The organism is Actinoplanes sp. NPDC021490 (assembly GCF_055562135.1).
The window spans coordinates 1-56,773 of record NZ_JBVHFW010000025.1; the positions used below are offsets into that span (position 1 = coordinate 1).

General features: G+C 71.5%; 47 protein-coding genes and 1 pseudogene (1 of these 48 cut by a window edge). 15 read left to right on the forward strand and 33 right to left on the reverse strand.

Annotated features, from left to right (window positions below; all coding sequences use genetic code 11):
- The 7 genes from ACZ3I4_RS43695 to ACZ3I4_RS43725 form a co-directional block, all read right to left on the reverse strand.
- On the reverse strand, positions 1-94 hold a 94-nt coding region (locus tag ACZ3I4_RS43695), incomplete at its 3' end, for a Clp protease N-terminal domain-containing protein (protein ID WP_425454139.1).
- Positions 95-183: 89 nt separating this feature from the next.
- Entirely contained in the window at positions 184-1,389 is a 1,206-nt protein-coding gene (locus ACZ3I4_RS43700) for a DUF6004 family protein (RefSeq protein WP_465388052.1), read from the reverse strand.
- Between the two features lie 242 nt (positions 1,390-1,631).
- Positions 1,632-3,011 carry a metallopeptidase TldD-related protein gene (locus tag ACZ3I4_RS43705; RefSeq protein ID WP_465388053.1) on the reverse strand — a complete coding sequence of 460 codons (1,380 nt, stop codon included), beginning with the start codon at positions 3,009-3,011 and terminating at the stop codon, positions 1,632-1,634.
- Positions 3,008-4,504 (reverse strand): TldD/PmbA family protein, encoded by a 1,497-nt coding sequence (locus ACZ3I4_RS43710; protein WP_465388054.1) that lies wholly within the window; start codon positions 4,502-4,504, stop codon positions 3,008-3,010. Before ACZ3I4_RS43710 ends, ACZ3I4_RS43705 begins: the two co-directional genes overlap by 4 nt.
- Before the next feature lie 12 nt (positions 4,505-4,516).
- Entirely contained in the window at positions 4,517-5,788 is a 1,272-nt protein-coding gene (locus ACZ3I4_RS43715) for an aminotransferase class V-fold PLP-dependent enzyme (protein ID WP_465388055.1), read from the reverse strand.
- The gene (locus ACZ3I4_RS43720) at positions 5,788-6,576 is read right to left on the reverse strand and encodes a crotonobetainyl-CoA--carnitine CoA-transferase (RefSeq protein ID WP_465388056.1); all 789 of its coding nucleotides are present in this window, start codon (positions 6,574-6,576) and stop codon (positions 5,788-5,790) included. The genes ACZ3I4_RS43715 and ACZ3I4_RS43720 overlap by 1 nt, the downstream gene beginning before the upstream one ends.
- On the reverse strand, positions 6,573-7,463 hold the full coding sequence (locus ACZ3I4_RS43725; protein WP_465388057.1) for a class I SAM-dependent methyltransferase: 891 nt from the start codon (positions 7,461-7,463) through the stop codon (positions 6,573-6,575). Before ACZ3I4_RS43725 ends, ACZ3I4_RS43720 begins: the two co-directional genes overlap by 4 nt.
- A gap of 95 nt (positions 7,464-7,558) precedes the next feature.
- On the opposite strand from ACZ3I4_RS43725, the gene ACZ3I4_RS43730 reads away from it, so the two are divergent.
- Positions 7,559-8,230: a DUF899 family protein gene (locus ACZ3I4_RS43730; protein WP_465388058.1), complete on the forward strand. Its 672-nt coding sequence runs from the start codon at positions 7,559-7,561 to the stop codon at positions 8,228-8,230.
- Positions 8,231-8,238: 8 nt separating this feature from the next.
- On the opposite strand, the gene ACZ3I4_RS43735 is transcribed toward ACZ3I4_RS43730, so the two are convergent.
- Genes ACZ3I4_RS43735 through ACZ3I4_RS43755 form a run of 5 tightly spaced genes read right to left on the reverse strand, consistent with a single transcriptional unit; the run spans position 8,239 to position 17,220 of the window.
- Complete coding sequence (locus ACZ3I4_RS43735; RefSeq protein WP_465388059.1) at positions 8,239-8,907, reverse strand: NHL repeat-containing protein; 669 nt, start codon at positions 8,905-8,907, stop codon at positions 8,239-8,241.
- Positions 8,904-10,049: a trans-sulfuration enzyme family protein gene (locus ACZ3I4_RS43740; protein ID WP_465388060.1), complete on the reverse strand. Its 1,146-nt coding sequence runs from the start codon at positions 10,047-10,049 to the stop codon at positions 8,904-8,906. The genes ACZ3I4_RS43735 and ACZ3I4_RS43740 overlap by 4 nt, the downstream gene beginning before the upstream one ends.
- 3 nt (positions 10,050-10,052) lie before the next feature.
- Positions 10,053-10,496, reverse strand: a complete 444-nt coding sequence (locus tag ACZ3I4_RS43745) for an acyl-CoA thioesterase (protein WP_465388061.1) — start codon at positions 10,494-10,496, stop codon at positions 10,053-10,055.
- A 5-nt stretch (positions 10,497-10,501) separates the two neighbouring features.
- Positions 10,502-16,246 carry a type I polyketide synthase gene (locus tag ACZ3I4_RS43750; RefSeq protein ID WP_465388062.1) on the reverse strand — a complete coding sequence of 1,915 codons (5,745 nt, stop codon included), beginning with the start codon at positions 16,244-16,246 and terminating at the stop codon, positions 10,502-10,504.
- Positions 16,247-16,248: 2 nt separating this feature from the next.
- Positions 16,249-17,220 carry a DUF1702 family protein gene (locus ACZ3I4_RS43755; protein WP_465388063.1) on the reverse strand — a complete coding sequence of 324 codons (972 nt, stop codon included), beginning with the start codon at positions 17,218-17,220 and terminating at the stop codon, positions 16,249-16,251.
- Between the two features lie 168 nt (positions 17,221-17,388).
- Between ACZ3I4_RS43755 and ACZ3I4_RS43760 the strand changes: the two genes are divergently transcribed.
- Positions 17,389-18,201 (forward strand): helix-turn-helix domain-containing protein, encoded by an 813-nt coding sequence (locus tag ACZ3I4_RS43760; protein ID WP_465388064.1) that lies wholly within the window; start codon positions 17,389-17,391, stop codon positions 18,199-18,201.
- 4 nt (positions 18,202-18,205) lie between these two features.
- On the opposite strand, the gene ACZ3I4_RS43765 is transcribed toward ACZ3I4_RS43760, so the two are convergent.
- Positions 18,206-19,207, reverse strand: coding sequence for an aldo/keto reductase (locus tag ACZ3I4_RS43765; RefSeq protein WP_465388065.1), 1,002 nt, complete (start codon positions 19,205-19,207; stop codon positions 18,206-18,208).
- A gap of 84 nt (positions 19,208-19,291) precedes the next feature.
- Here ACZ3I4_RS43765 and ACZ3I4_RS43770 point away from each other — a divergent pair, with 84 nt between their 5' ends.
- A complete protein-coding gene (locus ACZ3I4_RS43770; protein ID WP_465388066.1) occupies positions 19,292-20,413 on the forward strand; it encodes a DegT/DnrJ/EryC1/StrS family aminotransferase in 1,122 nt (373 codons plus the stop codon).
- 3 nt (positions 20,414-20,416) lie between these two features.
- Here ACZ3I4_RS43770 and ACZ3I4_RS43775 read toward each other — a convergent pair whose 3' ends face one another.
- From ACZ3I4_RS43775 to ACZ3I4_RS43805, 7 genes are all read right to left on the reverse strand, one after another.
- Entirely contained in the window at positions 20,417-22,120 is a 1,704-nt protein-coding gene (locus ACZ3I4_RS43775) for an ABC transporter substrate-binding protein (protein WP_465388067.1), read from the reverse strand.
- Positions 22,117-23,118 (reverse strand): methyltransferase, encoded by a 1,002-nt coding sequence (locus tag ACZ3I4_RS43780; protein WP_465388068.1) that lies wholly within the window; start codon positions 23,116-23,118, stop codon positions 22,117-22,119. The genes ACZ3I4_RS43775 and ACZ3I4_RS43780 overlap by 4 nt, the downstream gene beginning before the upstream one ends.
- A complete protein-coding gene (locus ACZ3I4_RS43785; protein ID WP_465388069.1) occupies positions 23,115-24,335 on the reverse strand; it encodes a DUF885 domain-containing protein in 1,221 nt (406 codons plus the stop codon). The genes ACZ3I4_RS43780 and ACZ3I4_RS43785 overlap by 4 nt, the downstream gene beginning before the upstream one ends.
- 12 nt (positions 24,336-24,347) lie before the next feature.
- Positions 24,348-25,985, reverse strand: coding sequence for an ABC transporter substrate-binding protein (locus tag ACZ3I4_RS43790; RefSeq protein ID WP_465388070.1), 1,638 nt, complete (start codon positions 25,983-25,985; stop codon positions 24,348-24,350).
- A gap of 25 nt (positions 25,986-26,010) precedes the next feature.
- Positions 26,011-27,342, reverse strand: a complete 1,332-nt coding sequence (locus ACZ3I4_RS43795; protein WP_465388071.1) for an aminotransferase class V-fold PLP-dependent enzyme — start codon at positions 27,340-27,342, stop codon at positions 26,011-26,013.
- Between the two features lie 83 nt (positions 27,343-27,425).
- Positions 27,426-27,692, reverse strand: a complete 267-nt coding sequence (locus ACZ3I4_RS43800; protein ID WP_465388072.1) for a MoaD/ThiS family protein — start codon at positions 27,690-27,692, stop codon at positions 27,426-27,428.
- Between the two features lie 20 nt (positions 27,693-27,712).
- On the reverse strand, positions 27,713-28,630 hold the full coding sequence (locus ACZ3I4_RS43805; RefSeq protein ID WP_465388073.1) for a formylglycine-generating enzyme family protein: 918 nt from the start codon (positions 28,628-28,630) through the stop codon (positions 27,713-27,715).
- Between the two features lie 152 nt (positions 28,631-28,782).
- Here ACZ3I4_RS43805 and ACZ3I4_RS43810 point away from each other — a divergent pair, with 152 nt between their 5' ends.
- Positions 28,783-30,144, forward strand: coding sequence for a nucleotide sugar dehydrogenase (locus ACZ3I4_RS43810; RefSeq protein WP_465388074.1), 1,362 nt, complete (start codon positions 28,783-28,785; stop codon positions 30,142-30,144).
- 4 nt (positions 30,145-30,148) lie between these two features.
- Entirely contained in the window at positions 30,149-31,123 is a 975-nt protein-coding gene (locus ACZ3I4_RS43815; protein WP_465388075.1) for an NAD-dependent epimerase/dehydratase family protein, read from the forward strand.
- A 28-nt stretch (positions 31,124-31,151) separates the two neighbouring features.
- On the opposite strand, the gene ACZ3I4_RS43820 is transcribed toward ACZ3I4_RS43815, so the two are convergent.
- Entirely contained in the window at positions 31,152-31,868 is a 717-nt protein-coding gene (locus ACZ3I4_RS43820; protein ID WP_465388076.1) for a methyltransferase domain-containing protein, read from the reverse strand.
- Positions 31,869-31,941: 73 nt separating this feature from the next.
- On the opposite strand from ACZ3I4_RS43820, the pseudogene ACZ3I4_RS43825 reads away from it, so the two are divergent.
- Together ACZ3I4_RS43825 and ACZ3I4_RS43830 are read left to right on the forward strand one after the other, a co-directional pair.
- Positions 31,942-32,202: pseudogene (locus ACZ3I4_RS43825) on the forward strand (ArsR/SmtB family transcription factor); the annotation flags it as partial.
- Between the two features lie 109 nt (positions 32,203-32,311).
- The gene (locus ACZ3I4_RS43830; RefSeq protein WP_465388077.1) at positions 32,312-33,073 is read left to right on the forward strand and encodes a class I SAM-dependent methyltransferase; all 762 of its coding nucleotides are present in this window, start codon (positions 32,312-32,314) and stop codon (positions 33,071-33,073) included.
- A 53-nt stretch (positions 33,074-33,126) separates the two neighbouring features.
- Here the strand turns inward: ACZ3I4_RS43830 and ACZ3I4_RS43835 are convergent, their stop codons facing one another.
- Entirely contained in the window at positions 33,127-34,266 is a 1,140-nt protein-coding gene (locus ACZ3I4_RS43835; RefSeq protein WP_465388078.1) for a glycosyltransferase, read from the reverse strand.
- Between the two features lie 152 nt (positions 34,267-34,418).
- Here ACZ3I4_RS43835 and ACZ3I4_RS43840 point away from each other — a divergent pair, with 152 nt between their 5' ends.
- Entirely contained in the window at positions 34,419-35,621 is a 1,203-nt protein-coding gene (locus ACZ3I4_RS43840) for a macrolide family glycosyltransferase (RefSeq protein WP_465388079.1), read from the forward strand.
- Here ACZ3I4_RS43840 and ACZ3I4_RS43845 read toward each other — a convergent pair.
- The 8 genes from ACZ3I4_RS43845 to ACZ3I4_RS43880 all read right to left on the reverse strand — a co-directional run bounded on the left by ACZ3I4_RS43845 (position 35,590) and on the right by ACZ3I4_RS43880 (position 43,024).
- Positions 35,590-36,618: an NAD-dependent epimerase/dehydratase family protein gene (locus ACZ3I4_RS43845; RefSeq protein WP_465388080.1), complete on the reverse strand. Its 1,029-nt coding sequence runs from the start codon at positions 36,616-36,618 to the stop codon at positions 35,590-35,592. The genes ACZ3I4_RS43840 and ACZ3I4_RS43845 overlap by 32 nt on opposite strands.
- Positions 36,615-37,541: a transketolase family protein gene (locus tag ACZ3I4_RS43850; RefSeq protein ID WP_465388081.1), complete on the reverse strand. Its 927-nt coding sequence runs from the start codon at positions 37,539-37,541 to the stop codon at positions 36,615-36,617. The genes ACZ3I4_RS43845 and ACZ3I4_RS43850 overlap by 4 nt, the downstream gene beginning before the upstream one ends.
- Positions 37,538-38,353 carry a transketolase gene (locus ACZ3I4_RS43855; protein ID WP_465388082.1) on the reverse strand — a complete coding sequence of 272 codons (816 nt, stop codon included), beginning with the start codon at positions 38,351-38,353 and terminating at the stop codon, positions 37,538-37,540. The genes ACZ3I4_RS43850 and ACZ3I4_RS43855 overlap by 4 nt, the downstream gene beginning before the upstream one ends.
- Positions 38,350-39,555 (reverse strand): macrolide family glycosyltransferase, encoded by a 1,206-nt coding sequence (locus tag ACZ3I4_RS43860; protein ID WP_465388083.1) that lies wholly within the window; start codon positions 39,553-39,555, stop codon positions 38,350-38,352. The genes ACZ3I4_RS43855 and ACZ3I4_RS43860 overlap by 4 nt, the downstream gene beginning before the upstream one ends.
- 20 nt (positions 39,556-39,575) lie before the next feature.
- Complete coding sequence (locus ACZ3I4_RS43865; RefSeq protein WP_465388084.1) at positions 39,576-40,409, reverse strand: class I SAM-dependent methyltransferase; 834 nt, start codon at positions 40,407-40,409, stop codon at positions 39,576-39,578.
- A gap of 63 nt (positions 40,410-40,472) precedes the next feature.
- Complete coding sequence (locus ACZ3I4_RS43870) at positions 40,473-41,075, reverse strand: SRPBCC family protein (RefSeq protein ID WP_465388085.1); 603 nt, start codon at positions 41,073-41,075, stop codon at positions 40,473-40,475.
- A 165-nt stretch (positions 41,076-41,240) separates the two neighbouring features.
- Positions 41,241-42,050 (reverse strand): ABC transporter permease, encoded by an 810-nt coding sequence (locus tag ACZ3I4_RS43875; protein ID WP_465388086.1) that lies wholly within the window; start codon positions 42,048-42,050, stop codon positions 41,241-41,243.
- Positions 42,047-43,024 carry an ATP-binding cassette domain-containing protein gene (locus ACZ3I4_RS43880; protein ID WP_465388087.1) on the reverse strand — a complete coding sequence of 326 codons (978 nt, stop codon included), beginning with the start codon at positions 43,022-43,024 and terminating at the stop codon, positions 42,047-42,049. The genes ACZ3I4_RS43875 and ACZ3I4_RS43880 overlap by 4 nt, the downstream gene beginning before the upstream one ends.
- A gap of 175 nt (positions 43,025-43,199) precedes the next feature.
- Between ACZ3I4_RS43880 and ACZ3I4_RS43885 the strand changes: the two genes are divergently transcribed.
- The 3 genes from ACZ3I4_RS43885 to ACZ3I4_RS43895 all read left to right on the forward strand — a co-directional run bounded on the left by ACZ3I4_RS43885 (position 43,200) and on the right by ACZ3I4_RS43895 (position 45,578).
- A complete protein-coding gene (locus tag ACZ3I4_RS43885; protein ID WP_465388088.1) occupies positions 43,200-44,621 on the forward strand; it encodes an NDP-hexose 2,3-dehydratase family protein in 1,422 nt (473 codons plus the stop codon).
- A gap of 90 nt (positions 44,622-44,711) precedes the next feature.
- Positions 44,712-45,254 carry a carboxymuconolactone decarboxylase family protein gene (locus ACZ3I4_RS43890; protein WP_465388089.1) on the forward strand — a complete coding sequence of 181 codons (543 nt, stop codon included), beginning with the start codon at positions 44,712-44,714 and terminating at the stop codon, positions 45,252-45,254.
- 48 nt (positions 45,255-45,302) lie between these two features.
- A complete protein-coding gene (locus tag ACZ3I4_RS43895) occupies positions 45,303-45,578 on the forward strand; it encodes an ArsR/SmtB family transcription factor (protein WP_465388090.1) in 276 nt (91 codons plus the stop codon).
- Positions 45,579-45,803: 225 nt separating this feature from the next.
- Here ACZ3I4_RS43895 and ACZ3I4_RS43900 read toward each other — a convergent pair whose 3' ends face one another.
- Positions 45,804-47,561: a hypothetical protein gene (locus ACZ3I4_RS43900; protein ID WP_465388091.1), complete on the reverse strand. Its 1,758-nt coding sequence runs from the start codon at positions 47,559-47,561 to the stop codon at positions 45,804-45,806.
- Positions 47,562-47,589: 28 nt separating this feature from the next.
- On the reverse strand, positions 47,590-49,416 hold the full coding sequence (locus ACZ3I4_RS43905) for a hypothetical protein (RefSeq protein WP_465388092.1): 1,827 nt from the start codon (positions 49,414-49,416) through the stop codon (positions 47,590-47,592).
- 146 nt (positions 49,417-49,562) lie between these two features.
- Here ACZ3I4_RS43905 and ACZ3I4_RS43910 point away from each other — a divergent pair, with 146 nt between their 5' ends.
- The 4 genes from ACZ3I4_RS43910 (at position 49,563) to ACZ3I4_RS43925 (ending at position 56,176) form a co-directional block, all read left to right on the forward strand.
- Complete coding sequence (locus ACZ3I4_RS43910; RefSeq protein WP_465388093.1) at positions 49,563-51,185, forward strand: hypothetical protein; 1,623 nt, start codon at positions 49,563-49,565, stop codon at positions 51,183-51,185.
- 103 nt (positions 51,186-51,288) lie between these two features.
- Positions 51,289-53,268: a CRTAC1 family protein gene (locus ACZ3I4_RS43915; RefSeq protein ID WP_465388094.1), complete on the forward strand. Its 1,980-nt coding sequence runs from the start codon at positions 51,289-51,291 to the stop codon at positions 53,266-53,268.
- Positions 53,265-54,263, forward strand: a complete 999-nt coding sequence (locus ACZ3I4_RS43920) for an enediyne biosynthesis protein (protein WP_465388095.1) — start codon at positions 53,265-53,267, stop codon at positions 54,261-54,263. Before ACZ3I4_RS43915 ends, ACZ3I4_RS43920 begins: the two co-directional genes overlap by 4 nt.
- A gap of 11 nt (positions 54,264-54,274) precedes the next feature.
- Complete coding sequence (locus ACZ3I4_RS43925) at positions 54,275-56,176, forward strand: KedN5 family methylcobalamin-dependent radical SAM C-methyltransferase (RefSeq protein WP_465388096.1); 1,902 nt, start codon at positions 54,275-54,277, stop codon at positions 56,174-56,176.
- Positions 56,177-56,228: 52 nt separating this feature from the next.
- Here the strand turns inward: ACZ3I4_RS43925 and ACZ3I4_RS43930 are convergent, their stop codons facing one another.
- Positions 56,229-56,773 carry the 3' portion of a hypothetical protein gene (locus ACZ3I4_RS43930; protein ID WP_465388097.1) on the reverse strand. It continues 286 nt past the right edge of the window, so the window shows 545 of its 831 coding nt (coding positions 287-831); its start codon lies beyond the right edge, outside the window; its stop codon occupies positions 56,229-56,231.

Genomic DNA, 56,773 nt, shown 5'->3' on the forward strand with positions numbered 1-56,773 from the left:
GCTCGGTCCCGATGTAGTTGTGGTTGAGCATCCGGGCCTCTTCTTGGGCCAGGACGACAACCCGTCGCGCTCGGTCGGTGAACCGCTCGAACATGTTTGCCACCCTTCTCAACCACAGGGGTTCGTCCCGGGACGGCCGGAGCCGCCCCGGGACGAACTGGCGGAACGTCAGTCACGCGTGGCTTACGCGCTGACGTAGGCCTCCGCACCGACAAGAGCGTCGCCCAGCTTCAGGCTGACGCCGGTCAGACGGGCCTGCGGGACCCCGTCCTCGGACCGCAGCGCGGCGTCCGCGTAGTCGGCCGTCAGCACGGTGCCGGTCGGCTCGACGTCCTTGAGCTTGCCGCTCAGGTGCACCGGGGATGCCGCGTACAGCGTGCCGGACGGGGTGACCAGCTCGAACTGCGCGTCGAAGTGCAGCTCGCCGGGGTAGCGGACCTGGCTCAGGCTCTTCTCCGTGCCGTCGCCGAGCTGGCCGCCCGACACCGCGAAGAAGCTGACTCGCAGCATGACCCGGCCACCGAGCGCCGGGCTCTCACCGACAACGGCCACGCGAGCCAGCTGCGCCAGCACACCGGAGCCCTCGTCGTGCTTCTCGGGGCCGAACAGCAGGATCTCGGCGCCGGCGGCGAGCGGGTACTCGCCGACGAGCTCGATCTCCTCGGTCTTGCCGTTGACCTCGACCTTGATCTTCGCCTCGGACGACGCCTGGATGATGATCGACGGGTCGGTCAGCATCGAGACACACGGGCCGGGACCGGCGGCGAAGAACGCCTCCGGGGTGTTCCCGATCGCCTCGTTGTCGTCGGTGGACGGGTACCACGCGGCCGGCAGGTTGGTGCCCCGCACGACGTTGTGGGCCGGCATGATCTCGGCATCGCCGTCACCGTAGGGCCGGCCCAGGAAGGGCGGGGTCAGCGGCTTCTTGTACGGCGGGATGTTGTCCACGATGCCCATGACGTCGATGACGCCACGGTGGGTCAGCCGCATCGTGCTGGTCTCCAGGATGCCGAACCGGCGGATGTAGAACTCCGCCGGGAAGTTCTTGCCGGGCACGATCTGCTTCACGTGACCGGTGTTCGGCAGGTAGGGGTTCGACAGGATCTGGATCCGGTCGTTGAGGGTGTAGCTGAACCCCTTGATGCCGACCTCGGGGGCACTGATCAGCTCCGTGTCGAAGCTGGCCGTGCCGTCCTCGGCCACCCGGTGGTGGAAACCGGGCATCGGCCACTTGTTCATCTGGACGAAGCCGGACAGGTTGATCGTCTCGCGACGACCGCCGTAGTAGTCGTCCCCGAACACGACCGTGGCCGCAGCCAGGATGTGCGGCCGGAGCGGCTTCGGCTCGATGTTGAGGGACTCGTAGGTCTCTCGTGCCGTGTTGGTCACGGCTCACCTCCTCGGAAGGCTCGGATCCGCGGCGTGCCCCTTGGCGCGCCCACCGCCGAGCTCGTCCCGACGCTATATTTTTTTAAAGTGGTCGTCAACACATCGAAGCTACTCCGACGCGCTCCGCTACCGGCCGGATCCTCAAGTAAGGCAAGGGAAAAGGCCTATCAGGGGCCAAACAGCTGCATGGCGGCCCCCGACACCGGGAGCCGCCATGATCCTTACTAATATAGTGAATATCTTCAGATGGCCTGACTGACCGACGACATGTGGAAGTCGGCCACCCGCAGGGGCGGCATCGCCACCGCGGTGAAGCCGTCGCCCCACTCGCGCGCCCGGGTCCGTACGGTGGCTCCGGCCTCTCGCACCCGCCCGAGCATGTCCACCGGGCTCTCGTTGAACCGGAAGTTCGTGACCGAGCCGACCACCTCGCCGTGCTCGACGAGATAGACGCCGTCGCGAGTGAGGCCGGTCAGCAGCAGATTGGCCGGATCCACCTCGCGGACGTACCAGAGGCCGGTGAGAAGCAGTGCCCGTTCGGTGCGGGCCACCAGATCCTCCTCCGAGCCCCGGCCCGTGGCCGACTCCAGGATCAGATTGTCGATGTGTGGTGTCAGCGCCCCTTCGCCGCCTCCGGCCCGGGTCTGCAGCAGGGCCCGCAGCACGCCGGAATCCAGCCAGGCGGTGGGGGCCAGCGGCCATCCGTTGTCGAGAACCGACGCGGTGGCATCCGACGTGCGCGCGACCACGAAGGGCGCACAGGCCAGACCGGCCGCGCCCGGGTCGCCGCGCAAGGTCAGCGGCGCCGTGGTCAGCCGCTCCCCGATCCGGGTGCCGCCGTCCGCGGCGCTGAACACGCTGCGCCCCTGCGCGGCTTCGGCCGCACCGGCCGACCAGTAGGTGTGCGTCATCAGGTCGGCCACGGCGGCCGGCGGCAGAATGCACTCGTACCGTCCGGGCCGCAGGTCGACGCGCCGGCGGGCCCAGCCCAGCCGCCGGCCGATCTGCTCGCTCAACCGCCCGACGTCGACGTCGGTGAAGTCGTCGGTCGCCGCGCCCACCCAGGCCGCCCGGCCACCGTCCGGGTCCCGTCCGCTCAGCTGCAGATGCCCGGACGGCTGATCGTGACGCAGCCGCAGGCCGGTCGACGAGCCCAGCAGCGTGCAACGGCGGGAATGTTCGGCATAGCCGTACAGCAGCCGGCCCTGCCCCGACGCCTGCCCGAACGCCTCGCCCAGCCCGGCCGCGACGCGGCTCAGCACGGCGGGCGAGGTCGGGTCGATCGGATCGTCCCATTCCGGGGCCGGATCCCGTCCCGGCACCAGAGCGGGCGCGCCGGCCACCGGAGCGGCCTCACGAGCGGCGCGCTCGGCCGCGGCGACCAGATCGGTGATCTGCCGGGCGTCCAGCTCGCCGTCGTACGACACCGAGCCGGTCGCCACACCTTCCGCCCGCTCCCGCGTGGCGATCACCGTGACCCGCCGCCGGGCCGTATGCCCGTCGGTGGTCAGCGCGTTGGCGGCCCATCGCAGGTTCGTCGCGCTCTCCTCGTCGACGATGACCACGCAGCCGCCCGCCCGCGCCGCGGCCAGGGCCCGTTCGACGATCTCCTGGGCCGTCATCGTGCGGCCTCGCCGGCCGTGTTGAGCACGTCGATGCCGCGGAACAGCGCGGCCGGACTGCCGTGCCCGGCCCCGGCGATCTGCAGAGGCTGGCCCTTGCCGCACTGGCTGGCCCCGGAGAGCAAGTAGGTCTGCGGCCCGCCGACAGCCTCCAGCGCGCCCCAGAACTGCGGGGTGGAGCCACGGTAGGCGACGTCCCGTACGGGACCGGCCAGGCGGCCGTTGCGGATCCGATAGAAGCGCTGACCAGTGAACTGGAAGTTGTACCGCTGCATGTCGATCGACCAGCTGCGGTCACCGACCACGTAGATGCCGTCCTCGACCCCGGCGATCAGGCCGTCGACATCCGGTCCGGCCGGGTCGGGCAGCAACGAGATGTTGGCCATGCGCTGGATCGGAACGGTGGCGAACGAGTCCGCGTAGGCGCACCCGTTCGATCCGGTCAGCCCGGCCTTGGCGGCGTTCTGCCGGTCCACCTGCAGGCCGACCAGCCTGCCGGCCCGGATCAGGTCCCAGCGACCGGCCCGCACCCCCTCGTCGTCGTAGCCGATCGTGGCCAGCCCGTGTTCGGCTGTCCGGTCGGCCACCACGTTCATGGCCGCCGACCCGTACCGCAGGGTGCCGATCTGATCGGGCGTGGCGAAGGTGCCGCCGGCGTACGCCACCTCGTGGCCCAGCGCCCGGTCCAGTTCGGTGGCGTGCCCGATCGACTCGTGGATCGTCAGCCAGAGGTTCGTCGGATCGATGACGAGGTCGTAACGTCCGGGCTCGACCGGAGGTGCGGCCGCCTTCTCGGCCAGCCACTCCGGCATGCGGGCCAGTTCGGCGGTCCAGTCCCAGCCGTCGCCGGTGAGGTATTCGAAACCCCGCGCGCTCGGCGGCCCGAGGGTGCGCATCACCTCGAAGGACCCGGCCGAGCGGTCCACCCGGGTGGCGAACACCATGGGATGCACCCAGACCCGTTGCTGGGTGATCGCCGCACCGCCGGTATCGGCGTAGAAACCGGTCTCCTTGGCCGCCACCAGATAGGCGTCCACGTGCTGGAGGCCGGCCGAGAGCACCTGATCGCACCAGCCCGCCAACGGGGCCACCCGGTCGGCCACGGTCAGCTCGAACGGGTCGGTCCGTGCGGAGCCGAACCACGTGACCTCGCCCGCGCTCGGCTCATCGGTGAGCTCGACCGGTTCGCCCCGCAGCGGACGGGCCGCCCGGGCCACGGCACAGGCCGAGGCGGCCACCGCGGCCGCCGCGTCCGGTGTCAGCCCGGTGCCGGCGGCGAAACCCCAGGTGCCGTCGAGCAGCACCCGGACCCCCACGCCGAGTTCGGTGCTGGTGCGGCTGTCGGCCACCGAGCCGTCCCGCACCAGGTCGCGGATGCTGCGTACCTGGCGCAGCCGGAAGTCGGCATAGGTGGCGCCGGCGGCCGAGGCGGCGGTCAGGGCCGCCTCGGCCAGGGCCCGGGCGGGCACGGCGGCGAACGCGGTATCGAGCACGACCGGCTCCGATCAGAGGAAACGGGTGGTGGGGTGGTTCGCCGTCCAGTCGCCGGGACGGACCGTCCGCAGCGCGTCGCGCACCACATCGATGTCGCCGGTGGTGGTGTAGAGGCCGAACGAGACGCGAACCGTGCCGAGCAGGCCGAGCGCGTCCAGGAAGGTGCTCGCGCAGTGCACGCCCGAACGCACCGCCACGCCGTGCCGGTCCAGGTGACCACCGACGTCGTACGGGTGGATCCCGTCGACCACCAGCGACACGATTCCGGCCGGGTCGATGCCGGGTTCCCCGATCACCCGGACCCCCGGCACGGAGGGCAGCACCCGCAGCGCGTACTCGGTGATCTCGCGGTCGTGCCGGCGGACCGCCGCACGGCCCGCCGCGGTGAGGTAGTCGAGGGCAGCCGCCAGCCCGACGGCGCCGGCCACGTCGGGGGTCCCCGCCTCGAGCCGGGCCGGACCCGGGACGTAACTGACCGGCTCGTCCAGCCGGACGCCCTTCACCGTGCCCCCGCCGACCTGATAGGGCGGCATGTCCGCGAGCAGCGACCGGCGCCCGTAGAGCACGCCGGTGCCGTTGGGCCCGTACACCTTGTGCCCGGAGAAGCAGTAGAAGTCGGCGTCCAGGGCCTGCACGTCCACCGGCCGGTGCGGAACCGCCTGGGCGCCGTCCACGAGCACCGGCACGCCCCGCGCGTGCGCCGCCGCCACCAGCTCGGCGACCGGGTTGACCGTGCCCAGGACGTTGGACACGTGGCTGATCGCCGCCATCCGCACCGACGGATCGGCCACCGCGGCGGCGAAACCGGCGGGGTCGGGCCGGCCCTCCGCAGTGGTGCCGGCGACCACCAGCCGTGCGCCCACCCGGTCGCAGAGCCGGCGCCACGGCAGCAGGTTCGAGTTGTGTTCCATGCCGGTCACCACGATCCGATCGCCCCGGCCGACGATGCGGGCGGCGAACGTGTCGGCCACCAGGTTGACCGCGTCGGTGACCCCGCGGGTGAACACGATCTCGTCGGGCTCGGCGGCGTTCAGGAAGGCGGCGGCGGTGGCTCGCGCCCCCTCGTACCGGTCGGTGGCGGTCCGGCTCAGCTCATAGAACCCGCGGCCGATGTTGCTGTTGGCCGTGGCGTAGTACTCGACGATCGCGTCGAGCACGGCCCGCGGCTTCTGGGTGGTAGCGGCGTTGTCCAGATAGACCAGGGGGCGTCCGTTCATCGTGCCGGACAGGATCGGGAAGTCCGCGCGAAGGGCGGACAGGCTTTCCCGCACGCTGTTGGTCATCAGTTCTCCTCGGGCCGGCCCGCCCGGAACTCCTGGAGAAGGCCCGGCGGGCACGGAAAGACCTTCTGCGGCGGATACGGCCGGTCCGGTGGCGGTATCCACCCCGGCTCGTCGGGGGCGGGCAGGCGGCCCGAGGCATCCCGGAGATGCGGGCCGTAGAAGAACCAGCAGATCTGGGCGACCTGCTCGGTGAAGAGCACCGGATGGGCGGCCGGCGGGCAGAGCGCCATGTGACAGCGGGCGGCGCGCAGCTCGCCCACCGGGCCCATGGCCGCGCCGGACATGGCGTGCCCGAAGATGTCGTGCACCGCCCGGAAGACATCGTTGTGCAGCAGACGGACGCCGTCGGCGCGGATCTCGGACGGCTCGCACAGCGGGTGGTCCGGCTCGGGCTCGCCGGGACCGTGACCCGATTCGGTGAGGAAGACGTGCAGCGTCCCGGTGCGGGCCAGTTCGCTGATCATCTGGCGCGAACCCGCGTACGGCTGGCCCGGTCCTCGCCACGGCCGGACGCGCAGTCCCGCGTCGGCGGCCCGGCGCAGCAGCCGCAGGTTCTCCGCCTTCATCCGGGCGTAGCCGGTGTGCACCGCGGGGGTGACGCGGCGCCGGGGTGCCGCGGCGAAGGCGTCGGCGACCCGCCGGCGGAAGTCCTCGTCCGGCTCGTCGCGGCGGCCGAGGAGGTCGTCGATCCGCACCGGCTCCGACTCGCCGCGGACCGAGGCCTCGTCGACGTGCGTCTGGGCCACCTTGATCAGCGTCTCGCGCAGGCGGGCCGGCGCCAGGCTCATGCGCCGCCTCCCCCGATCGGCGTCACGGCGCGTACGCAGATCGCCAGGCCGGGCAGCACCACGGCGCCGCCGGGCACGGCGTACGCCTCGGCGGCCTCGGCCACCTCGGCCCACACGCCACCGTCGTCCGGGCCGAGCCGGCTCACCTGGTCGAGCAGGGCCGGCGCGGTGACCGCGCGGGTGTACCGGGCGTACGCCTCCGGTGCGGACAGCCGCAGCCGCACCGGCACCAGTTGCACCTCGGACCGGGCGAAGCCGGCCTGGCGCATCTCGTCGCGGACCTGCTCGGGATCGGCCATGGTGAACGGTCCGGGCGTGCCCGGGGGCGGGCCGGTCAGGCCCAGACGGCGGCTGATCACCTCGAATCCCAGGCGGAGCAGAGGGTTCTCGGCGGGCGCGGCCCAGACCGCGGCGGCCAGGACACCGCCGGGCACGAGGGCGTGCACGGCCCGGCGGAGCGCGGCCACCCGGTCGACCGCGAACATCAGGCCCCAGCGGCTCAGCACCACGTCGGCCGAGCCGGGCCCGGCCTCGTACGACTCCATGTCGCCGACCACGAACCGCAACTGTTTCAGGTGCGACGCCCGGCGCTCGGCGCGGGCCACCATCTCCGGGGAGAGGTCGAGGCCGAGCACCCGGCCGCCCGGGCCGACAATCCGGGCCGCGCTGATCGCCGGCTCGCCCACGCCGCAGCCCAGGTCGACGACGCGGTGCCCGGCGCGCAGCCCGGCCAGCTCCAGCAACCGGCGGGTGACCGGCTCGGCCGCCGCCTCGAAGCTGTCCTGCCAGGTGTCCCAGCCCTCACTGATGGCGTCCCAGGAACGGCTCTGCTGCGCCTTGAACGACTGCGTCCGCGAGGTCAACGAATCGAACGGTGGGGCGGTCACCACGGCACTCCCTCGATAGAATCACTTGATTATTTTATAGCTTTGGCGGGTGGTCAAGCGCCAGCGGCCGCGTGAGGTTGAGTACCGTATAGCCCATGACACAGGTAGAGAACTTCGTGCCGCTGTGGCCGGACAACGCCGACCCCGCCTACACCGCCGCCCGGATGCGGCTGTCCGAGGCCGAGAAGGCGCTCAGCGAGCAGACCGAGCGCGTCGCCGCGGCCCGCCGGGCCCTGCCGCCCGGCGGCGTCGTCGACGACTATGTGCTGACCGAGGTGTCACCCGGATCGGGGCCGCGACGGCTCGGTGAGTTGTTCGGCGAGCACCGCACTCTGCTGCTGTACCACCTGATGTTCGAGCCCGGCGCCGAGCAGGCCTGTCCGATGTGCTCGATGTGGGTCGACGGCTTCAACGCGGTGACCGCGCACCTGGCCCAGCACACCGCCTTCGCGGTCGTCGCCAAGACCGAGCCGGCCCGGCTGCTCGAGTGGGGCCGCCACCGGGGCTGGACCGCCGTACGCCTGCTGTCCAGCCACGGCACGTCGTTCAACGCGGACCTGAAGGCCGAGACCCCCGCGGGCGACCAGCGGCCGGTGATCAGCGTCCTCGTCCGGGACGGGGACCGCATCCGGCACTTCTACTCGCAGGCGGCCAGTTTCCCCGACAACAGCGAGCGCGGCATCGATCCGCTCTCCCCGGTGTGGAACCTGCTGGACCTGCTGCCGCAAGGACGCGGCGACTGGTACGCGGGCAACGACTACACCTGACCGCCGCCTCAGTTCCACTCCCGCCGGGCCTGGGGCGCGACCGACCCGCACAGCACGTCGTCGGGGCGCAGCGCCTTGAGCCGGCGAGCGCTGAAGTCGGCGTACCAGATGAGGTCGTCGCCCCAGGTCAGGCCGACCGGCCGGCCCTCGACGGGCACCGCCGACCGCAACTCGCCGGTGGTCGCGTCCACCGCCCGGACGAGGCTGCTCTCGAAATCGGCGTAGACGACCACGTCGCCGTGGACGGTCAGGCCGGACGGCTGGCCGTCCACGGCGAACTCGCGGCGTACCGACAGCGTCGCGGTGTCGCGCAACTGCACCACGGCCGGGCCCCGCAAGCCCAGCCAGAAACCGCCGGGGCCGGCCTCCACCCCGCACAACCGGCCGCTGGCCGGCAGCACCGGCCGCTCGCCCACCTCGGTCCCGGTCAGCGGGTCGAGCACCAGCATGCGTTTCGGCCGGCCACCGACCTGCCAGAGCTGCCCGCCGTGACATGTCAGGTCGGCCCGCAGGCGGGGGCAGGCAACCGTGCGCACCACCCGTCCGTCGGCCGGGTCGATCGCGTAGATCTGACCGGCCGCCTGATCCGAGTGCCAGAGCAGGTTTCCGTCCCACCCCAGGCCGCACGGGTATTCGCCGGGCACCGGAACACTGTGCACCACCGGAACCGTCGTCATGATGTCTCCTCCTCGCCGGTCACCGCACGGGTCAGGTCCTCCGCCAGGTCGTCCGGGTCCTCGATGCCGACCGACAGCCGGATCAGCCCGTCCGAGATGCCCCGGGCCCGGCGCACCTCGGGCGGCAGCGGCCGGTGCGTCATCAGAGCCGGGCACTCCACCAGCGACTGCACCCCGCCCAGGCTCACCGCGCAGGAGAACACCCGGAAGCGGTCGAGCAGTTGTTCGGCCGGGCCGGCGGTGTACTCGAACGACAGCATCGCGCCCGGACCGCTCATTTGCCGTGCGGCCACCTTGTGCCCGGGGTGGTCCGGCAGGCCGGGGTAGTGCACCGCGCCGACTCCGGGCAGGCTGCTCAGCCGGCGGGCGAGCAAACCGGCCGTACGCACCTGCCGGTCCATCCGCAGGGCCAGCGTCTTGAGCCCGCGGTGCACCAGGTAGCTGTCCAGGGCGCCGGGGACGTTGCCGGTCGCCGTGCGATACGCCCGCACGGCCTGGTGCAGGTCGTCGTCGCGGTAGACCAGGGCCCCGCCCAGCACGTCACCGTGACCGGCGACGAACTTGGTCGTGCTGTACAGCGAGATGTCGGCGCCGAGGGCCAGCGGCTGTTGCAGGGCCGGGCTGGCGAAGGTGTTGTCGACCACCAGCCGGGCGCCGCGGTCGTGCGCCGGCCCGGCCAGCGCCGCGATGTCCGCCACTCGCAGCAGCGGGTTGCTCGGCGTCTCCACCCAGACCATGGCGATGCCGGGCTCGGCCCAGGCCCGGCCGGCCGCCCCGGGATCGTCGAGCGCGGCATAGCGCACGTGCACCCCGCGCCGTTCGGTCATCTGCAGCAGCGCGTCGGTGCCGGAGTAGACGTCGTCCATCACCAGCACCGTGCGGCCCGGCTCGACCAGCGAGAGCGCGGTCGCCGCGGCGGCCTGCCCCGAGGAGAAGACCGTGGCGTGCGGCGCGTCCTCCAGGGCGGCCAGGCAGGTCTCCAGCGCCTCCCGGGTGGGGTTCTCGCCGCGGGCGTAGAAGTAGGCCGGTTCGGGCTGGACCCGGCGCTCATAGGTGGTCGCGATGTGCAGGGGCGGCACGACGTCGCCGGTGCCGGGGTGAGGGTCCTGACCGGAGCGCACCAGCCGGGTGTCGAAGCGCATCGCTCACACCGTCCGCAACTCGGGAACGCGGTACGGCCGGAGCGCCTCGACCAGCGCGGCCGGCACCCGCACCGGGGCCGTCTGCCGGTTGGGCCCGTGCATGCAGCCGATCCGCTGCCGGCCCCGGGCCACCGGCACCTCGGCGCCGTCGCGCAGCAATACGTAGTCGAAGGTGAACTCCAGCTGGGTCTGCGCCAGCTCGGCCAGCGACATTCGCACCGACACCTCGTCGAAGGCGGTCAGCTCGGCCAGGAACTCGCAGTCGACCTTGAGCGTGAACAGCTTGAGCCCGGCGTGCATCTCGTCCAGCACCGCCGGCGCCTGCTGCTTCAGGAACAGTTCCCGGCAGCGGCCCTGCCAGCGCAGGTAGTTGACGTAGTAGACGTTGCCGACGAGGTTGGTCTCCTCGAACCCCACGACGTGCCGGTATTCGTACCAGCGGCTCATCCGGCTCACTCCTTCCCGGCGAGAACGGCGAACACCAACGGCTGGCGGGCGCCCGCCGGGATCACCGCGTACGTCTCGATGCGGGCGGTGCCGGCGTCGAGCGACACCCACCCGCCGGCCGCACCGGGGCGCACCGTCAGCGGTCCGGTGAGGCGGCCGGTCTTCTGCAGGCACTCGATCGCGCACCAGACCCGGGTCGCGGCGGTGTCGCCCGGCTCGTCCAGGTCGGCGGCCAGCCGATCGGCCAGCGGCGCGTGCGTACCCAGCAGGTCGCGCCACTCGGCCGGCGTCCGCGCGGTGACCACCTCGGCATCGCAGGTGACCGGTCCGTCCGCCGCGACGGCCATGCCGACCCCGGCGGCATACGCGGCGGACACCGACCACCCGTCGGCCAGTGGCCGCCCGTCGGGCCGGTACCGCACCTCCACCGGCCGGTCGAGGGCCGTGGCCAGCAGCCGGGCGGTGTCGCCGGGCCGGCGCGGACCCTCCCGGACCGCCACCGCAACCTCGGTTCCCAGCGCGTCCTCCAGCCGTCGTTGCAGGTAGGGACCGAGCAGGTCGGGGGTCAGGCCGGAGCCGGACGGTCGCCGGCGCACCGCGCGCAGCCTCAGCCCGGACCAGTGCTCGATCACCGTGCCGGAGGAGTCGCGCACGGTGAGGTCGTAGACGTAGTCGGCGCCGGTGTGGCTGCGCTCGCGCGCCGTGACCACCACCGGGCCGGCTATCGCCAGTTTCGGACCGGCCGGGCTGATCGCGTCGACCCCGGCCGGGATCAGCGTCGCGTCCGGCACGCACACCTGGATGGCGTGCAGGAAGGCGTCCCGGGCTCCCGGGTCACCCAGCAGCAGCTGACCGGGCAGGAAGGCGCCGAACCAGTCGGCCCGGTCGCCGGTGGCCACCACGGCCTCGGCGCAGCGGGCCGCGATCCGCCGGTAACGCATCACCCGCCGGAAGCGCCCGTCCTGGAACAGCACGCTCCCGTAGAGCTCGCGGGCCGGAACCAGGCCCGGCTGCACACCCTCGGCGCCGGCCGGGGCGACCGGCAGGTCCGCGACGGCCGGGCCGAAGGTCAGGGTCGCCCGCATGTGGTCGGCCCGGAAGCCGGTGTCCGAGCAACGGATCACCACGTCGACGACCCCCGGTCCGCGGTGCAGCGCGGCGATCCGGACCACTGTCCCGTCGTCGCCGACGACGATCGGCCGGGAGAACTCGACCCGCTCGAACCTGGGCGCGTCCGAGCCGCCGAGCAGGGCGCCGGCCACCTGGGTCATCGCCTCGAGGCCCAGCACACCGGGCAGCACGCGCTCGCCGTCCAGCCGATGGTCGTCCAGGTAGGGGTCGGTCGCCGGGGTGAGCCGGACCTCGGTGACCAGTTCGATGTCGTGGTAGTGCACAAGCGTGCGTTCGAGGAAGCGCAGCAGGGGAAGCTCGGGGCGGTGGTAGCGCACGGTGTCCGCCTCACCGGTGCGGCCGGAGACCACCACGACCGGCGGAGTCGACGGGTCGCGGAGCAGCCGGCGCAGCATCGCGACGCCGTCGTCGGCCGAGATCGGGGTGACCCCGCCACGGAGCAGCTTCTCGACCACCGACAGGCGCTCGCCCATGCCCACCCCGGACCACACCGACCACTCCAGGCAGAGCACCCGGCACTGTGGCCGGCTCGCGCCGACCACCCGGGTCAGCTCGGCCAGCCGCTCGTTGGCCAGGGCGTAGTGCGCCTCACCGGCGAGCCCGGCGCGGCCGATGATGCTGCCGAACGTGACCAGCAGCCTCAGCCGCCCGGCGTCGACCGCGGACAGCACGTGCACGAGCCCGTCCACCTTCGGCGCCAGGGTGCGGCGCAGCGCGGCGCCGTCGAGCTCGGCCAGCGGCGCGGGCTCGTTGCGCCCGGCGCCGTGCAGCACGGCGGTCACGGGGCCGGTCTCGGCCTCGGCCAGGGCGACCGCCGCGCGCACGGCGGCGCGATCGGTGACGTCCACCCGCACATAGCTGACCCGCACCCCGGCCGCCGAGGCGCGGGCCAGGTTGGCCGACAGTTCCGGGTCGGCCGCCGGATCGGAGCGGCCGAAGACGACCAGGGCCGCGCCGGTTCCGCTGGTCAGGGCGAGCGCGCACTCGGCGGTGATGCCCTTGCCGCCCCCGGTGACCAGCAGCACGTCGTCCGAGGTGAGCACGACTTCGGACTGGTCGCCGCTCCCGGCCGCCAACGGGCGCGCCGTCGGCACGTACCGGGTTCCGGCGCGGTGCACCGTCTCGGTGTATCCCGTGGTGGCCACGACATCGGCGACCACCCGGGCGGGCGCGTCGGCGTCCGGCGGCACGGTGACCACCGTGGTGCGCAGCTCCGGATACTCCAGCCGGGCCGTACGGGCCAGCGCGCCGGCCGCGGCCCCGGGGGCCTGCACGAGCACGAGGCGGCCCCCCGCGGGCTGCCGGACGGCGGCCCGGACGCCGAGCAACGCCCGTTCGAGATCATCGTGATCGGGCTCGGCGGGCACGCAGGCCAGCACGCCGTCACCCACCCCGGCCTTCTCGAGCGCCACGCGCACCTGCTCGGCGACCTGGTCGTCCGGGCGGGCATGCATCGTCCAGCGGCCCTGCTGCCCGGCACCGCGCTCGACGGCGACCGGAGCGGCCTTGAGTTCGACGACGAACGGGCGTACCCAGGCCGCCACTCCGTCGATCACCGCCGGGGCGCTCCGGCGTCCGGCGTCGGCCGCCAGTTCCTCGATCGCGGTGGCGAGTTCGCGCACCGTGGAGGTGGCGAAGTTGGCCGGCGCGGCCATGGCGTCCAGCCCGAGCTCCCGCGCCGCGCTGTTGACCAGCTGACCGACGGTGATCGAGCTCAGGTGCAGGTCGTCGAGCAGGCGGCTGTCGTCGGAGAGGACCTCCTCGGGCAGTTCGGCCCGGTCGGCCACCAGGCCGCGCAGCACGGTCAGGGCGTCCCGGCTGTCGGCCACCGCGCCGCCCGGCGCCGGTGTGGTCACCCCGGCGGTCTCGCCGACGACCTCGGCGCCGGCCAGGACCGGCTGCGGGGCCGCCTCGCACGGGTTGGTCAGGAAGGAGAGCGGGGCGTCGAGGTCGAGCGGCCGCACCAGCCGCTCGGAGAAGAACTCCGCGGGCGGTGGCGGGGCGCCTCGCACGTACGCCGCGGCCAGCACGCCGAGCAGGCTGACCAGTGACTCGTCGTCGGTGTCGAGGGCGACCGCCGGCACGGCACACACGCCCGGCACCATCCGGGACAGCACCCGGCCCGGTCCGACCTCGACGAAAAGGTCGGTTTCGGCGGCGGCCACGGACACCGCGCCGGCGAACCGGACCGGGTCGGTGATCTGCGTACGCAGCAGCGACCGCAGGTCCGTTCCGGCGTCCAGCATCCGCCCGGTCACGGTGGACACCACCGGCCGGACCGGCGCGGCGAACTCCTGCCCGGCCAGCCAGGTGCCGAATTCGGTGGCGGCCGGCGCCATCAGGGGCGAATGGAAAGCATGCGAGACGGGCAGCCGGGCGCACTGCAGGCCCGCCCGTCCGGCGGCGGCGACAACGCGGTCGATCGCCTCGGCCGGACCGGCCACGACCGTCTGGCCGGGGCCGTTCAGCCCGGCGACGACGACCGGCTCCGCGCCGATGAGGGTCCGCGCGGCGTCCGGTCCGGCGGCCAGCCCGGCCATCGCGCCCGGGGTCGTGACCCGGCTCATGACCGCTCCGCGATGACCGGCCAGGCGGATCAGCGCCGCCTGGTCGAGAGCGCCCGCCCAGTGCAGCGCGGAGAGCTCGCCGAGGCTGTGCCCGAGAGCCACCCGGGCCGAGAGCCCCAGGCTGTCCAGCACGGCCAGACCGGCCAGCGAGCCGGCGACGATCCGCGGCTGGGCGACCTCGGTGGCCGCCGGGTCGGCGCCGGCCGGCAGGGCGACGCTGCGGTAGACCTCGTCGGCCACCGGGAACCGCCGTCGCAGCGCACCGCCGGTCGTCCCGCGGCCGGAACCCTGACCGGGGAACAGCAGTCCGAGCCGTCCGGCCCCCGGAGCGGGGCGTCCGAGGAACCAGCCGGCCACCGGTTCCACCGCGTCGAGCCGGCCCTCGTCGAGCGCGGCGACCAGGGCGTCGAGTTTGGCGACGGCGTCCTCGGGGGTCCGCACCACGACCGCGGCCCGGCAGGCGGTCCCGGTGAGCGATTCGCGCAGCACCGCGGCGAGGTCGCCGAGTTCGGCGTAGGACAGCCGGGCGATGCGGTCGCGCAGACCGGCCGCCCGGTCCCGCAGTTCGGCCGGGCCCGGTGCCTCCAGCAGCAGCAGTTCGGCGTCCTGCAGGCCGCGGGCCAGAGCACGATGCCGGGGCGCGGCGGCCGAGACCGCGCCGGGCGGAGCGGAGAACTCCAGAGCCAGGTGGGTGTTGATGCCGCCGAAGCCCATCGCGGTCACCCCGGCCCGCCGGGGAGCGCCGACCGGCCATTCCTCGGCGGCGCGGGGAGCCCGCAGGGCCGCGTCCTCGCTCGTCAGCTGCGGATCAGGGTCGATGCAGCCGACCGCCGGCGGGATGGTGCCGTGGTGCACGGCGAGAGTGGCCTTGATCAGCCCGGCCACTCCGGCCGCGGCCTTGGTGTGCCCGATCATCGCCTTGATGGAGCCGATGGCGGCCGGTCCGGTCGCGCCGGCCGACCGGCGGGCCGAGCTGAGAGCGCGCAGTTCGGTGGCGTCGCCGACCGCCGTTCCGGTGCCGTGGCCCTCGAACAGGGTGACGGTCTCGATGCCGAAGCCCGCCCGCCGGTACGCGCCGTCCAGCGCCCGCCGGTAGCCGTCCGCGTCGGGCCGGGTGATGCCGCCGCGGCCGTCGGAGGAGATTCCCCACCCCGCGACGGTGGCGTAGACGCGGCGGTTCTGGGCCAGCGCGTCGCTCTCGCGCATCAGCACCACCATGCCGCAGCCCTCGCCCGGCCAGAAACCGTTGGAGCCGCGGTCGTACACGCGCATCTCGTTGCGGGCGAGCGCGCCGGTCTTGGCGAAGCCGACCAGTTCGAACGCGTCGATCGAGAGGTCGACCCCACCGGCCAGGGCCATGTCGATGTCGCCGTCGGACAGCCGGTCGCAGGCGGTGGCCACCGACAGCAGCGACGACGAGCAGGCGCCGTCCACGGTGTAACCGCCGCCGCCCAGGTCGAAGTGGTTGCAGATGCGACCGGCAATGGTGTTGGCCAGGGCGCCGGCCAGGGTGTCCTCGTCCGGCACCGGGAACGGCTGCTTGTAGTCGGTCTCCAGCCGGTCGAGGAAGCCGGCCAGCCGGGCGTCGTCCCAGTCCACGTTCTCCTGCAGCGCGGCGGCCACCACCCGGCGGACGTACGGCCACCGCAGCCGCAGCACGTTGGCCCGGCTGAATTCGCCGGTCAGTGTGTTGCCGACGACGACCGCGGTGCGCTCGGCGGGCAGCCCGCGCCCGTCCGGGAAACCGGCGTCGGCCAGCGCCTGCGCCGCGACGTCGAGGGCCAGCCAGTGCGTCAGGTCGGTGGAGCGGTAGGTGCTGCCGGCGATGCGGAAGGCGAGCCGGTCGAATTCGTAGTCCTTGAGGACCGCGGCCGTACGGGCATAGATCTTGTCCGGCGCGGCCGGGTCCGGCGACCAGTAGTCGTCCATGTTGAGCCGCTCGTCCGGTATCCGGCGAAAGGCACGGCGACCGGCGACGACGTTCTCCCACAGCTGCGCCGGCCCGAGCGCGTCCGGGTACCGGCAACCTAGTCCCACGATGGCGATCCGCACTTCTACAACCTTCCCGAGGACATCAGTTCATCGGCGATCCGCCGGCGCCACACCTCGAACTTGGGGACGCCTCCGGTCGATGTCAGCTCGGCCCGGGCCCGGTCGGTCACCGCGGCGGCCGCCTCGGGCGGGAGCCCGCACAGCGCCGCGGTCGCCGTGGCCGTGCCCGGTGTCACCAGGCCGGCCCGCAGGCGGGCCTGAGCCGCGAAGGCGCTGCCCTGCGCGAGCTGGGCGCGGTGCGCACCGGCCCGGTCGCGCAGCAGTACGAGTTCGGCCGGTCCGGCGCCACCGGCGTATGTGGCGGCCAGACCCGCGCCGGCGAACAGATCACCGCGCCGGTGCGCCTCGAAGGACTCGATGCGCGCGGCCACCCGGGTGACGTCAGCGCCTTCGACGAACCACAGCGCCCGCCCGATGCCCTGGTCGACCACGCGGGGCGAGTAGCCGCCCGGGTCGCCGGCCAGCCGGAGGTCAGGATCGCGCCGGCGGCCGTGCACGTACGCGGCGGTGTGGAAATACGCCTGGTGGAAGCCGTAGCCGTCGAGCGCGAGCCAGCGCAGCAGGGGGTCGGCCGGCAGCATGGCCGGCCATCGCCGCCTCGGCAGCCGGGCCATCGCCCAGCCGGCTCCGACATAGACCATGTAGACGTGCCCGTCGGCCGGCCCGGCCAGGAAGGCCTCGAGCCGCCGCGGGCCGCCCGGCGACATCCCGTCCAGCATGGCCAGTCCCATGCCGGCGCCCTCGTAGGCGAAACCCTGGAACTCCCGGCGCACGCCCGCGAGCCGGCGGCCGGCCTCGGCCGCGTCGCGGGCACCGACCGCGTGCCGGAAGCCCTCCAGGAACGAAGCGCCGACTTCCTCGAGGAGATCGCGGGCGGCATCGTCCTTGGCGTGGAACCCGCGTACGTCGAGCCGGGTGTGACGGTTGCCCGGGGTGAGGATCGTTTGCCGCAGCCGTCGCCACAAGTTGACCATGACGTCCCTCAATCCGCTAGCCGAGTGCCTCCATGCTTGGCGAGCGGACGGCGCACTGTCATCTTTCAAGTTGCCGTATGTGGCCTTGTGTATTCGGGGAGTCAAGAAGACGTCAAGATGGGCTCTCCAGACTCGGCACGGCCTGCCACCGTCTGAGGAGCCGATGCCATGCCAGTCGTTGCCCCCCACTCCCCCAGCACCAGCAGCCGCATCGAGGCGGTGCGACGCACCATCGGGCTGATGCGGGACAACCTCTGTGAACAGTTGTCGCTGACCGACCTGGCCCGGATGGCGCTGTTCAGCCCGTTCCACTTCCATCGCCTGTTCCGCGACACCACCGGGCTGACCCCGGCCCGGTTCCTGGCCGCTCTGCGGATGGCCGAGGCGCGCCGGTTGCTGCTGCACACCGATCTGACCGTGGCCGCCGTCGGGTCTCAGGTCGGCTACGCCAGCGCGGGCACCTTCACCACCCAGTTCACCCGTCTGGTCGGCGAGTCGCCGGCCCGCTTCCGGCAGCTGGCCCGGCGGCTGAGCGGCCGGCGGGCCGGTTCCGGCACCTTCTTTGAACCCCGTCAGGCCCCGGGCGACTCGGGTTCGCTGCTCGTCTCGCTCACCGGCACGGTCCCGGAAGGCTGCGCGATCGCCGGCCTGGAACCGGCCTCCGATCAGGGAGACGGCCGCTGGATCGTGCGGCCGGCGGCCCATTTGCTGTGGCTGCCCGCCGCGGCCGGGCCGCACCGCCTGCGTCTGACGGTCGTCGAGTCGGGGGTGCCGCTGACCGACGCGCTGGTCGACGACGTGGCCGGCAGCCGGTTCGTCGCGGAGGCACCGGTGCAATTCGTCGACGGGCGGCACGTGCCGGTCCTGGTCACCCTGCGGCGTCCGTGGGACCTCGATCCGCCCCTGCTCGCGGCCGCGCCGCTGCGCCACCTGCTCGACGCCCGGCGCGTCGACACCACTCACGTGCGCCGGGTGTCCTGACGGCTCAGTCCAGCCAGGCATCGGGGCCCGGACCGCCCTTGCCGACCGGCGGAAAGAGCATGTCGAGCTCGTCCAGTTCGGCGTCGGTCACCTTGGCGCGCAGGGCGCCGAGCGCGGTGTCCACGTGTTCCGGCGTCCGCGGACCGATGACCAGCGCCGTGACCGACGGGCGTTGCGCGACCCAGGCCAGGGCGAGTTCGGCCGGGTCGCGTCCGAGGCGCCGGCAGAGCTGCTCGTACGCGGCGACCACGTCGCGCCGGTCGGCGAGGACCGACGCCGCCCGGCCCTGGGCCGACTTGACCGCGGCGCCCCGGGCCAGCTTGTCCAGGACCCCGCCGAGCAGACCGCCGTGCAGCGGCGACCAGACCAGCACGGATGCGCCGTAGGCCTGCGCGGCCGGGATGACCTCGAGGTCGGCGTGCCGGGTGTGCAGGTTGTAGAGGCACTGCTCCGACACCAGGCCGGGCCGGTTCCGCCGGCGTGCGGCCTCCTGCGCGGCGGCGATGTCCCACCCGGCGAAATTGGAGGAACCGACGTGGCGCACCTTGCCCTGGCCGACCAGCCGGTCCATCGCCTCCCAGATCTCGTCCCAGCCGACCGAGCGGTCCACCTCGTGCATCTGGTAGAGGTCGATCCGGTCGGTGCCGAGGCGCCGCAGGGAGTCGTCGCACGCCGCGACGATCCGCCGCGCCGACAGTCCCGAGTCGCCCGGCCGTTCCGTCATCGGCTTGCCCACCTTGGTGGCGAGGACAACGCTGTCCCGGCGCCCCGGCGCCGCCGCGAACCAGCGGCCGAGAAGCTCTTCGGTGTAGCCCTTGTGGACGCGCCATCCGTAGATGTCCGCGGTGTCGATGAAGTTGATGCCGCGCTCCACCGCGTGATTCAGCAACATGTGCGCCTCGGCCTCGTCGACCCGGCCGCCGAAGTTGACGGTGCCCAGGCACAGCCGGCTGACCATGAGCCCCGAGTGGCCCAGCGGCGCGTACAGATCCGAGTCGTGAGACATCCGCTTCTCCTTGACGACGGCCCGCGTACGGGAGCTCAATTACTACAAGATAATCAAGCAGATGGATGACCGAAAGGCTGTGGCGTGATACCGCTGTCCAAGGTGGCGACCTCACCGCGAGCGCTCGAGCGTGTCGCGGACGTGCTGAACAGCGGACGGCTCGAGCACGGGCCGGTCGTCGGCGAATTCGAGCAGGCGGTGGGCCGGCGGCTCGGCAACCGCCGGGTGCTGGCCGTCAACTACGCGACCTCCGCGCTGCATCTCGCGCTGAGCATGGTCGCCCGGGCTCCCGGCGGCGCCCCGGAGCCCGGCGAGGTGCTCACCACGCCGCTGACGTTCGAGGGCACCAACTGGCCGATCCTGGCCAACGGGCTGCGGATCCGCTGGGTCGACGTGGATCCGGCCACGCTCACCATGGACCTCGACGATCTCGCGGCCAAGATTTCCCCGGCGACACGGGCGGTCGTCGTCGTCCACTGGGCCGGCTACCCGGTCGACCTGGCCGCCCTGCGCGACGTGCTGGACCGGGCGGCCGAGCGGCACGGGCGGCGCCCGGTGGTCATCGAGGACGCCGCGCAGGCGTGGGGGGCCACCTATCGCGGGCAGCCGCTGGGTAACCACGGCAATGTCTGCGTCTACAGCCTGGGCGCCATCAAGTTGCTCAACGCCGCCGGTGGAGGCCTGCTGGTGCTGCCGGACGAGGACCTCGAAAGTCATCTTCGGCGGCGCCGCTGGCACGGCATCGACCGGCAGGCCGACCGGATCAACGGCGAGTACGACGTCGAGGACTGGGGCTACCGGTTCACGATGACCGACGTCTCGGCCGCGGTCGGCCTGGCCAACCTCGATATCGTGGACGACCTGCTGGCCCGCACCCGCGCCAACGCCGCGTTCTTCGACCGGGAGCTGGCGGCGGTGCCCGGCCTGGAACTCACCGAGCGGGCGCCCGACCGGGAATCGTCGTTCTGGCTCTATCCGGTGAAGGCGGACGACCGGGCCGCCTTCATGGGCAAGCTGGCCGGCGCCGGCATCGCGACCAGCGTGATGTGCCGCCGCAACGACGCGCACTCGTGCGTGGCCGATGTCCGCGAACCGCTTCCCGGCCTCGACAAGGTGCACGATCGCCTGGTGCACGTTCCGGTCGGCTGGTGGCTGACCGAGCGGGACCGCGACCACATCGCCGAGACCATCCGATCCGGCTGGTGACAGTCAGTCCGGCGGGTCCAGCCAGAGGTTCGCCGCGTCGTACCAGCGGTCGATCTGCGGCATCGGGATCGCGTTGCGGACCCGGCGGCCGGTGCGGTGGCGGATCATCGGCTCGCAGGCCACCACCGGCACGATCGCCACGTCGGACAGCAACCGGCGGTCGATCTCGTGCCACAGTCCGGCGGCCCGGTCCGGGTCGCCCTCGGCCAGCGCCTCGTCGATGAGGGCATCGACCACGGGATTGCTGTAGTCGCCGTAGTTGCTGGTGCCGCGGGCGAAGTTGGACTGGAACATGGGCTGGATGTAGGAGCGCCCGTTGTTGCCGTACCAGTCCGGTGTCCACGACGCGGCGGCCAGATCCCATTCGCCGGCCAGCGCGCGGGCCGGGTCCTGCAGCAGCCGGTAGAACTCGTCGGTGGAGCCCATCCGCACCAGGTCGACCGTGATGCCGCCCTTGGCCAGGTCGGCCACGTAGGAGGCGGTGACGTCGGAGTGCACCGCGTCCTCCCGGTAGGGCACGCGCAGGCGCAGGCCGTCCGGGAAGCCGGCCTGCTCGAGCAGGGCCCGGCAGCGGTCGGGGTCGCCCGCGTCACCGGGAGTGGGATACGGGTCGTACTCGCGGTAGCCGAAGTTGCCGGGCGGAATGACGGTGTGCGCGGGCCGGCTGAAGGTGCCCAGGTCCATGCCGTCGAAGATGCGGACGATGGCCGCCTTGTCGACGGCGTACGCGATGGCCCGGCGTACCGGCAGCAGGCTCATCGCACCCCCGGCGTTCGGGCTGCGGAAGTTGAACACCAGGTACGGATTGAGGGCGTAGCCGAGGTGCCGGTCGGCGTCCGGTGGCCGGCGGTCGTCGCTGATCACCGCCGCCCCCCAGGACAGATCGGCGGCTCCGGTGTCGATGGCCTCGCGCACCTGGTCGTCGGTCGCCGGCTCCATGCGTACGTCGATCCGCTCGATGTGCTGCCGTCGCAGCGGATCCGAGGCCGCGCGCCAGGCCGGATTGCGGTCCATGGTGAGGAACTCGCCGTTCTGGTAGCCGGTGAGCCGGTAGGGACCGTCGGACCGGACCGCCGCGATGAAGGCGGGGCTGTCGGGGATCACCCGGTCGTACTCCTCGGGCGCGGCCGAGGCGAACGGCATCGCCAGGATGTTGAGCAGGTCGTTGGCCGGACGGACGAGGTCGATGATCAGAGTGCGCTCGTCGGCCGCGCGCAGACCGGAGATCTCGTGGCTGTTCTGGTAATCGGCGAGACCGGCGGCGGTCGGCTCGACCCCGTCGAACGCGGCCCGGTAGCCCTCGACGAACTCGGCCATCCCCGCGATCGTGCTGGTGTAGTACGTGATGGCGCCGGCGCCGGCCACCGGGTTGGCCATGCGCTTGAGCCCGCGGACGAAATCGTGTGCGGTCACCGGGCGCGGCGGCTCGGTGTCCCAGAAGACGTCGTCCCGCAGCCGGATGGTGTAGCGCCGGCCGTCCGCGCTCACCCCGCCGTTCGCCTCCGTGGGCAGCTCGGCGGCGACGTCCGGCACCGGGACCAGGGCGGAGGCGTCGGTGGTGCTCGGATAGCCGAACAGCTGCCGGGCGAACAACCGGATGATCTGATGTGAGAAGGCGTAGTAGGCCGCGGCCGGATCGACGTGGTCCATGCCGCCCGGGCCGTAGTAACGCAGTGTCCCGCCCGAGCGGGGCTGTTCGCCGGTCATGCGGCCCGTCCTTCCACGATGGTCATCGGTGACGCCGTCGCCACCACCCGGGTGACGCTCAGGCCCGCGGCCTCGAACAGCGCGGTCAGCTCCGCTTCGGTGCGCTCCTGGCCGGTGAGCGCGGACAGCATCATGAAGTCCATCTGCCGGCTCTGGTGCGGCCGGTCATCGGCCGGAATCACCGCGTCGATGACCAGCACCCGGCCGCCTGGGCGCATCGTCTGACGGCAGTTGCGCAGAATCCGGACGCTGTCCTCGTCGTCCCAGTTGTGCAGGATCCGCTTGAGCACATAGAGATCCGCCGCGGGCACCTCGCTCAGGAAGTCGCCGGTCACCGCCTCGGCCCGCGCGGCCAGCTCGGGAGTGTCCAGCAGATGCTCCTTGACCCGGTGCGGCTGATCGACCAGGACACCGGTCAGGCCGGGCCGGGCCTGCAGCACACTGCGCAGAAAGGGGCCGCGCCCGCCGCCCACATCGGCCACGACACCTTCGTACGGGAAATCGTAGGCCTCGATCAGCAGCGGATGCTCGGCGTCGGAGACCGTGGCCATGCCGTCGTAGTAGAGCGCCTCCACCGCCGGATCGGCCTCGAAATAGTCGCCGAGCGACCGGCCGAAGATCTCGGCGAACGACGGCTGCGGGTCGGCGACCGCGCGCGCGGCACGGTGCGCCATCGTCCAGAACATGTCGTCGGTGAACATCAGCACTCCGGAGCGCGCGGGCACCGGGGAGTCGCTGCGCAGAGCGGCGCCCCGGTCGGTCAGGACGAAGCGCCCGGTGTCGTCCTCGGCGACGATGCCCCGCGCGGCCAGCAGCCGCAGCACGCGCCGCAGCCGGCCGGGATCGGCGCCGACCGCGGCGGCCAGCTCCCCGGCGGTACGCGGGCCGTTCGTCATGGCGTCCGCGACATCGAGCTCGGCCGCCGTGCGCAGAGCCGCGGCGTACGTGTACGCCATGGCCTCCTCGTACAGGAAGAGAGCGGATTCCCGGTCGTTCATGGCGCCTCCACTCGGTGCAGTTCGTCGCGCAACGTCGAGGGCAGCAGGGGCTCGGCCAGCAGACGCCGGTACCGCTCGAGGACCGTGCCGGCGCCACCCGGCGCGGACAGCCATTCGCCGACCAGCCGGGCGCCCTCCACATAGGTCACCGAGTAGGCCCGCCACAGCGGATCGGCCAGGAACTGGGTGATGTGCCGGGCCCGATCCTCCGGCAGCAGCAGCCACCGCCTCAGGTAGGCGGCGACCGTGTCCACGTCGGCCCCGCGGTCGTGCAGCAGGACAGCCGCGTCCTGCCGGGCCGGCAGCAGAGCCCGGACCAGCTCGACCATGCGTTCCACGGCCGGGCCGTCGATACGCACGCCGTGCCCGGCCAGGATCGCCTCGGTCCAGGCTCCCCAGCCGGGGCCGAGCAGGGCGGTCACGGCCACCTCGGCGGTGCCCTCGGCCATCAGGCTCTGCGGGGTGTTCACCAGCGAGATGACATGTTCCGTCTCGCCCCGCCCGCGCACCAGCAGCGCCTCTTTCACGCAGTGTTCGGTGTGGTGCCCGGGATAGGACTCATGGCTGACGAGCAACGGCAGCGCCCCGATCGCCCGGCCGGCCTCGACGTTGAGGGTCACGACCGAGCGGAAGTCGCCCTGGTAACGGTTGAAGGCGTTCCACGGCCGGTCGGTCACCATCTCGTAGTCGATCCGCTCGCTGTCCGGCAGCGGCACCACGGCGCGGGTGCGGGCGCGCAGTTGCTCGCTGACCGCCAGCACGGCCGGGCCCAGCTTGTCCGGCGGCACCGCGTTCGCGTCGTAGAACGCGTCCACCCTCGTCTGCAGGTCGCCGGTTCCGGGCAGCAACTGCGCTATCTCCTGGTGGATCGCGGCGTACCGGTCGGGGTCACCCAGGGCAAGGGGGACCTCGAAGTAGCGCTCCACCTCGCCGACAAAACCGAACTCCTCGCCGTCGAGCCGGCGGGCCGCGCATTCCAGCGCCCGGGCCTGGGCGCCCAGGAACGCCTGCCGCTGATCGGACAGCCCACTGTCGGCCAGCGCGGCCCGCAGCCGTACCGCCTGGCCGACCAGGGCCGTGGGAGTGCTCGGTGGTTCGTTCTCGATCTGCTTCGCGAGATCCGGATCGCCGAACCAGCAGTCGACGAACCCGTCCACCAGGCGGCCCAGGCGCAGCCCCAGGCCGAGGTAGTCCCGGATCACCGTGTCGTCGTTCATCGCGGATCTCGTTCAGGCGGCCGGCGTGAGCCGGACGAGGGACAGGTCGGGCGCGTTGCCGAGGGTAGGCAGGCCGATCGCGTCGCGCACCCGGGCACCCAGCGGGTATCCACCGGGTTTGCGGAACACCAGCGGGATCACGGCCGTGTCGGCCAGCGCCCGGCGTTGCACCTCCTGCCACAGCCGGTTCGCCCGCTCCGGCCGCTTCTCGTCGAGGGCCTGCTCGATCAGGAGGTCCACCTCGGCATTCCGGTATCCGCCATAGTTCGCCGTGCCGCCACCGGCCGGGCCGGACGCGAACATGGCCTGCACGAAGACGCGTCCGTTGCCGTGGAACCAGTCGGGCGCGCGGGAGGTCAGGGCGAGGTCCCATTCCCCCGTACGGGCCGGGTCGGTGAGCAGGCGGTGATGATCGGACGGGGTCAGGGCGGTGAGCCGCACCCGGAAGCCGGCCCGTTCGAGGTCGGTCGAGATGCGCCGGGCGATCCGGGTGTCGCGGTCGTCGTCCCGGTGCGGCAGGAGCAGGGCCACGCCGTCTGGATGACCGGCCTCGCACAGCAGTTGCCGGGCCTGTTCGGGCAAAGCGGGCAGGCCCGCGCGGTCGAGGCCCTCGGCATGTCCGTCGTTGCCGGGTGGCACGACACCGTCCGCCGGCCGCGCCGGTGAGCCCGGATCGAGCTCGGCCATCAGGTCACTGAGCGCGACCCGGTCGACGGCGAGTGCGATCGCCCGGCGTACCCGCGGGTCGGCCAGCGCGCCATCGGTGTCCGGGCTGTGCCGGTTGACCACCAGGTAGGGGTCGAGGCTCCAGCCGAGGTCGTCGGCGGGCGCCGCGCTTCTGGTCACCGCCGCGCCGAACGGCAGATCCGCCCCGCCCGCGCCGCCGGAACCGGAGGCCACCTCGATGCGCTCGGCGCCCCGCCCGCGGACCGGGTCGGTCTCCGGCCTCCAGGCGGGATTGGGTTCGAAGCTCAGGCCCCGGGCCGGGTCGGCGCCGATCGGCCGGTACGGGCCGGAGGAACGCAGGTTGGCCCGGAGTTCGGCGCTGCCGGGCAGGAAGGCCTCGTACTCTTCGGGTACCGGTGCCGCGCACGGCAGGGCCAGGATGTCGACGAAGTCGACCGCCGGCCGGAACAGTTCGAAGACCACGGTCGTGTCGTCAAGGGCGAACACGCCGGGGATCTCCTGCGACCTCTGGAACTCCGCGAGCGCGGCGGCGGTGGGGCCGGCGGCCGGCACCGATGCCGCGTACTGCTCGCAATACCGGGCCATGCCGCGGATCGTGCTGGTGAAGTAGACCAGCCCGGGCGGGCGTAGCACCGGGTTGGCCAGGCGCTTGATCCCGCGGACCACGTCGTGCGCGGTCAGCGGGCGCGCGGGTGTGGTGTCCCAGTGGACGTCGGGGCGCAGGTGCACCACGTACGTCTTGTGGCTGGCCCCGACTCCCGCGTTGTAGGTCGACGGGACCATCAGGGCCAGGTCGGGCACGGGCGCGACGGCGCGCCAGTCACGCGGGTCGCGCTCGGCGGCATAGGTGAACAGCTGACGCGAGTACAGCCGGGTCAGCTGGGCGGCCGCCGGGCCGTATGCGGCGACGGGGTCGAGCTGGTCCGCCTCAACGCGGCCGTGCAGTCGCAGTGTGCCGGTCATTTCACCGTCCTCGAATCGCCACGGGTCAGGACACGTCGCGGGCGAGCCGGACCAGGATCTCGACGGTCCGGTCGATCTCGTCCTCGGAGTTGAACAGATGGGTGCACAGCCGTGCGGCGTAGTGCTGGTGCGGGGAACCGGGCACGTCGAACTCGGTCCAGCGCGACCAGACCCGGTGCTCGCCCTCGAGCCGGTCCACGAACGTCATGAACTTCTTGATGTTCCAGGCGTCCTCGGGCCGGCGGAACGGGTTGAAGGCCACCAGCGGCGACCGCAGCCGGGGATCGGCGCCGGGTGAATAGAGGGCCTCGGTGCCGAAGGTTTCCGCGATCCGCCGGCGACAGTAGTTGCCGAGCGTCATGGCGCGGTGCTCGATGCGGTCGCGCCCGATCCGGTCCCACAGCCCGCACGCCTCGGCCAGAGCCGCGCCCCGGGCCAGGTTCGCGCTCCCCGCGCTCTGCAGGTAGTCGCCGATGTTGTCGCTCTCCACGGCCGTGCGGGTGCGCGGCGGCGGACTGCCCTGCATCGGGTACCACGTCGAGATGACCGGCCAGAACGTCGGCAGCGGCAGCGGGTTGTGCTCGGGGTGCACCTTGTTGCGGATGTACAGCAGGCCGGTGCCCAGCGGGCCGCACTGGAACTTGGAGCCCGAGCACGCGATGAAGTCGGCTCCGATGGCCCGGAAGTCGCAGTTGAACAGGCCGGGCAGCAGCGCGCCGTCGATGACCGTGGTGATGCCGTGCCGCTGGGCCAGCTCGCACAGCGCCCGCACCGGCATGAGCGTTCCGGTGAACAGGGTGATGCCGGCGAAGGCCATCACCTTGGTGCGCGGGGTGATGGCCCGCTCGAACATCTCGACGATGTCCTCGGCCCGCACGTCGTACCCGGAGGGCGGGGTCAGCACGGTGAGCTCGATGCCGTGCCGGTTGCGCAGCAGGTTGAAGTTCGACAGCACCGAATAGCACTCGTGGCTGGTCGTGATGACCTCGTCGCCCTCGCGCAGGTCGAGCCCGTTGATGATGCGCGCGACGCCCTCGGTGGCGTTGTGGCAGATCACCATCTCGTCGCCGTCGACGCCGTAGGACCGCCCGATGGCCTCGCGCTGCTCGGTGAACATGGCCGGCTTGTACACGTCCATGAGGCCGCCGGTGAACTGGCGTGTGACGCGATCGAGGGTGTCGAGCACCTCGAACGGCATGGCCCCGATGGTCCCGGTGTTGAGATGCGTGGTGCTCGCGTCGAGCGCGAACATCGACCGGATCGTCTCCCACGACGCCGTGCGCAGCGGCGAGTCGGGGGGCTCGGCGGGCGGTCCCGAGGGCCCGATCCACTCGTCGGTCCGAACGCTCTGGCTCACTGCGGCCTCCCTCGTACAACCTGCTCGATCTCTCGAAATTACCATGCGTTTTTAAAGCTTTTGGAGACCGAGCAAGGTCGGAGTCAGCCGCCCGCCATCGGCGGGACGATCGCGACGACGCTGCCGTCCTGCACCTCGGTGGAGGCCCGCTCGTGGCGCGGAACCGGGTCGTCGTCGATATAGATGTTGTAGTAACGCAGCAGCTCGCCGTCGCCGCCCAGCAGCCGCCGGCGGTAGGCCGGATACCGTGCCGCGAAGTCCTTGATGATGTCGTCCAGCGGCCCCTGCCCCACCTCGAACTCGTTCCGGCCCCGGTGCGCCCAGCCGGACGAGAGCACAATTTTGACCATCGATGCCTCCCCTTGCCGCGCTACGCGTCCTTCGCGCAGCGGAATCCCAGTGCGAAGTTCGACCAGCCGTCCGGGTCGCCGTGGATGCGCTCACAGCACCGGACCTGGTGCCGGAAATTCATCCAGGACCCGCCCCGGACCACCCGGTGCCGCCCCATGACGGCACGCAGGGTCGCGTCACACGGTGTCGCCTCGTCGTACAGGTACGACAGCGTGGCCGTCCATTCGTAGACGTTGCCCGCCATGTCGGCACAGCCGAAGACGCTGTCGCCGTCCGGCGTGAAGGCGCCGACCGCGGTCGTCTGCGGTACCGGCCCCCGTTCCGCATAGACACCGCTCCACCAGCGCCGCCACGCGTCCAGCGAACCGAGCGGACCGGCGTAGTACTCGGCGGTGTTGGCGTACCGGGGCTGCCAGGTGTCACCCCAGGGCCAGATCCGGAAGTCACGGCCCCGGGCGGCCAGCTCCCACTCCGCCTCGGTCGGCAGCCTCTTGCCGGCCCAGCGGGCGTACGCGTTGGCGTCGTCCCACGAGACGTGCACCACCGGGTGATCGGCGAACTGGGCTCCTCCGGTGCCCGGGCCTCCCGGCTCACGCCAGCTCGCGCCGGGCAGCTCGATCCAGTACGAGTCGCCGTAGACCAGCCCGTAGCCGGCCCGCTCGACGTCCGTGCGGTATCCGGTCGCCTCGGCGAACGCCGCGAACTGGCCGACGGTGACCGGACAACGGTCGATCAGGTAGGGGGCCAGGACGACCTCGGTCTGTGGCGTCTCGTCGGCGAACCAGCTCACCGGAAACGTGTCCTGATCGGACTCCAGCCAGTCGAGCGCCCAGTCCGGGGTGCCCTGCGAATATCGGGTGCCGGGGATCCGGACCATGGCGCCTGTCGCGGTTTCGGTCACCGGTTTCCTCCCTGCAGACCCCTCAAGTGCTTGCATATCATGTAGCACTTTAAGGGCAGACCCCTCATACATGCCAGCGAGCGACGTCATGGTTGAAAGTCATGTATCGCCCTTGATACGGTCGGTCAACCCGTGACCCCCGGCAATCCCTCTCGGGCGCAGGCGGGCAGAAGGGCGGTACGGCTTCGATGCGCTTCCTTCCCGACTCTCTCGGCACGCCCGGCCTACGCGTGGCGGTCGTCGGTTTCGGATACATCGGCTCCTGCCTGGGCGTGACACTCGCGGAGCGCGGGATGCACGTCGTGGCCATCGACCAGGATGAGCGCGTGGTGGACGACGTGCGCCACGGCCGGTGCCGCATCCCCGAACCGGGACTGGCCGAGGCGGTGGCCCGGTTGTCCGCCTCGGCCCGGCTCACCGCCACCACCGACTACGCCGCGGCGGCCGGCGCCGACGTGGTGCTGCTGACCGTCGGCACCCCCGTCGACGCCGACCGGGGCCTGCAGCCCGATCAGCTCGTCGAGGCGTGCACCCGCCTCGCTCCCCACCTGCGGCGGGGCCAGCTGGTCATCCTCAAGTGCACAGTGCCACCGGCCACCACCCGTACGCTGGTCGCGCCCTTGCTGGAGGCCGGCGGCCTGGCCCACGAGACCGACTTCGGGCTGGCCTTCTGCCCCGAGCGCCTGGCCGAGGGCGAGGCGTTGCGTCAGCTCGCCCGGCTCCCGGTCGTGGTCGGCGGCTGCGGTCCGGCCAGCACCGAGGCGGCCGGCCGGTTCTGGGAGTTCGCGCTGGGCGTGCCGGTGCACGAGGTGCCCTCGGCCGAGACCGCCGAACTGGTCAAGCTGGCCACCAACTGGTGGATCGACGCCAACATCGCCATCGCCAACGAGGTCGCGCGCTACTGCGCCGCGCTCAAGGTGGACGTCCTGGACGTGGTGTCGCGCGCGAACGCCCTGCCGAAGGGTCACAGCACGGTCAACATGCTGCTGCCGAGCGTCGGCGTGGGCGGGCCCTGCCTCACCAAGGACCCCTGGATGGCGTGGAGCGACGCGCGCGGCCGGGGCGTGGACCTCGCGACCGTGGCGACCGCCCGCCGGGTCAACGACGCGATGCCGGAATGGACCGCCGACCTCATCTCCGACGAGCTCATCAAGATGGGCCGCGACCCGGCCGTCGCCACCGTGGCCGTGCTCGGGGTCGCCTTCAAGAACAACACCGGGGACCTGCGCAACACGCCGGTGCGTGGCGTCGTGGCGGCGCTGCGCACGGCCGGCACCCGGGTCCGGCTGTTCGATCCGCTCGCCGATCCCGGCCAGGTCATGCGCGACTTCGGGGTCCCGCTCTCGGCCACCCTCGACGAGGCGGTGGCCGGCGCCGACTGCATCGCGGTGCTCGCCGGGCACGACGAGTTCCGCTCCGTCGACTTCGCGGGCCTGCGCGACCGGGTGACCATGCCGTGCCTCGTCTTCGACGGCCGCATGTACTACCCGCGGGAGACCATCGACCGGTGGCACGAACAGGGCTTGCGGTATCGCGGAATCGGGCGGTGAGGGCATGGCACAGGTGGTCGTGACCGGGGGGCACGGGTTCGTGGGCAGCCACGTGGTCGAACGCCTGGCCCGTCGGGGTGACGACGTCATCGTCTACGACCCTGACCCGCCTCCGCCGGACCTGGCGGCCGGCCCGGCCCGGGTGCGGCACGTGACCGGCGACGTCCGCGACGAGGCCTCGGTGGCGGCGGCCATTCCCGCGGGCACCAGCGTGGTCTATCACCTGGCCGCCGTGGTCGGCGTGGACCGCTATCTGGCCCGCCCGCTCGACGTGCTCGAGGTCAACGTGCTCGGCACCCGCAACGTGCTGCGCCGGGCCGCCGCCGTGGGCGCGTTCGTCGTGGTGGCCAGCACGAGCGAGGTGTACGGGCGCAACCCGGGCACACCGTGGGAGGAGGACGCGGATCGAGTGCTCGGCAGCACCTCGGCCGACCGGTGGTCGTACTCCACCAGCAAGGCCACCGCCGAGCACCTGACCTACGCCTTCGCCCGCCAGGAAGGGCTGTCCGCCGCGATCGTCCGCTATTTCAACCTGTACGGCCCACGGCAGCGTCCCGCGTACGTGGTGAGCCGCACCGTGCACCGGCTGCTGCACGGCCTGGCCCCGGTGGTGTACGACGACGGCCGGCAGACCCGGTGCTTCACCTACGTGGAGGACGCCGCGGACGCGACTGTCCTCATCCCCGCCGTCGAGGCGGCCCGGGGCGAGTCCTTCAACATCGGCAGCGATCGCGAGACCACCGTGGCCGACGTGATCCGGCTGGCCACCCGGCTGGCCGGCGTCGACGTGACCCCGCAGACGCTGGACACGCGGGTCGAGCTGGGCGCCCGCTACCAGGACATCCCCCGGCGCGTGCCGGCCGTCGGCAAGGCACAGCGGCTCCTCGGCTGGCAGTGCAGCACCCCGCTGGACGAGGGCCTGCGGCGCACCCTGGCCTGGGCCCGCGACAGCCCGTACATGCGGGTCGCGCCGGCCTGACGGCGAGGGCCGTCAGGCCGGCGCGGGCTCAGCCGTTCCGGACCCCGAGGAACAGTCCGCGCCCGGTCAGCCAACCCTCGACGAATTCGACGGTGCAGCCGGCGTCGAGGAACGCCTGCTCGTACTCGTCCCGCGTGAACAGGGTCATCATCGTGACGTGCCGGACCTCCTTGAAGCCGGTCTCGTCGCCGATCAGCCAGCGCTCCTCCATCCGGGTCGCGCGGCCCTCCAGGGTCGAGCGGGAGACGCGGGCCAGGGTGCGACGGCCGTCCTCGAGCACCAGGTCACCGCCGACCCAGCCGTCGAGGAACCGCTCGGGGAACCACCACGGTTCGATCGCGAGCACGCCGCCGGGGTTGAGCTGACGGGCCATCGAGGCGATGGCCGCGCGCATGTCGGCCACGGTGGTCATGCAGCTGATCGCGCAGAACAGGCAGGTCACGGCGTCGAACGTGGTGTCCAGCCGCAGGTCGCGCATGTCGCCGTCGTACAGCGGGACGCCGGGCATCCGCTGCTCGGCCAGCTTGCGCATGGCGACACCCGGCTCGAGTCCGGCGACCCGGTCGAACTGCCCGGCGAAGGCCTGCAGATGCGTGCCCGCACCACAGGCGACGTCGAGCAACGACGTGGCGCCGGCGCAGCGCTCCCGCACCCGGGCGGAGATGTCCACGGCCTCGTCATGCCAGCTCTTGCCACGGTTGCGGTGGGTCACCTCGTAAACCTCGAGGTACTCGGGTCCGTACATGCTCACCCCTTCGGCGGGCCGGCCGCGTCTCGGCGTGACCGGGGAATCGGCTTCGATTTGCTATGTTCAACTCATGCACGCCTTCGACGTCCTCGGCGATCCGGTCCGGCGGCGGATCCTCGAGATGCTGGCCGAGGGCGAGGCGTCGGCCGGCGAACTCGGCGCGGTCGTGCAGGACGAGTTCGGCATCAGCCAGCCGGCCGTCTCGCAACACCTGAAGATCCTGCGAGAGAACGGTTTCGCCTCCGTTCGCCGCTCGGGGACCCGACGGTTGTACGCCGTCGAGGCAGCCCCGCTGCGGGCCGTGGACGCATGGCTCGAGCGGTATCACAAGAACCGGGAGGGCCGGTCCGGCCGGTGACGCCCGCTCCCTTGCGCCGTCTCGCGCGAGGTCTATAGGCTTTAAAATCATATACTAGAGCCGAGCAAGCCGGGAGGCACCGATGGACCCCGATCTGCGCGCTTTCGTCCACGACTCACCTCAGGAGACCGAGGTGACCTCGCGGCTGACCAAGCTGCTGACCGACACCCCGATCCCGCCCGAGGAGCTCATCAACAACCTGCCGCTGTTCCTGCGCAGGCACCAGATGCTCGACCTGCTGTCGATGGACGCGCTCTACCGCATGGTGCTGGACGTGCCGGGCATCATCGTGGAGTTCGGTGTGCGCTACGGGCGCCACCTCGGCACGTTCACCGCTCTGCGCGGGGTGTACGAGCCGTACAACCCGCTGCGGCGCATCGTCGGTTTCGACACGTTCACCGGCTTCCCCGAGGTCAACGACATCGACCTGGTCGGGCCGACGGCCTATCCGGGCCGGTTCGCGGTCGGCGAGGACTACGCCTCGTACCTGCGCGAGGTGCTCGCGGCCCACGAGGTCGGAGAGTTCTTCGGCCACGTCACCCAGCGCGGCGTGGTGGTCGAGGGCGACGTACGCGAGACCCTGCCCCGTTATCTCGAGGCCAACCCGCAGACCGTCATCGCCATGGCCTACTTCGACATGGACCTCTACGAGCCAAGCCGGGCGGCGCTCGAGGCGATCCAGCCCTATCTGACCCGGGGCAGCGTGATCGCCTTCGACGAGCTGGACAACCCGAAGTGGCCGGGCGAGAACGTGGCCATGCGTGAGGTGCTCGGGCTCGACCGCGCCCGGCTGCAGCTGCTGCCCGGCCGACCGGCACCGGCCTTCCTGCGCTGGGGCGAGTGACGGCAGTCGCTCGGGGCGTGCCCGCCACCGGGCCGGCCCGCCCCGAGCGGCACTCAGATCTCGGCGATGATGCGCCGTACGGTCTCGGCCGGCGAGGGCAGCGCATGGACCTCGTCGCGCACCGCGGACAGGCGGTCGGCCAGCCCGTCGTCGGAGACCAGCTGGGCCAGCAGCTCGGGCGAGACCTGATCGGCCGTGCTGACCAGGCCGATGCCGAGCTTGCTGACGGCGTTGCGCCCGGAGTGCTGGAACATGTCCCGCGCGTCGGGCGCGAGCAACTGCGGCGTGCACGCCTCGATCGACGTCATGATCATTCCGCCGCTGCCGTGGTGCACCACGGCGGTGCACTGCTGGAGCAGGCGGTGCAGCGTCGTCCAGCCGACCGCCCGGACGTTGGGCGGCAGCGCTCCGAGCGGCGTCACGTCGAGCTCGCCCAGGGCCAGCACGAAGTCGGCGTCCACCTGGGCGGCCGACGCGAGGATCGATTCGATGGCGCCCAACCCGAACGCCTGCAGCTCGATCGTGCCCATCGAGACGGCGACCTGAGGACGGCCGGACGAGGCGGCGGGCCAGCGGTCACCGTGCACCTCTCCCCCGCCGTACGGCACCCAGCGCATGAACCAGCCCTCGGGCGACCGGTCGAGGATCATGCTCGGCGGGAACGACTCGATGATCACGTTCGGCTTCGGCAGCGGCGCGGTCAGGTCGTATTTCTCGAAGAAGTCGCCCAGATACGAGGCGATGCCCTCGTGCATCCGCCCGGTGCCGAACGCGCCGTGATTGCGTTGCACGGCGGGCACTCCGGCCCGGGCCGCCGCGAACAGGCCGGCCGTCGCGCCCTGCTCGTAGACCACCAGGTCGGGCCGGAAGTCGTCGGTGAGCCGGATCAGGCCGTCGATCAGCGGCCGGTTCACCGCGGCGATCTGCACCCCCCACTCGGCCAGGTCGACGGCCGGGCGGGTCGCGACGGTGGTGATGAAGTCGGGTTCATCCTTGGCCACCTGCTCGAAGGCCGCGACGGAGCTGAAGTGCGGTGCGACGTCGACGACCTCGAGACCGGCCTGCGCGGCCCGGCCGGCGTGCTCGGCCGTCGCGATGACGACGTCGTGGCCGTCGGCCCGGAAGGCCCACGCGAGGGGAATCAGCGGGAAGAGGTGCCCGAGGCCGGGCGACGAGACGAACAGGACCTTCATCGGATGTGCTCCTGACGTAGGCGAAGACGACCAGCGTTTAGCTATACGATTCGATAGTCGCAGTGCCGCGAAAAGCCGTCAATCTTGTCCGTTGCCGTCTGTCGACTATAGGGTTGTCAACTATCCCGACCGGACGGACGGAGCCCTCCACCATGCCTCGTCGCCACATCCTCGTCGTCAACGTCCAGGGCCACGGCCACGTGTTCCCGTCGCTGTCCCTGGTGAGCGAGCTCGCCCGGCGCGGGCACCGCATCTCCTACCTGACCGGGCCGGCCTTCGCCGAGGCGGTCACCGCCGCCGGCGCCACCGTCGTGCCGTACCGGTCGGAGTTCGACACCTTCCACGTGCCCGAGGTGCTCGGCCGGGACGACGCCGAGACGCAGCTGCATCTCGTCTACGTCCGCGAGAACGTGGCCATCCTCGAGGCCGCGCGGGAGGCGCTGAGCGACGATCCGCCCGACCTGATCCTGTACGACGTGATGCCGTTCCTGGCCGGCCGGCTGCTGGCCCGGCACTGGAACCGCCCGGCCGTGCGGCTCAGTGGCGGCTTCGCCGAGAACGAGCACTACTCGCTGTTCGAGGCCCTGTGGGCCAGCAACGGCCAGCGTCATCCGGCCGACGTCGAAGTGGTGAACAAGATGCTGGTCGACCTGCTCGCCGAGTACGGCGTCGGCACACCGCCGAAGCAGTACTGGCGCGAGATCGAGGACCTGAACATCATCTATCTGCCCAAGTCGTACACGGTCGCCGCCGAGACCTTCGACGACCGGTTCGTGTTCAGCGGACCCAGCTTCACCGGCCGCATCGAGGACGCACGCTGGCAGCCGCCCCGCCCGGGCGCGCCGGTCCTTCTCGTGTCCCTGGGCACCCTGCACAACGAGCAACCCGAGTTCTTCCGTACGTGCGTCGAGGCCTTCGAGGGCACGCCGTGGCACGTCGTCCTGGCCATCGGCAGCTACCTCGATCCGCAAGCCCTGGGCCCGCTGCCGGCCAACGTCGAGGCGCACGCGTGGGTGCCGTTCCACGCCGTGCTCGAACACGCCACGGTCTGCATCACCCAGGGCACGACCGGCGCCACGATGGAGGCCATGGACATGGCCGTTCCCGTGCTCGTCGTACCGCACTTCGCCACCGAGGCCGCACCCTTCGCCGAGCAGACCGTCAAGCTGGGCCTGGGCCACCACCTGCCGGCCGACCGGCTCACGGCCGACGGCATCCGTGCGGCGGTGGAGCGGCTGGCGGCCGACACCGACGTCAAACGACGCGCCGAAGCGATGCAGCAAGACATCCGGCAGTGCGGCGGCGCTCCGCGGGCGGCCGACGCTATCGAGGCCTACGTGAACTCCCGGTCGTGACGCCGCCCGGTTCCCGCAGGATGGCGCGGGCATACCGGTCGTGAACGCGCGCGTCGCCGCGCAACCAGCCGGCAAGGGCCCGGAACCCCTCGGCCAGAGTGTGCCGCGGCCGCCAGCCCAGGCCTCGCCGGCTGAGGGTGCAGTCGGCGACGCACAATCCGGCCTCCCACGGCCGCGGCGCCATCGTCGACCACTCGGGCTCCGGCTCGATCGCCAGTTCGGACCGGGCCAGGCCGACGAGTTCGGCCAGCGACGTCGGCGTACCGGTACCGATGTTGACGATGCTGCCGGGGGTGAGGTGCGTCGCCCGGGCGGCCAGCATGAACGCCTCGCACACGTCGTCGACGAACACGAAGTCCCGGACGGTCCCGGGGCCGGTGAGCGGGGGTAGCCGCCCGCGCAGGCCGTGCACGGCCAGGGCCGGCATCAGGCGATGCGGTTCCTCCCAGGGCCCGTAGGCCGTGGCGAGGCGCAACGTCACCAGGTGGGCCCCGTGCCGGCGGGACACGGCCCGGGCGTACCGGGTCGCCGCGGCCTTGCTGACGGCGTACGGGCCGTGCGGCACCGCCGGGTCGTCCTCCCGCGGGGCGCGGTCGCCGGGACCGTATTCGGCGGTGGATCCGGCCTGCACGAAGGCTTCGCACGCCCCGGCGGCGGCCAGGTCGATGAGCCGGGCCGTCGCCCCCGTGTTCGTGGCGGCGATCGCCGCCGGATCGGTCTGCCACGAGTACGCGCCGTGGGCGGCGAGGTGGAACAGCCAGTCGGCTCCGACGGTCCGGACGATCGCCTCGACCGCCCCGGCCTCGCCCAGGTCGACCCGATGGGCCGTGATGTCGTGCCGGATCCCGGTCAGGCGCCACAGGTCGCCGCCGGGGCGCACCACGGCGTGCACCGCGTGCCCGGCGCGGACGAGGCGGCGGCACAGGTTCGCCCCGATGAACCCGCCGGCCCCGGTGACCAGCACACGCCGGGCCGGCGTCGGCGGGACCGCGCTCACTGACGCGCGGACGCCATCAGGGACATGGTGGTGCGCGCGATGGCGGCCGGGGACAGACCGAACCTGTCCTGCAGGAACGGCGTCGACCCGGTGACCCCGCGGGGCAGGTCCTCCAGGCCGCAGCGGCGCAGGCGGGTCGCCAGGCCGCGTTCGGCGATCACCTCGGCGACCAGCGTGCCCAGGCCGCCGTCGACGAAATGCGATTCGACGGTGACCGCGAGCGGCACGTCGGCGAGCAGCTCGGCCAGGTCGTCGCGGGGCGAGGGGTTGAAGCTCTCGACGACCGCCACGGTCGCCTCGATGCCTTCCGCGCTCAGCCGCCCGGCCGCGGCCATCGCGTCACCGGCCATCGAGCCCAGCGCGATCAGCGCCACGTGCCGTCCGGGGCGCAGCCGGGCGAGCCGCCCGAAGGCGAAGTCCCCGGTGAGACCGGCCACCGGGGGGCCGCTCTTGGCCAGCCGGTAGTAGATCGGCCGCCGCAACGCGTACGTCTGCCCGATCGCACTGCGGGCGTGATCGTCGTCGGCTGGGACCACGACCGTCAAGCCGCGCTGCATCCGCAGAATGCCGACGTCCTCCAGGCCGTAATGGGTGGTGCCGTTGTTGCCGTACTCGAAGCCACCGCCCACACCGACGATCCGCACCGGCAGCTGATGCAGAACCGGGCCGTTGCGGATGAACTCGTACGGGCGCATCGAGGCGAAGGTGGCGATCGAGTAGACGAACGGGATCAGGCCCGCCTCGGCCAGGCCGGTCGCCACCCCCACCATGTTCTGCTCGGCGACGCCGACGTTGTAGAAGCGGCCGGGGAACCGCTCACCGAACGGCTCGAGGAAGTTGAAACCGAGATCGCCGGTGAGCAGCACGACCCGGGAGTCCTGGGCCGCGATGTCGGTGAGTGTCTCGATGAATGCGGCCCTCATGATGCCCCCGCGGCGTTCTTGACCTCGGCGACCGCGGCCGCGTACTGGTCGTCGGAAAGCGGCCAGTAACGCCAGCCGGTGCGGCCCTCCATGAACGAGACACCGCTGCCGGAGGTGGTGCGGGCGATCAGCACGTGCGGGCGGCCGGAGGTGCCGTCGATGTGGTCGAGAGTGTCCCGCAACGCGTCCACGTCGTGGCCGTTCACCTCGTGGGTGATCCAGCCGAACGCCTGCCAGCGGGAAGCCAGCGGCTCGAGATCCAGCACCTGGCTGGTCGGGCCCAGGGCCTGCTGACCGTTGGCGTCGACGATGGCGACCAGGGAGCCGAGACCGTGGTGCGCGGCGAACATGGCCGCTTCCCACACCGATCCCTCGTTGAGCTCGGCGTCGCTGATCAGGACAAAGGTGCGCCGGGCGACGCCCTGCATGCGGGCGGCCAGGGCCGAGCCGGCCCCGTACGACAGCCCGAGCCCGAGCGAGCCGGTGGAGAAGTCGATTCCCTCGAGGACGTGCTCGGGATGGGCTCCGAGAGGGGTGCCGTCGGTGCAGTAGCTTTCGAGCGCCGACCGGTCGATGCGGCCGGTCTCGTACAGCGCCGCGTAGAGCGCGAGGACGGCGTGACCCTTGGACAGGATGAACCGTTCCCGGTCGGGGCCGGAACCGCGCAGGACCCCGCCGAACAGCACCGCCAGGATGTCGGCGATCGACAACGCCGAGCCGATGTGGCCGAAGCGAGCGCGATGGGACTGCTCGAGGATGCTGAGCCGGATCGCGTGCCGCATCTGGATGCGGGTCACCGCGCGGGCCGTCATCGGACGTCCCCCGCGTCGATCGTGGCCAGCACGACGTCGGCCGCCCGGACCGCGCCGCCGGCATCGTGGATCTCGTGCCGCATGTCGCGGATGCGGGATCGGATCGCGCTGTCCCCGGCCACCAGTTCGACGGTGTCGTGCAGGGTCCGCGCGTCGAACTGCCCGGCGGGGATGCGCCGGCCCAGCCCCAGTTCCTCGACCCGCCGCGCCATGACCTCGACCTCGAAGGCGAAGTGCGGGACGGTGACCATCGGCACCCCGCGGGCCAGTGCCTGCATCACCGTGCCCATCCCGCCGTGCGTGACGCAGACCTGCGCGTGCTCGAGGACGGTGGAGTGCGGGAGCCAGTCGTGGGCCTCGACGTTGGGCGGTAGCGGCCCGAGTTCCGTCCGGTCGACACGGCCCCCCAGGGTCAGGACCACGTGCCAGCGGCTGCCGGTGAAGGCGCTGACACAGGTGCGGAACCACTCCGGGTGGTCGTTGAAGCTGGTGCCGAGGGAGATGAGCAGCACCGGCCGGTCACCGGGCGGCGTCCAATCCCCGGCCGGGTCCGCGGCCGGTTCCCCGGCCGGGGACGGGCCCACGAACTGGAACCGGGAATCGAAGGTGTCGCCGGCGTACTGAAAGGCGCGCGGGATGAAGACCACGTTGCGATCGTCGATGCCATACCAGAACTGCTCGAGATCGGAAGGCTGGCCACGCGAAGCGAGCAACTCGGACAGGGCCGTCCGGAAGTTCTCGAACTCCAGTGGCGCGGGGATGCCGGAGGCGTCGACCATCTCCTGGTAGTAGGAGAACTTGTCGTTGGTGGCGAAGCCGACGCTCAGCCGGACCGCCGGCTTGCCCCAGGATCCGGCCAGCAGCTTGCCGGCGATGAACGGCGAGTCCTCGTAGAGCACCACGTCGGGTGGCGACTCGCCGAAGGCGGCCTCGGCCGCCTGGAGGATCTGGACGTTCTCGCGCAGGTAGAGCAGGTGCGGCAGGGTGGGATCCGGAGAGGCGAACACCTCGGCCGGATCCAGGTTCGCGATCGCCGACTCGTAAGTCGTCACGGACGCTCCGGCGGCGGCCGTGGCCCCGGCGAACTGCTCGGTCGTCAGGTGCACGACCCGATGCCCGCGGCGGGTCAGCTCGGCGACGAGCGAGAGGATCGGGTAGACGTTTCCGGCATGGGGTCCAGTAAGGAGGAGTGCCGTCTTCATACTTGAGAATCGTATACCAGTTAGACGCTGGCTGATACCGGCCGCCGGACGGTCAACTGCCAGAAACGGGCGATGTCGCGATAAGGCGGCAGCGCGCAGAGAGCCCGCTCGAGCGTCAGCGTGCGGTCCAGCCAGGCCGGGTCACGCTTGATCTCCTCGTCGGCCACGAGGTCGACCACCGCGCGCAGTCCGTAGCGAGCGGTCACGGTGGCGCCCGCCGCGTGAATCGCCGCCTCGACGACCGAGCTCTCCAGACGGCGCATCGGCACGCCGACCGTCACCGAGTCGCGGGTCGCGGCGCCCAGCAGCTCGAGCCCGCGGCCGGGGTCACGGTCCCGGATCGCCGCGGCGAGCACGTCCATCGCCGGATTGGGGGCGATGAGCGACAGCACTCCCCCGGGCCGGGCCGCGGCCAGAAGCCGCTCGACCAGCTCCGCCGGGTCGCTCCGATAGTGCAGGACGTTGTGACACAGCACCACGTCCCATCCGTCGCGACCGTCGGGGAGGGGCAGGGGCTCCCCGTCGTCGAGGTCGCGCCGCTCGGTACGCAACCGGTCGCGGCCGGGGTCGTCGCGGCCGAGCGCGGCCCGGGCCTCGGCGAGCAGGGCCACGGACGAGTCGAGAATGGTCACCCGGTGGCCGGCCGCGAGCAGCGGCCGGGAGTCGGCGCCGTTGGCTCCGCCGACATCCAGCACGTCGAGCGGCCGGGAATCATCCACGACCGCGCCGAGGACGTGCTGGACCAGGGCGTAATACACCCGCGCCCAGGGCGTGCGCTGCCAGGCGAGCCATTCCCCGGCCGCACGGTCGAAAGCGGATCCGGTGCCGTCCGCGGTGAGGGAATCGTGTGCCATGACGCCCGCCTCCCGATCGTCAGGTGGCGGCCCGGCGCACCGGACCACCACCTGGACAGCCGCCTACTTCTTCTGCTTGAGCAGCGCGACGTAGGCCGTCTCCAGGATCTGGGACCAGGCCATCCCGGCGTCACGGCTGAGGTTGGCGTCCTCCTCGGTCGGCTCGTACCACTCGAGGGAGGGCTTGTTGGGCAGCTCGCCGGCCAGGTACAGGCCGAGATACTTCAGCGGGAGCTCCCAGCCGGCGCCGATGCCCCAGTCGCCGGTCTTGGGGTCGCTGGACACGAAGGTGTCCCGCACCGACGAGTGCTCGAGCTCGAGCTGGGTGCCGCCCTTGACCTTCTTCAGACGGATCTCGACCTCGTCGGCCACGCCCTCCTGCACGTTCCAGGACAACCGCAGAAGGTTCGGCTTGTCACACTTGAGAACCTCGCCATCGGCGTTCATCTCGATCGCGTAGTGACCGCCCTCCTCGAGCTCCCCGCTCACCGGAAGGAAGTAGCGGTTGATGCGGTCGGGCTCCGTGAGGGCGGCCCAGACCTCGCCGATGGGGGCCGGGTAGACGCGTCGCATGATCGCGGATCGCGCGTCGCCCTCGGCGATCTTGCGACGTCCGAGCTCGCGCTCGGTCTGGTCGACGGGGTGCTTCTTCTCGCTGTCAGTCATGTTTCTCCATCCGGGGGCGCCGGCGCTTCCCTGCGCCGGACGACGGACGGACCACGGTGGAACCGCGCTTGCGTGGCGATGCCACCTGGCCCGCTTTGCTTTAACACCATATAGCTACCGGCTGGCAACTACATCTTGATGACACTCGATGGGGGTAGTGGCCGCTCAGCCTTCCTTGCGGCTGTAGATCAACGCGGTCGGCACTCCGAAGAGCACGACCAGCGCGGCGCAGTAGAGCAGGGCGGCGCCGACCTCTCCGGCGGTCACCGTGCCGTGCATGAGGCCGCGGACCACGGTGTTGGCGTGCGAGACCGGGTTGGCCTTGACCACGGCGGCGAGCCAGCCCGGCATGGACTCCGACGGCGCCATCGCGTTGCTGCCGAACAGAAGCAGGAACTGCAGCGGGTACAGCAGACCCTGCAGGGCCTCGGGCTGCTTGATGAGAACGGCGAACAGCATCCACACCCACGCCACGCAGAACATGAACAGCTGCAGGAACAGCAAGGACAGCAGGACACCGGACACGCCACCCTGCGGGCGGAACCCGAGCAGGAGTCCGACCAGCAGCACGACGACCGAGGTCAGCAAGTATCGGAAGACGTCCGCGGCCAGGGCGCCGACGATGACCGACGGACGCCAGATCGCCGACGACCGCACCCGGTCGAACATGCCGGTCGCGATGTCCCGGTTCAGCGACAAGGCGCTGTTCCAGCTCTGCGACACGAGCACGATGACGATCACGCCGGGCAGGAAGAACTGAAGGTACTCACGTGGTGAGCCGGCGATGGCGCCGCCGAGCAGATAGGTGAACACCACGGTCAGCACGATCGGGGCGATCACCGCGGTGCCGAGCTGGTCCGGCACGTTCCTGATCTTCAGCAGTCCGCGCCAGGCAAAGGTGCGGGAGGCGTAGAGGGCGCCCGCCTTGCCGGTGCGGGAGTCCGCCTCATCGAAGAGTCCGTCGAGTGTGGTCACGCGCGTGCCTCCGCACGGTCGTCGGTCTGCGCCCGCCGGCCGGTGAGCGCACGGAACACCTCGTCCAGCGGCGGCTGGTCGAGCGAGAAGTCGCTGACCTCGACGCCGGCGCCGGCCAGCTCACCCAGCGCCTGGGCGGCCCGCAGCGGGTCCTCGGCCGGCGCCGACAGCCGCTGCCCGGCCGGGTCGTGGGTCACCTGCGTGCCGAGCACCCGGGCCAGCACGCGCTCGGCCGCGGCCCGCTGATCGTGGTCACGCAGCCCGACACGCAGCGTGCTGGTGGCCAGACGGGACTTCAGCTCGCTCGGGGTGCCCTCGGCGACCATCCGGCCCTGGTCGATCAGGGCGATCCGGTCGGAGAGCTGGTCCGCCTCCTCGAGGTACTGGGTGGTCAGCAACACCGTGCTGCCCCGGGCCACCAGGGCCCGGATCATTTCCCACACATCGGCGCGACTGTGTGGGTCGAGACCGGTGGTCGGCTCGTCCAGCACCAGCAGGTCGGGGGTGACCACCAGGCTGGCCGCGATGTCGATGCGGCGGCGCTGACCGCCGGAGTACGTCTTGAGGAGCCTGTCCTTGGCCTCGACGAGGTCGAACGTCTCGATCAGCCGGGCCGCCCGGCGGGCCGCCGCCGCCGGCCGGATGCCCTTGAGCCGCGCGGCCAGCAGCAGATTCTGCACACCGGTCAGATCGTCGTCGAGCGAGACGGTCTGCCCGGTCAGGGCGATCCGCCGGCGTACGGCGTCCGCCTCGCGCACGACGTCGTGGCCGAAGACCCGCACCGAGCCGGAATCCGGCCGCAGCAGAGCGGTCATGATTTTGATAGCGGTTGTCTTGCCGGCCCCGTTCGGGCCGAGCACGCTGAACGTGGTGCCGGACGGCACCGAGAGGTTCAGGCCATCCAGGGCACGAACCTCGCCGTACGTTTTCACCAGGTCCGTGGCGCTGATGGCCAATGCGGTTTCGGCGGTCATGTCCGCTCCGATCCGATCACGGTTGCTGCTTCGTCCTCGAAGGCCTACAAGATATGCGTGCGGCTTATATTAGTCCAGACTTGCCTAATGCGCGCTTCCGAAATGCCGACCAGTCCGCTTGACGCCCCTCAACTGCTACATGATAGTAAAGTCGACGGAAGAGTTGGAGGGGCACATGGGCGACCTCGCCGCACCCGGGACAGCGCTGGCCTACGCCCGTGACCTGCCGCACCGGCTCGCCGCCTCCGCCCGGCATCTGCCCCGATCACCCGAGACGGTGGAGGACTGGCTGGCCGAGCGCCGCCGGCGCAACCCGTTCCGCGTACGGCCCGTGCCGTTCGCCGACCTCAACGGCTGGCACTTCGCGGCGGACACCGGCGACCTGCGCCACGTGAGTGGCCGCTACTTCAGCATCGAGGGCATGCACGTCACCACCGATTACGGCCCGCACGAGCAGTGGTGGCAGCCGATCATCCACCAGCCCGACCGTGCCATCCTCGGCATCCTGGTCCGGGAGATCGACGGCGTTCTGCACTTCCTCATGCAGGCCAAGATGGAGCCCGGCAACGTCAACGGGATGCAGTTGTCGCCCACCGTGCAGGCGACGCCGAGCAACTACCTGCGTACGCACAACGGAGGCACGTCCCGTTATGTGGACTATTTCATCGGGCCGTCCCGCGGCCGGGTCCTCGTCGACGTGCTCCAGTCCGAGCAGGGCTCGTGGTTCCGGGGCAAGCGCAACCGCAACATCGTCATCGAGGTGGACGAGGACGTCGAACCCCACGAGGACTTCATCTGGCTGAGCCTCGGCCAGCTCCTCGCCCTGCTGCACCGGAGCAACGTCGTCAACATGGACGCCCGTACGGTGCTGGCCTGCCTGCCGATGACCGGCGAGCCGACCGGCGACGGCGACGGTTTCGGCGGCGCGCTCGGCGAGAGTCTGCGATGCCTGGACGAGGGCGCCTGGCGGCCGCTCATCCAGGCCCGCAGCTGGCTCACCGAGCGCAAGTCGTGCTATTCGCTCAGCACCCGGACGGTGCCGCTCTCCGAGGTGGCCGGCTGGCTGCGCGACCGCGAGTCGATCCGCCACCACGCCGGCCGGTACTTCCGCATCATCGGGGTGTCCGTCGAGGCCAGCAATCGTGAGGTGCGGCAATGGCAGCAGCCCCTGCTGGCGCCGTGCGGCACCGGCCTGGTGGCCTTCGTCGTGCGCCGCGTGGGCGGCGTACCGCATCTGCTCGTCCACGCCGACCTGCGGCCGGGATACCGGGACACGGTGGAGCTCGGCCCGACGGTGCAGTGCACCCCGGACAACTTCATCGGAGACCCGCACCGGCCACGGCCGCCCTACCTCGATCTCGTGCTGTCCGGCGCGGGCCGGGTCCACTACGACGCGGTGCAGTCGGAGGAGGGCGGACGGTTCTTCCACGCCCTGACCCGGCACGTCGTGCTCGAGGTCGGCGACGACTTCCCGCTCGACACTCCCCCGGACTACACCTGGCTCACCGCCGGTCAGCTGGCCGCGCTGGTGCCGGCCAGCTATCAGGTCAACATCGAGGCCCGCAGCCTGCTGTTGTGCCTGCGCGCGCTGCTCTGAGCACATCGATGCTGGGCAATCTGCGAGGCGCGCGGCCGCAGGCGCGCCACCTAGCCTGAGCGGGTACGCCGCTCAGACGGGGAGGAACCCATGGCCCACATCGATCTCGGCCTGGACGAGAGCGAGAGTCCCGGCATCATCGGCCTGATGCGCTATCGGCCGGAGACCGCCAAGCCCCTCAACGACCTGGCCGAGGTGCTGTTGCGCAGCACGCCGCATCCGCTGACCCCGGGCGAGCGGGAACTCATCGCCGCGTACGTCTCCGGCTTGAACCATTGCGGTTTCTGCTGCTCGTCGCACTCCGCCTTCGCGGCCGCGCAACTGCCCGGCGGCGCCGAGCTGGTGCAGCGGGTCCGCGAGGCCCCGGACGACGCGCCGGTCACCGCCAAGCTGCGGGCGCTGCTGCGGATCGCGGCCGCCGTGCAGGCCGGTGGGCGCACGGTCGGCGCCGAGCTCGTCGAGCAGGCCCGGGCCGACGGGGCGACCGACCTCGAGATCCACGACACGGTGCTCATCGCGGCCGCGTTCTGCATGTTCAACCGCTACGTCGACGGGCTCGGCACCAAGCCGGGCGACCCGGCCTTCTACGGCCGCAGCGCCCAGCAGATCGTCGGCTCCGGCTACGGCGTCTGAGCCGGCACCCATTGACAGGCAACCTTATACTTGCATAACTTTCTGTATATGGGCGATGTCTTCAAGGCGCTGGCCGACCCGACTCGCCGTTCGATCCTCGACGAGCTGAGCGACCACAACGGACAGTCTCTCGCCGAGCTCTGCGCCCGCCTGGCCACCCGGCACGGGCTGTCCTCGACCCGGCAGGCCATCTCGCAGCATCTCGTGGTGCTGGAGGCGGCCGGCCTGATCATGACCAGCCGCCGGGGCCGCTACAAGTTGCACTACATCGACACCGCGCCGCTCGAGCCGATCATCAACCGCTGGCTGAGGCGTGTTTCCTGACCGGGCCCGGCGCAGGTCGGGTCCAGTCAGGAAAGACGCCTCAAGATCCGCCGAGGCGACGGGGGGGGCGGGGTGGCCGGCCCCCCCCCCGCCCCGGGGGGGCGCGATATGGTTTTGCTTTTTGGCCCCCACCACAAGGGGGGCGGGGGGCGCGCGGGGGCGGGCGCGCCCCGGCGGCCCGGGGGGCCCGTCACCCCCCCCCCCCCCCTCGCCTCTGTGCGTCCTCTATCGGATGTCCTTGTCGGCCACCACGAACAGGAGTCCGTGCGGCCGCGCGTCGCCGGTCGCGCCGTGCGGCCAGGCCGGCCGGTTGAAGTTCAGGCAGGGCGTGCCCGTGTCCTCGTCGCGGAAGGACGTGTCGGCCGTCAGCTGCCCGGCCACCCCGACATCGAACAGGCAGACCTTGTGGTTGCCGTCGGTGCCGGTCGCCGCCAGGAAGTACTCCGAGGTGGCGATCCGCTGAGTCTGGTCGGTCTCGCGGTAGCGGCCGTCGCGGCCCAGCTTGAACGTGTCCATGGTGGCCCAGTGCGGCCCGCCCATGGTCTCGTCGTAGATGCCCACCGTGCTGGCCAGCGTGGGGCAGTCACGCTCGGCGCCGCCCTTCTCGGTCTCGGCCACAGTGTCGATCTTGCACGTGCTCCGGTTGCCCGCGGCGAGCAGCTTGCGGATGTCGAGGGCGTACAGCATGCCGGTGTGGGTGTCGCCCGGAGAGCCGTAGCCGCCGCCGAGCACCAGGTGGTAGAGATAGCGGTCGTCCGGGCTCACCTGCAGCCACGAGCCGCCGTCGATGGCGCTGGCCGGGGTGTCGGTCGGGAAGAGCGCCTTGAAGGCGTTGTAGTCGTCGTAGACCTCCCGCCACTGCGGGCGGGCCACGGTGATGTCGGGGGTGTAGAAGACGGCCCCGTTGAGGGTGGCGGCGAACGCGCCCCGGTGATTCGCCTTGTTGGTCATCGCGACCTCCATGACGCCGTACCCCTCGCCCAGGATCGGGTCGGGCACCGGGCGCGGGCCGGCCGGCAGGTGCGACACCGACAGCAGCTTGGGATGGTTGCGGTTCTTGATGTCGAAGACCCGTACGGTGTCGCGGATGATCGGCGGCCCCTCGGGCAGGACCCCGCCGATCAGATTGCGGGCCTCGGCATAGTCGCTGAGCACCAGCCGGTTCAGATCCTCACGGACCGAGATGCCGTGCGGGTTGGCGCAACTGCGGGTCGGCAGGGCCGGGATGCTGCCGCAGGTCGCCCCCTCGTCGACGGTCGACGCGGCGGGCGCCTCGGACAGCACCCGGCCGTTCGGGCTCAGCCGCACGATCTCACCGGGCGTGCCGGCGAAGCCGTTGCCGACGCGCGTCTGGCCGTCCGAGTAGCGGCACGAGCCGGCCACGTCGGGCCCGCCCAGATAGGTGGCGTACGCGGTGCCGTCGGACAGGACCTGATAGGCGTCCGGCGCCGAGCCACACGGCGTGGCGGTCGACGGCGCGACTCCGCGCAGGCGCACCACGGGCAGGGCGCTGACGTCGAACGCGTACGTGATGTCCGACAGCAGGCCCCCGGCGAACACGGTGTCGCCCTTGTGCCATTGGTATTGCAGGTGGTGCGGCTCGTTGCCGATGGTCGGGCCGAGGGTGACGGTGTTGGCCACGTGCCCGTAGGTCGGCGAGCCCTTGGTGACGTCGACGACCGCGAGGAAATCGGGTTCGGTCGTGCTCGGGTTGGGCGCGTTGGCGCTCGAGTCACCGGCCCACACCAGCAGCCACTCGTGCGCGCGGCCCCGGCCCAGCTCGCGCCGGATCGCGCCGGTGAGGTGGTTGGTCACCCGGTATTCCTGGCCGTCCGGGCCGCGGACGCTGAAGGCCTGCGTGGTCACGTCCCCGCCCGGCGCGGCCACACCAGCATCGGTGACCGAGACGCCGAGCAGCACGGCGAGGGTTGTCCCCGCGGCACCGATCCGCCGGGCCCAGGGATGGAGTCTGACTTTCTTCACTGTTGCTCCTTGTATCGGGCGGGTTCGGCTAACGCAGGTCCTTGTCGGCCACGACGAACAGCAGGCCGTGCGGCCGGGCCTCGCCGGTGGCGCCGTGCGGCCAGGCGGCCCGGCGGAAGTCGACGCACGGCGTGCCGAGGACCTCGTCGCGGAAGGTCTCGTCGCGCTTCAGCCGGCTGCCACCGGCGTCGACGTCGTACATGCAGACCGTGTGGTTGCCGTCGTGATAGGTGAAGGCGGTCCAGTACTGCGACACCGCGATGCGGCCCACCTCCGCGGTCTCCCGATAGAGCCCGTCCCGGCCGGGGTGGAAGGTGTCCATGACGCCGGCCTGGGGCCCGCCGGTGGTTCCGTCGTAGATCGGCACGACGCTGGACAGCGTCGGGCAGTCCGCCTCGGCGCCGCCCGCCGCGACCTCGGGCAGTGTGTCGATCTTGCAGGTGACGTTCCGGCCGGCGGCCAGCAGCTTGCGGATGTCCAGCGCGTAGAGCATCCCGGTGTGGGTGTCGCCGGGTGAGAAGGCGCCTCCGCCCATCACGGTGTGGTACAGGTATTTGTCGTCCGGGCTGACCTGGATCCAGGTGCCCGCGTCGGCGTTCGGCGTCGGCGTGTCAACCGGGATGATCTTCTTGAACGCGTTCGTGTCGTCGTAGATCTGGCGCCAGGCCGGGTTGGGCACGGTGATGTCGGGCGTGTAGAAAATGGCGCCGTTGGCGCTGGCCACGAAGGCGCCGCGGTGGTTCGGCCGGTGCGTCACCGCCGCCTCCATCGAACCGATTCCTTCGGTCATCCGCACGTCCGGCTCCGGGCGCGGGCCCTTCGGCAGGTGCTGCCACGACACCAGCTTCGGGCGGTTGCGATTGCTGATGTCCATCACCCGCGCCGTGTCGCGCAGGCTGAACAGGGGCGAAGGACTGCCGCCGATGGTGTTGTGCGGCTCGGCGAAGTCGGCGATGACCATCCGGTTGAGGTCCTCCCGCACGGCCAGCCCGTACGGGTTGGCGCAGCTGGGCCGGGGCAGCGCGGGGATGGTCACGCAGGTGCTGGTCTCGGGCGCGTCGGGAAACAGCGGCGACGGGGGGATCGGGGTGCCGGGTTCACCGGCGGCCGCGGAGGTGGGCACCTCGGACAGCACCCGCCCGTTGGGTGCGACCCGGATCAGCTCACCCGGCGTGCCGTAGGCGCCGTTGCCGACCCTCACCTGCCCGTCGGAGTACCGGCACGGACCGGCGACCGGGCCGGGCGAGAGCATGGTGCCGTACGCGGTGCCGTCGGCGAGCACCTCGTAGCTGGCCGGCGCGGTGCCGCACCGGGTGGCGGACGGCGGGGTGATGCCGCTGAGCCGCACCTCGGGGAGGTGCTTGACGTCGAAGACGAACGTCGTGTCGGTGAACAGTCCGCTGGCGTACACCTTGTCGCCCTGGTGCCATTGGTACTGCAGGTGATGCGGCTCGTTGCCGAAGACGTCGTCGATGGTGACCGTGTTGACCACGGTGCCGTACGTGGGCGAGCCCTTGGTGGCGTCGAGGACCGCGAGGAAGTCCGGCTCGTTGGTCGTCGTCGGGCCGGGCTCGTTGTTGGTCAGGTCGCCCGCCCAGAGCAGCAGCCATTCCTTCTGGCTGCGCCGGGCTTCGCGGGCCTGCCGGCCCAGCGCGGTCAGGTGGTTGGTAATGCTGTACACCCGGCCGTCCGAGGCCCGGACGCTGGACGGGATCGTCGAGATGGGAGAGCCGTCGGGGACGGCCGAGGCGGGCACGGCCGGCCCGAGACCGGCGGCGGCGATCGCCAGGACGGGTGCGAGCAGCGCGGCAGTCAGCCGGCGGGCACGGGAAGGTGAGGCCTGGAGAACGGGCACGAGATGCTCCTGGAGGGACCTAGCGGTTGACAAGGACGCGGTAGGCTGCCCGTACGCTACTATCGATTTATCAACCAGTCTAGAAAATGCAGGGCCCTGAACGCGGCCATGGACTGGTCTTGTTTAATAACCTAGAGTGCTTCGATGTGACCGTCTCTGTCGTCGCCATCCTCGGCTCGACCGTCCTCGTCCAGGCCGGCACCGCGTACGTGGCGGGAGCGGCCCTCTTTCGCGGCGACGCCCGATTTCCCCGCGTCGCGGCCGGGCTCACCGGCGCCGCCCTGGTCCTGCTCGCCGCCTTGGGCCATCTCCCGTACGCCGTAGCGGCCGTGCTGGCCGCCGCGATCCTGGCTTTGCCGTCCACTTTCGACCGTCGACGGACCGCCGTCGCGTCCGGCCTGGTCGTCGCGGCCGTGGTGGGTGGCGTCCTGGCCGGTCTCGACGAGCCCGTTCGCTTCGGCCTGGCGATGGTGCAACAGGTCGCGGTCGCGCTGTGGTGGGGCGCGGTGAGCGCCCCCGGCGCCCGGCACTCCCGGATTCTCGGCCTGGCCGGCGCGTTGACGGTGACGGCCGCCTGGAGCGCCGAGCTGGTGCTGGACCGGGCCGGGACGGCCGCCGGCTGGCCGGTGGCGATGGTGGCCGTGCGGGGCACCCTGACGCTGGTCTGCCTGATCTGGCTGACCTCGGTGCTGCGGGGTTACCCGGTCCCCCGTCGTCCGCAGATGCTCGGCGCGGCCGGGGTGGTGCTGATGTCCGCCGGCACAGCCGTGCTGCCGTCGGCGCCGGCACCGGCCCGGCCCGGCGAACCGGTGCTGGCCACGGTCAGCGTGACCGGCCGGCCGGTCTCCGTGCTCGTGGTGCCCGGCCGGCCCGGTCGCAATCTGGTGCACCTCGGGCCGGGCGCCACGGCGGTCGGCGCGGACGCCACGCGCGCGGTGACCGGCGCCGACCGGCCGGGCGCAGCCGGCGCCTGGGCCGAGGTGAGCCTGCCGGCCGGACGCAGCCGGCTGTGGGTCGGCGCGGGCCGCGAGGGCGGCTGGCTCACCGTCGACGCCGGCACCGGAAGCGAGACCGCGGACCTCTCCGGTCCCGACGGCCCGGAGTGCGCCAGTCAGGCACTCGGCCGGCTGCTGTCGGCCCGGAGCGGGCCGGTGCTGTCGTGTCCCGCCGACCGGCTCGATCCGGCCGACGCCGCGGCGCTGCGGGCCACGGTCCGGTTCCTGGCGCAGCGCGGGACAACGGCGATGGGCCTGGTCACCGATGACTCACCGCGCAGCTCGGCGGCCGCGCGCCTCGTGCGGGCCGAAGCAGCGCGACTGCAAATCGCGACCACGCCCGCCGTCACCGGCCGTCCCGTGCTGGTGCTGGCCGGCTGGGCGGCGGCGGAAACGGCGATCCGTGACGTGACCGGCGGCCGCACCCGGGCCGAAGCGGTCTACCTGGCTCCCTGGTTGCTCGCCACACCGCTGTTGTCCGTGCCCGCCGCCCTGCAGATCCCGTTGCGCTTCGATCCACGCGCGCCGGAGTCGCGCGCCTACCTGACCGCGCTGGCCACCCGGTTTCCCGGCGAGCCACCTTCCGCGGCCGGCTTTCAAGGTTGGGGGGAAGGCGAGCCGGGCACCGCACCGGTACGCCTGTACGCCGCGTCCCGGGTCTTCATTCCCGGCGACCCGTTGCTGACGCCGCACCGGCATGGCAGCGCGGTCGCCGCCGACTGGCTTCCGGGCGGCACCGTGACCGCGGTCAGTCTGCCCTGGGCGCCGGCCTGAACCCTATTCGGCACCACCAAAGCAATTCGCGAGAACTTCGCCCCCACGCGAACGGGAAGAATCCTCAGGGACGGGACCAACCGCGGCGCTATTTGGGGGACCTGTGACATCACGAATCAACGATACGAGCCGCCGGCTGCTGCCCGGCGTCCTCGTTCTCGTTCTGATCGCCACGACATTCGCCATCGCGCGAATACCCGTTGCGTCGGCCGATACTCGCGATTCCCTGGCCGCGCGTTTCGCCTTTACCGAGATGCCGATCGCGCTGCCACCCGGTCTGCCGCGGAACACGATCCGCCAGGTGAACCCGAGCTTCCACCACATCCGGGCGTGGATCTCCTCGGTCGGCTCGGCGGTGGCGGTCAACGACCTGTCCGGCACGGGCGTCGCGAACGACCTGTGCCTGGTGGACTCGCGCAGCGACGCCGTGATCGTCACGCCGGTGCCCGGCACCGGCGACCGCTACCCACCGTTCGTGCTCGATCCCGCGCCGCTGCCGGTCAGCACCACGATGGCGCCGATGGGCTGCGTGCCCGGCGACTTCAACACCGACGGGCGCACCGACCTGCTCGTCTACTACTGGGGCCGTACGCCGGTGCTGTTCATGAGCCGGCCCGGCGCGGGCGCGCTGAGCAAAGCGGCCTATCTGCCCACCGAGTTGATTCCGGCCGCACGGTCGTCGGCCGACGGGAAATACCACGGCCTGCTCTGGAACACCAACGCCGTCAACGTGGCCGACTACGACGGGGACGGCCACGCCGACCTCGGCGTCTTCAACTATTTCCCGGACTCGGCCGTGCTCGATCCGATCGGCCAGCCGAACGTCGAGATGAACCACTCGATGTCGCACGCCCGGAACGGAGGCGGCGCCCACATCATGCGCTGGACCGGCGCGACCACCGGCGCCAGCCCCTCGGCGACGTTCGAGGAGGAGCCGCGGGCCGTCGATCCGGCGGTGGCCACCGGCTGGACACTCGCGGCGTCCGCGGCCGACCTCGACGCCGATCTGCTGCCCGAGCTCTACGTCGCCAACGACTTCGGCAACGACCGCCTGTTCCACAATGTCTCCACGCCCGGGCGCATCCGTTTCGCTCTCACCTCGGGCGAACGCGACCCCCTGACGCCCAAATCCTCGGTCCTCGGGCACGACTCGTTCAAGGGAATGGGAGTCGATTTCGCCGACCTGCAGAACAGTGGTCGATTCGACATGTTCGTCAGCAACATCACCACGGCCTGGGGCCTGCAGGAAAGCAACTTCCTGTGGTCCAACACCGCCGCCGACGCGACCGAGGCGCGCACCAAGCTGAATAGCGGCAAGGCGCCGTTCGTCAACAAGGCGTCGGCGATGAATGCGGCCTGGGCGGGCTGGGGATGGGACGCCAAGACCGCCGATTTCGACAACAGCGGAAATCTGTCGGTCGTACAGACCACGGGATTCGTCAACGGCAATATCGACCGCTGGGCCTGGCTGCAGGAACTCGCCATGACCAATGACGTGCTGCTGCAGAACCCGGCGGCCTGGCCGAAGGCGGGGGCCGGCGACGACATCGCGGGCAAGCAGCCGATGGCTCTGTGGGTGCGTGAGCCCAACGGCCGGTACGTGAACCTGGCCCGCGAGACCGGAGTCGATGTCGCCGGTCCGACGCGCGGCATCGCCGTCGCCGACACCAGCGGAACCGGCGCCCAGGACCTCGTGGTCGCCTGCCAGTGGTGCGCCCCGGTCTATTTCCGCAACACCCGGCCCGCGAAGGACGACTTCGTCGGACTACGCCTGCGCCGCCCGGCCACCCCTGCCGCCGGACAGCCCGCCCCGGCCCACGGCACACCGGCCTACGGCGCGGTCGTCCGGATCACCCGGGCCGACGGACAGGTGCAGCTGGCCCAGCTGGACGGTGGCGGCGGCCACTCCGGCAAGCGCAGCTTCGACGTCTACTTCGGACTGGGCGACGCCGCCGGGCGACCGGTCAAGGCCGAGCTCAGCTGGCGTGACACCACCGGATCGGTCCACACCCAGTCGCTGGAGCTCACGCCCGGCTGGCACGACCTGATGCTCACGACGATCGCCCAGGAGATGGCGGAATGACCGACACGCGGCAGGTACGCACCGACAGCGCCCCGCTCGAGCTCCGCGAGCCGCCCACCCCGGCGGTGACTCCCCCACCGGGACCGGCCGCTCCAGCCACTCCGGCGGCTCCGGCCCGCGACCCTCGATATCTGGCCCTGCGCAACTTCGCCATCTCCATCTCGGTGTTCAACATCCTCGGCTACACCGTCCTCGGCTTCGAACAGCCCTGGGCCTATCCGCTGTTCGCGGTGGCCACGGCGTACGCGGTGGAGATCTTCCTCGAGGCCGCCTCGGCCTGGGCGTCCCGGCGGAAAGCGGCGTTCCTCGGCAACGGCCTGCGCGGCCTCTACGTCTATCTGCTCCCGGCGCACATCACCGCACTGGCCGTGAACATGCTGCTCTACACCAACGACCGGTTCGCGGCCGTCGCCTTCGGGGTGGTCGTCGCCATCGGAGCCAAATACGTGCTGCGGGCGCCGATCGAGGGCCGGATGCGGCACTTCATGAACCCGTCCAACTTCGGCATCACCGTCACGCTGCTCGCCTTCTCGTCGTGGATCGCCATCGCGCCGCCGTACGAGTTCACCGAGCTCGTCCCCGACGTCATCTCGATCTACATCCCGCTGGTCATCGCGACGGCGGGCACGGTCATCAACGCGTTGCTGACGAAGAAGATCCCGCTCATCGTCGGCTGGGTCGGTTCCTTCGTCATCCAGGCCCTGCTGCGGCACTACATCTGGGATGCCGGGCTCTGGACCGCCCTGTCGGTGGTGACCGGGGTGGCCTTCGTGCTGTTCACCAACTACATGATCACCGACCCGGGCACGACGCCACGGTCGGGCTGGGCGCAGTTCATGTTCGGCTCCGCGGTCGGCATGACGTACGGGGTCCTGATGGTCTTCAACGTCGTCTACACCCTGTTCTTCGCGCTCACCGCCGTCTGTCTGGCCCGCGGCCTGTACTGGTGGATCCGGTCGATCGCCGGGCGTTCCCTCGCCGTGCGGCCTGAGTGACGGTGGTGGACATGGCCCGCAAACGCACGGTCTGGATCGTCCAGCAGGGCATCTGGGACATGCCCAAGGAGTCCATGCCGCTGGCCGCCGGTTATCTGAAGGCCACGGCGCTCGCCGACGAGAACATCCGCGACGAGATGGACATCCGGATCTTCAACTTCGGGGGCCGGCACACGGTCACCGTCATGGCCGAGACCCTGTTCAGCGGCCAGGCCCCGGACGTGCTCGCCTTCTCGGTCCTCGGCTGGAACTACCACACCTTCGGCGCGCTGGCCGAGACCTACAAGCAGATCCGCCCCGACGGCTGGGTGATCTACGGCGGCACCCATGTGGCCAACCAGGCCGAGCGGGTCTACCGGCAGTATCCCGAGGTCGACGTGGTGGTCAACGGCGAGGGCGAATTCGTCTTCCGCGATCTGCTGCTGTCCTACCTGGCCGCGCGCAAGCCGGCCGAGCTGACCGGCGTCGGCGGCATCAGCCTGCTGCTGGAGCCGGGAAAGGTGCTGACCACCCCGGTGCCGGAACGGATCCAGGACCTCAACAGCATTCCGTCGCCATTCCTGACCGGCGCCATTCCGATGACCGACCATCGCGGCGAGTTCCGCTACGACGTGGCGCTCATGGAGACCAACCGCGGCTGCCCGTACCGGTGCGCCTTCTGTTACTGGGGCGGCGCGGTCGGTCAGAAGGTCCGGGCGTTCTCGATGGACCGGCTGCGCGCCGAACTCGAGCTTTTCGCCCACTACAAGGTGCACACCGTGGTGCTGTGCGACGCCAACCTCGGGTTGTTGCGGCAGGACCTGGAATTCGTCGAAGAGGTCATCCGCACCCGTGACCGGTTCGGCCATCCCCGCTCGGTCGAAGGGTCCTGGGCCAAGAACAAATCCGCGGTCTTCTACGACATCGTCCGGCGGATGAAACAGGCGGGGATGCGCAGCTCGTTCACGCTCGCCCTGCAGACGCTCAACGAGCCCGCGCTGAACCTGATGAACCGCCGCAACATGAAGCTCAACGACTGGGAGGATCTGGTCGCCTGGCTTCGGGACGAGGGCCTGGACACCTATGCCGAGCTCATCTGGGGCTCGCCCGGGGAAACCGTCGACACGTTCTTCTCCGGCTACGACAAGCTGGCCACGTACATGACCCGCATCGCGGTCTATCCCCTGTTGCTGCTGCCCAACACCGACTACGCCGACAACAAGGAACGGTACGGATTCCGTACGGTGCGGGGCGAGAACGACGATTTCGAGTACGTTCTGGCGCACCGCAACATGACCGTGGCGGAAAACCTGGAGATGAAGCGGTTCATCCTCTTCGCCCGCGCAATGGCCGAGCATCTGGTGTTCCGGCACATCTGGGCGCCGCTGCGGGTGCTGGCCGGGCTCACCCAGTCGGCGGTGATCCGCGGCATGATCAAGTGGTTCGAGGCCGGCACCCATCCGGCCGCGGTGCGGCTGAACGCGCTGGCCGTCCGGCTGGAACGCCAGCCGGGCGCCGTACCGGCCTTCCTGCGCGAACTCTACGGAGAGCCCGGGCTCGACGAGCTGCTCACCGCCTGGTGGTCCGAGGTGATCCAGCCGCAGTTGCCGCCCGAACAGGCCGAGCTGCTGACCGAGGTCTTCCGGTACGACCTGCTGACCCGGCCCGTGTTCGATCCGCCCGAGGCGGCCCCGATCGACCTGCCGGTGGTGGACATCGCCGGCGAGCCGCACTACCGCCGGGCCGAGGAGCCTTTCGCGTACGACATCCCGGCGGTTCTCGACGCGGTGCGGCTCGGCCGGCCGGTCGATCCGGCGCCCCGCCGCACGCAGGTGTCGCTGTGCCTGCGGGCCGGATTCCATGCCTATTACGGCAATCACGAAGAGGGCGTGTACTACGTCGGGCGCCCCGAGCGCGAGCTGCACGGGCACTGAACGAGACGCGCCGCCCGAGCTCTGAAGCCCGGACGGCGCGTCTCGGCGTAGGTCAGCGACCCGCCACCTCGCGGGCACGCTCATAGGCCGCCGTGATCATCGCGTCGGCCTCCGCGGCGCTCACCGCACAGGCCTCGACCAGCACGCCGCCGTAGGACAGGTACGCCGCGTACCGTACGTCGGTCGTCTTCTTCGCCATGTCCTTCTTGGCCGCCTCGGCACAGGAGTACGAGACCAGCTCGAGGTTCGGCTGCGGCTCGGTGGGCACCTGACACGTCCCGACCGCCGCGGCCCGCTGCGCCGCCGTGGTGCCGGCGTCGAAGGCCGTGGTGATGGTCAGGCCGAGAGTCTGCGCGCCGGGCAGCGTGCGGGCCTGGTAGCCGGCCAGCTTCACCGTGGCGTTGACCTTCACCTTGGCCAGCGACATGCGCCCGGACGCGCAGGCGCGGGCGCTCTGCTCGATCTTGGCGAGGTCGACACCGCCGGGCGTGGCCAGCGCCATCGCGGAGAAACTACCGGCGTCTCCCTTGGCGTTCTTCGGCCCCACGCCGAACTGCACCCAGCCCGGATAGTCGCCGGGACTGCCGATGGCGTCCT

What these genes read in the sequence shown, in the direction of transcription:
- ACZ3I4_RS43705 (WP_465388053.1), bottom strand. Translation starts at nt 3,011, where the DNA reads ATGACGGCCCAGGAGATCGTCGAACGGGCCCTGGCCGCGGCGCGGGCG.
- ACZ3I4_RS43715 (WP_465388055.1), bottom strand. Translation starts at nt 5,788, where the DNA reads ATGACCAACAGCGTGCGGGAAAGCCTGTCCGCCCTTCGCGCGGACTTC.
- ACZ3I4_RS43720 (WP_465388056.1), bottom strand. Translation starts at nt 6,576, where the DNA reads ATGAGCCTGGCGCCGGCCCGCCTGCGCGAGACGCTGATCAAGGTGGCC.
- ACZ3I4_RS43730 (WP_465388058.1), top strand. Translation starts at nt 7,559, where the DNA reads ATGACACAGGTAGAGAACTTCGTGCCGCTGTGGCCGGACAACGCCGAC.
- ACZ3I4_RS43735 (WP_465388059.1), bottom strand. Translation starts at nt 8,907, where the DNA reads ATGACGACGGTTCCGGTGGTGCACAGTGTTCCGGTGCCCGGCGAATAC.
- ACZ3I4_RS43740 (WP_465388060.1), bottom strand. Translation starts at nt 10,049, where the DNA reads ATGCGCTTCGACACCCGGCTGGTGCGCTCCGGTCAGGACCCTCACCCC.
- ACZ3I4_RS43745 (WP_465388061.1), bottom strand. Translation starts at nt 10,496, where the DNA reads ATGAGCCGCTGGTACGAATACCGGCACGTCGTGGGGTTCGAGGAGACC.
- ACZ3I4_RS43755 (WP_465388063.1), bottom strand. Translation starts at nt 17,220, where the DNA reads ATGGTCAACTTGTGGCGACGGCTGCGGCAAACGATCCTCACCCCGGGC.
- ACZ3I4_RS43760 (WP_465388064.1), top strand. Translation starts at nt 17,389, where the DNA reads ATGCCAGTCGTTGCCCCCCACTCCCCCAGCACCAGCAGCCGCATCGAG.
- ACZ3I4_RS43765 (WP_465388065.1), bottom strand. Translation starts at nt 19,207, where the DNA reads ATGTCTCACGACTCGGATCTGTACGCGCCGCTGGGCCACTCGGGGCTC.
- ACZ3I4_RS43775 (WP_465388067.1), bottom strand. Translation starts at nt 22,120, where the DNA reads ATGACCGGCGAACAGCCCCGCTCGGGCGGGACACTGCGTTACTACGGC.
- ACZ3I4_RS43780 (WP_465388068.1), bottom strand. Translation starts at nt 23,118, where the DNA reads ATGAACGACCGGGAATCCGCTCTCTTCCTGTACGAGGAGGCCATGGCG.
- ACZ3I4_RS43785 (WP_465388069.1), bottom strand. Translation starts at nt 24,335, where the DNA reads ATGAACGACGACACGGTGATCCGGGACTACCTCGGCCTGGGGCTGCGC.
- ACZ3I4_RS43790 (WP_465388070.1), bottom strand. Translation starts at nt 25,985, where the DNA reads ATGACCGGCACACTGCGACTGCACGGCCGCGTTGAGGCGGACCAGCTC.
- ACZ3I4_RS43800 (WP_465388072.1), bottom strand. Translation starts at nt 27,692, where the DNA reads ATGGTCAAAATTGTGCTCTCGTCCGGCTGGGCGCACCGGGGCCGGAAC.
- ACZ3I4_RS43805 (WP_465388073.1), bottom strand. Translation starts at nt 28,630, where the DNA reads ATGCAAGCACTTGAGGGGTCTGCAGGGAGGAAACCGGTGACCGAAACC.
- ACZ3I4_RS43810 (WP_465388074.1), top strand. Translation starts at nt 28,783, where the DNA reads ATGCGCTTCCTTCCCGACTCTCTCGGCACGCCCGGCCTACGCGTGGCG.
- ACZ3I4_RS43815 (WP_465388075.1), top strand. Translation starts at nt 30,149, where the DNA reads ATGGCACAGGTGGTCGTGACCGGGGGGCACGGGTTCGTGGGCAGCCAC.
- ACZ3I4_RS43820 (WP_465388076.1), bottom strand. Translation starts at nt 31,868, where the DNA reads ATGTACGGACCCGAGTACCTCGAGGTTTACGAGGTGACCCACCGCAAC.
- ACZ3I4_RS43830 (WP_465388077.1), top strand. Translation starts at nt 32,312, where the DNA reads ATGGACCCCGATCTGCGCGCTTTCGTCCACGACTCACCTCAGGAGACC.
- ACZ3I4_RS43835 (WP_465388078.1), bottom strand. Translation starts at nt 34,266, where the DNA reads ATGAAGGTCCTGTTCGTCTCGTCGCCCGGCCTCGGGCACCTCTTCCCG.
- ACZ3I4_RS43840 (WP_465388079.1), top strand. Translation starts at nt 34,419, where the DNA reads ATGCCTCGTCGCCACATCCTCGTCGTCAACGTCCAGGGCCACGGCCAC.
- ACZ3I4_RS43850 (WP_465388081.1), bottom strand. Translation starts at nt 37,541, where the DNA reads ATGAGGGCCGCATTCATCGAGACACTCACCGACATCGCGGCCCAGGAC.
- ACZ3I4_RS43855 (WP_465388082.1), bottom strand. Translation starts at nt 38,353, where the DNA reads ATGACGGCCCGCGCGGTGACCCGCATCCAGATGCGGCACGCGATCCGG.
- ACZ3I4_RS43860 (WP_465388083.1), bottom strand. Translation starts at nt 39,555, where the DNA reads ATGAAGACGGCACTCCTCCTTACTGGACCCCATGCCGGAAACGTCTAC.
- ACZ3I4_RS43865 (WP_465388084.1), bottom strand. Translation starts at nt 40,409, where the DNA reads ATGGCACACGATTCCCTCACCGCGGACGGCACCGGATCCGCTTTCGAC.
- ACZ3I4_RS43870 (WP_465388085.1), bottom strand. Translation starts at nt 41,075, where the DNA reads ATGACTGACAGCGAGAAGAAGCACCCCGTCGACCAGACCGAGCGCGAG.
- ACZ3I4_RS43880 (WP_465388087.1), bottom strand. Translation starts at nt 43,024, where the DNA reads ATGACCGCCGAAACCGCATTGGCCATCAGCGCCACGGACCTGGTGAAA.
- ACZ3I4_RS43885 (WP_465388088.1), top strand. Translation starts at nt 43,200, where the DNA reads ATGGGCGACCTCGCCGCACCCGGGACAGCGCTGGCCTACGCCCGTGAC.
- ACZ3I4_RS43890 (WP_465388089.1), top strand. Translation starts at nt 44,712, where the DNA reads ATGGCCCACATCGATCTCGGCCTGGACGAGAGCGAGAGTCCCGGCATC.
- ACZ3I4_RS43895 (WP_465388090.1), top strand. Translation starts at nt 45,303, where the DNA reads ATGGGCGATGTCTTCAAGGCGCTGGCCGACCCGACTCGCCGTTCGATC.
- ACZ3I4_RS43920 (WP_465388095.1), top strand. Translation starts at nt 53,265, where the DNA reads ATGACCGACACGCGGCAGGTACGCACCGACAGCGCCCCGCTCGAGCTC.
- ACZ3I4_RS43925 (WP_465388096.1), top strand. Translation starts at nt 54,275, where the DNA reads ATGGCCCGCAAACGCACGGTCTGGATCGTCCAGCAGGGCATCTGGGAC.